We start from the raw sequence: 57254 nt of genomic DNA, 5'->3' as shown, positions 1-57254 counted from the left end.
GCTGATTCGGGGGTGTACGAGAGCTCCTGCGCCTTTTCCCATGTGGTTTCTGCAAGATTATTGGTTTTTTCCGCCTGTTCATAACAGGGGGGCGAAATATAAGTCAGGTGTGTATGCTCCAGGATGATCCTGGTGTCCCCGTGGGGACCGAACGGAACCTTGACGAAAGAGAATATCACGACGATGGCCGCCACTGCGACAACCCCGCCTGTAATAAGACGGGGCGTTTGCTTTTTAGGATGGTTCATCTTTACTCTCACGCTTTCTGATGGTGATATTTACGAATGCGGGCGGGCGATTCTCACTTTCAACTGTGCAGGTAACTGAGCCGGGGCTTGCGTCTGAATCTGAGCCTTGGCTTGAAGGAGGAATCTTGCTAAGGCTATCACCTGCATGATCGTCAAACTGCCCTTGCAATTGCTGTGTCACCAGGCTGGAAAAGGCTGCTTGCAGCCCTAACGCTCCGTACTCAGCCCGGTATTCTTCGATCGTTCCCATGCGGGCTATTTTCCCATTCATCAGGAAAATTGCCTGATCCGCTACTGCTTCCGCTACCTGAAGCTGGTGAGTCGAGAAAATAACCGTTTGCCCGGCCTGCTTTACGCTCCTGACCAGATCGACGAAGGCATCCATCCAGTAGGGATCAAGACCATTTGTCGGCTCATCCAGTACGACCAGGGCTGGCTTATCGAGAATCGCCTGGGCAAACAAAAGGCGCTGCTGCATTCCTTTGGAAAAGACTGAGACCCGTTTGTTGCGCGCTTCATGAAGCCCTACCGCAATAAGTGCTTCCTCTGCTTCTGCGGCCGTTCTCCCCCGGAGGGAGGCAAAAAACCGAATCGTTTCGCTCGCCGTCAAACCCGCTCCAAAATGAAAATGATCGGGCATATAGCCAATTTGCCGCAAATAATACTCCTTGTCCAGCTTCCGGTTCAGTCCATTTAGCTCAATCGTCCCGGAGGTAGGCTGCAAGAGTCCGACAATCATCCGCAGAATGGTGCTTTTTCCTGCTCCATTGCCTCCACAGAGAGCTACCACTTGCCCGGGAGCAATCTTCAGATCAAAGGGATGGACGATCGTTTTTCCCTTGATCCGCTTCATCACTTGTACCATTTCCAGTCCGGTATTAGTCACGGTATCTCCCTCTTTCCCAGACCAATGTGGCAATCGCCATCGTACACACAATCCACATCACAGAAAGGGCGATGAACCCGATGATGCCGAACGGAGATTGCATCCAGGTGATCCAGTTGTAATATTCCGGGCCAAAAATGGAACCGCCCCCCATTTTGACGACCGAAAAGATCCTGACAAACTCAGCAGGGTTGAGGCAGGTTGCGATCTGCATAACCGGTTTGATCCATTTGTAGGGCAGAAAGCTCATCGCCGAGATGAGAAGGGTCGGCCAGGCCAAAATGTAGAAAAACCAGATGCTGACGCCAATCGTCAGGGCTTGCCAGCGGTTTCTGCTCAACGTCCCGACGACGATGGCGATCCCCAGAAACAACAGGACGATGCAAATGGAAAAGAACAGGAAAAAGAGAAGCGCTGACAACGTAAACCCCGTCCCCAGGAAAGAACCGATCAGGCCGGAAAAGCCGTATCCAAAGCAGACAATCGAGACGAGCACCACAGCCAGTCCAAAGTACTTTCCCCATAAAAATGCGGTCGTGGTCAAGGCGTAGGTGGACAGCAGCTGCCAGCTCCCTTCCTCCTTCTCTGCCGTTAGAGAAAAGGAAGCCAACAGCATGGTCATCAGGGGCAGCAGATACAAAATCAGGTTGAGCATTGTCCCTGTCGTGTACGTATACCCTTCCATGTAGGTTTGTGATTGGATGAGCAGCAACGCCAGGCTGAACAAAGAAAAAAGGGCCATAAACGAATAAGCCCAAGGATTTCGAAAGCCTATCTTGATCTCTCGTTTGGCGATTTTATCGATATGCACGTTCGCCACTTCCTCTGTTATCGATTAGTTGTGATTTGCAGTGCTTGGCGTGTGTTCTCCGGTTTTTCCGGCATCCCCGTGACCCTCTCCATGGCTTGCTCCATGATTTTCTGCTTGGCCCCCGCCATGTCCTTCGCCGTGGCCAGCTTTATGCTTTTTCATGCTCGACTCCCAGGTGTGGTTTTTCAAATCTTGAGCAACCATCACGGTACCTGCCTGTTGCTCCTTGGTGAAGGCATCCGCTGCTGATTTTTCTTTAAAGGAATAGATGCCATATCCCATCGGGGTTTTGAAGTTTTCATCGTAGACATAAGTCGCTTGCTCACCCTGCACCCACTCCTTGGAGAGGTAATCGCGGACATATTGGACATCGATCTGTTCAGTTCCGTTTTCTGCAATCCACTGGTACATGCAGCCGATGTCGTCAAATTTCAAAGCCTTTCCGTCTGTCATGAGGATTTCCGTGGCATGCTGGTCATTGGCTACGCCCATGTGACAAATTTCACACTTGTCTACACCCTCGGCAATGTCTACCGGCTGCGCTGCCTCTTTTCCGCATCCAATCATCACCGCCGATAAAATCATCATCATCCCTGCTGCAAACGACCATTTTTTCATTTTTGTCTCACTCCCAGATAAATTAATAGTATCGTTAAGGCCAGCAATGCTGCGCTGATGCCCATCACTGTCAAACGCTCTGTTGGCTGTCCGTTGTCAGCAGAGGACATCACCGCATGAACCGGAGCCATCAGCGGACGTTCGTCCCGGATCGAGGTTGCCGCGCTGGCTGTGAACAACCCCTCCAGAAAGACAAATCCCGGTGACTGAAAGAATAGCTGATACGGCGGTACTGCACCTGTCAGCGCCAGAAAAAACGGATTCATCTCATAGGGCAAGTCACTGTGTTGATCCCCGTCCAGATCAATGCCCTGCATCGTGTCCCAATAGTTGCCCTCCAACCGATTGGCTGCGCTGGTCTGCGCCTGTCCCTGAATCACATTGGCGATAAACTGATTGGCTGTAACCTGATTCTGTTCGGCACCTTTCAGTTGCATGCCGATGAAGTTTTTCTCCAGACGATTCCCGGAAACGACATTTTGCGTTGATTTTTCCATAAACAGACCGACCCGGTTTCCTTCGATCAGATTGTTTTGAATCGTCGACGCCGTCACGTCAAACAGCAGAATGCCCTGCGAATTGGGATTTTCCCGCTGCTTGATAAACTGATTCTCCCGCACATCTGCTCTCGTCGTTTCCATCAGCATCGCTCCGGTTACATTGGCACTCCCTGTGTTGCCGAGCAAAGCTGAATCCGATGTCCCCATGAAATGGTACCCGTACCGCGACTTCTCGACGTAGTTCTGTGTCATGTGGTTTGCATTGCTGTTTTCTACGTAGATCCCGTCAAACATATTTTCAATCCGGTTTGCTTCTATCCAGTTGGAATTGGCTCGATCCAGGTGAATGCCGTTTCCCTTTTTGGGTTCCGGGCCCGTGTTGACCGGGGCGAGAAACTTGTGTTTGCTATGGTCAATCTCTGTATCTGTATCGGTCTCAGGTTCGTTTACGCCACCCACGATGACCATCTCCCTGAGCGTATTGTGATGGGCCTGGATCAGCTGTACACCCGTTCCCATTGTCTCAATCGTGATCTTCTCCAGCAGGTTATTACTTCCCCGGACAACCACAGACGCGTCCGGTTCATTGATGCGTTTGTCGATAATACGCAGGTCTCGAACCGTCGCCTGATCGGACTCAATTGTCAGAACCGCCTCCTGGCCTGTGCTATTGATCACTACGTTTCCCTCTCCGCGCAGGATGAGCGGTTTGGCTATCCGAATCGGTCCCTCATAGGCTCCTTGGGGAATCGTGACGGTCTCACCCGGCTTTGCCTGGTCAATCATGCTCTGCAAGCCTTTCTGATCCTGGAGCGGAGCTGCACTGATTGTCACAGGGAAAGGAATCACTGCCAAGACAAAACTGGCGATCAGGCATCGCATGAATAGCCTCTTTATCTGACATTTTTTCGCCGTAAACAGATGTCTCCCCCCTTTGCCCCTTTTCCAACTATGACCAGCATAACAGGCACACCCTGTTTTGAAATGACTCATCCGGGCTAGGAAAAATGGCAAAAAAAGAAACAAATGTCCAATCTTGTTTGTGAAACAAAAAACAAAAACCGGGCGCTACAGGAAACTCCTGTCCGCCCGGCTGATTGCCTGCCCTTTTCTATTTTGCATGGGAAATGTTTCGTTATGAACCCGTTTCTTCCGTACGGCCAAATTGGCTATGATACAGTTCGTGGTAAAAGCCTTTCTGTTCCAGCAGCGTCTCATGTCTTCCCCGCTCAATAATACGCCCCTCATTCATAACCAGAATCTGGTCTGCTTCCCGGATTGTACTGAGCCGATGGGCAATGACGAAGCTGGTTCGTCCCCTCATCAGATTTTTCATCGCGGTCTGTATATGCATCTCTGTGCGCGTATCTACGTTGCTGGTCGCTTCGTCCAAAATCAGAATCGCGGGATCTGCCAGAATCGCCCGAGCAATCGTGAGCAATTGCCGCTGACCGTGAGAGAGGTTGCTTCCTTCGGCGGTCAGCATCGTCTCATACCCCCGGGACAGCTTTTTGATGAAGCTGTCTGCATTGGCCAACCTGGCAGCCGCCTCTACCTCCTCATCGGTTGCATCAAGACGGCCAAAGCGTATGTTTTCCCGAATCGTTCCGGCAAACAGGTAGGCATCCTGCAGCACGATGGCCAGTTGCTTGCGTAGATATCGCTTATCCATCGTCCTGATATCCTGACCATCGATGAGAATCGCTCCCTGGTCAATTTCATAAAAGCGGGTTAACAGATTGACGATCGTTGTTTTTCCCGTGCCCGTCGGTCCGACCAGCGCGATCATTTCACCTGGCTTTGCCGCAAATGTCACATCATGAAGGACAGGTACCTCCGCTTGATAGCCAAACGAGACGCGGTCAAAAGAGACCTCACCTTTGATTGGCTGTCCAGATTGGGGCTTTGTATCATCGCTGAATTCCGAATCCAGATCGAGGATCTCAAATACGCGCTCTGCTCCCGCAATGGTGGATTGAATCAGGTTGTACTGGTTTGCCAGTTCATTGATTGGGCGGCCAAACTGTTTGGAGTAGTGAAGAAAGCTCACGATAATCCCTACAGATGTCCAACCGTTGAAAGCCATCCATCCGCCTACCGCTGCCAGCAAGGCAAAACTGAGGTTATTCACCACGTTCATCACCGGACCGAACAGCCCGGAGAGGATTTGTGCCTGATTCCCGACACGCTTTAGTTTGTTGTTGATCTCTTGAAACTGTTCTGTAGAGATCGACTCGCGGCAAAAAAGCTTCACTACTTTTTGTCCGGAGATTGTCTCTTCGATAAAGCTGTTGAGTTCACCCAGCTGCTGCTGCTGTCCCTTAAAAAAATTCCGTGTATAGCTGGCAATCAGTTTGGTGAACAGTATGACAAGCGGTATGCTGATCAGACTCACCAAGGTGAGCCAGACGTTGAGACTCAGCATGATGATCAGTGATCCTGTAATCGTGATCAGACTCATCGCCAGTTGAATCACATTCTGATTGAGCGTATTGGAAACATTGTCGATATCATTGGTCATCCGGCTCATCAGCTCGCCGTGCTGACGGCTGTCAAAAAAACGGATAGAGAGCTGCTGGTAACGGGAAAAGAGATCCTTCCGCAGTTTCCAGACTGTTTGCTGGGTGACGCCTGACATCACATAGGATTGAAGCCAGGACATCAAGCTGCTGAACAGGTAGATAGCCACAAGCCCCAGGCAAAGCTTCGCAAGTCCGGCATAATCGCCCGGAAGAATGTACGCATCAATCGCCTTTCCGATCAGATAAGGACCAGCGAGGGCAAAACCGGAGCAGAGAATCGACAAGGCAAAAACCAATACCAACTTGCGCCGCTGCTCCGCCAGGTAGCTCCAGATTCTTATTAGCGTTTTATTGGTATTTTTCGCCTTTACCTTTGGGCCCATCCCCGGCATCCGGCCGCGCCCCATCCCTATGGACGCACCTGCCCCTCTCATCGGTGAAGAGCCTCGCGGATGTTGCTGTTGTTCATCCATGCAGCGACTCCTCCCTTCCCCGCTGAGATTGGTAGATCTCCTGATAAATCCTGCTCGTATGAAGCAACTGTTCGTGAGTACCTTGGGCAACCAGTTCCCCATCCTCGAGAACCAGTATATGATCCGCTCCTCGCACCGAAGAAATCCGCTGGGCAATGATAAAGCTGGTGCAGGTACCCATTAATTCTTTCAAAGCCTTCTGAATCCGTGCTTCCGTGCGGAAATCAACAGCACTGGTACTGTCATCCAAAATCAAAATAGCCGGTCTTACGAGCAAAGCCCGGGCTATCGAAAGCCGCTGCTTCTGCCCTCCCGACAACGTGACGCCCCTTTGTCCAATGATGGAATCGTAGCCGTCCGGCAAGCCCATGATAAAGGTGTGGGCATCTGCAGCCTTCGCTGCAGCTACGATTTCTTCCTCGGTAGCATCCGGCTTTCCAAAACAGATATTATCTCGAATGCTCCCGCTGAACAAAGTGGGCTGCTGCAATACCATCCCGATGCGGCTTCTGAGGTCGTGCAGCTGCATATCCCGAACATCGACTCCATCAATGCGGACACTGCCCTGCGTCACGTCATACAGCCGCGGAATGAGGCTCACCAAGGAGGTTTTACCTGAACCCGTAGCTCCCAGGATGGCAACCGTTTGACCAGATTGTGCAGTAAAGGAAATATTTCTGATCACTGAAGATGCGATGTTCCCCTCATAAGAAAAGCTGACATCTTCAAATTCAACCTCACCGGAGTGAAGCACACCCGTTTTGGCTCTTTCGGGATCGACAATCTCCGGTTGGAGCTCCATGACTTCGTTGATCCGTTCCGCAGAGGACTTCGCCCGCGAAACAAAAGGCATCATCATCCCGATCAGCAAAAGGGAGAAGAGCACTTGTGTCACGTAATTGATAAACGCGATCAACTCTCCGATATTCATCGTCTGATTCCCAACGCGTGCCCCTCCGAACCACAACACAGCCACAATGCTCATATTCAAAATGAACATCATGACAGGCATATTCAGAGCGATTGTTCTGGCTGCCTTCAAGGCTGTCTTCCGGTAGGCTTCATTGGCTTTTTCAAAACGATTGATTTCAAATGCAGAACGGACAAAGGCCTTGATGACGCGAATCCCGGTCAGATTCTCCTGAACAACGTTGTTAACATCGTCCAGTTTGGCCTGAACCTTGGAATAAAGGCGAAAAGCCATTCTCATCAGAATGGTCATAAAAACGACCAAGAGGGGCATCATGACCGCTAGGATCAGTGCCAGCAACGGACTGATACGGATCGCCATGACGAGACTGCCCAGTACCATCAACGGAGCTCTCACCAGTATTCGCAACGTCATCTGTACCAGCGTCTGAAGCTGCCCCACATCATTTGTCAGCCGCGTAATCAACGAACCGGTTTGAATGCGATCCAGATTGCCGAAAGAGAAGGTTTGCACTTTTTGAAACAGACTGTATCGCAAATCCGCTCCAAACCCTTGTGCCGCATAGCTTGAAAAGATCGTGCAACCAATCCCCCCGAGCAATCCAATCAGAGCAACCCCAAGCATTATGCCTCCGGTCTTTTGAATCAGCTCAAGATCTCCGGCCATGACTCCTTCGTTGATGATTTGGGCCATGAAGAGCGGCTGAAGCAAATCCATACAGACTTCCAGAAGCATGAAAAGCGGAGCCGCTACTACTGCCCTCCAGTATCTTTTCAGGTAAATCAGTAGCTTCCACAAGCGCAGGCACCTCTCTTGGTGAAACTTATTTCTAACCCTATGAAAAAACTTAGCAGGTTATGGCTAAACGACTGATAATGGAAATCTTTTTCAATGAAATTATAAACCTTTTGAGAAAGAAAGACAAAAAGCCATCCAATCGGATGGCTTTCTTCGCGCCTTGAAAACTGGATATGCATGTTTGCTAAAGGGTTTTGTGGATAAGTCCTCGACCGATTAGTATTCGTCAGCTCCACGCGTTGCCGCGCTTCCACACCGAACCTATCAACCTCATCGTCTATGAGGGGTCTTACCAGCTTGCGCTGTGGGAAGTCTCATCTTGGAGGGGGCTTCACGCTTAGATGCTTTCAGCGCTTATCCCTTCCGCACATAGCTACCCAGCTGTGCCACTGGCGTGACAACTGGTGCACCAGCGGTGCGTCCATCCCGGTCCTCTCGTACTAAGGACAGCTCTCCTCAAACTTCCTGCGCCCGCGACAGATAGGGACCGAACTGTCTCACGACGTTCTGAACCCAGCTCGCGTACCGCTTTAATGGGCGAACAGCCCAACCCTTGGGACCTACTTCAGCCCCAGGATGCGATGAGCCGACATCGAGGTGCCAAACCTCCCCGTCGATGTGGACTCTTGGGGGAGATAAGCCTGTTATCCCCAGGGTAGCTTTTATCCGTTGAGCGATGGCCCTTCCATGCGGAACCACCGGATCACTAAGCCCGACTTTCGTCCCTGCTCGACTTGTAGGTCTCGCAGTCAAGCTCCCTTCTGCCTTTACACTCTACGAATGATTTCCGACCATTCTGAGGGAACCTTTGGGCGCCTCCGTTACCTTTTAGGAGGCGACCGCCCCAGTCAAACTGCCCACCTGGCATGGTCCTCTCACCCGATCAGGGTGACGAGTTAGAAACTCCGTACATCAAGGGTGGTATCCCACCGACAGCTCCACAGAGGCTGGCGCCCCTGCTTCTCAGCTTCCCACCTATCCTGTACATGATGCACAAAGTTCCAATACCAGGCTACAGTAAAGCTCCATGGGGTCTTTCCGTCTTGTCGCGGGTAACCTGCATCTTCACAGGTATTATGATTTCACCGGGTCTCTTGCCGAGACAGCGCCCAAGTCGTTACGCCTTTCGTGCGGGTCGGAACTTACCCGACAAGGAATTTCGCTACCTTAGGACCGTTATAGTTACGGCCGCCGTTTACTGGGGCTTCGGTTCAAAGCTTCGCTTGCGCTAACCCATCCCCTTAACCTTCCAGCACCGGGCAGGCGTCAGCCCCTATACTTCGCCTTGCGGCTTCGCAGAGACCTGTGTTTTTGCTAAACAGTCGCTTGGGCCTTTTCACTGCGGCCCCCTCGGGCTATAAACCCTACCGGGGCGCCCCTTCTCCCGAAGTTACGGGGCCATTTTGCCGAGTTCCTTAGCAAGAGTTATCCCGCGCACCTTAGGATTCTCTCCTCGCCTACCTGTGTCGGTTTGCGGTACGGGCACCTTGTTCCTCGCTAGACGCTTTTCTTGGCAGTGTGAAATCAGGGACTTCGGTACTAAAATTTCCCTCGCCATCACAGCTTGCCCTTGATAGTGTGCGGATTTGCCTACACACCAGGCTTGCTGCTTGGACGGCCATCCAGTAGGCCGCTCACCCTATCCTCCTGCGTCACGCCATTGCTCAAACGGTACAGAGGTGGTACAGGAATATCAACCTGTTGTCCATCGCCTACGCCTTTCGGCCTCAGCTTAGGTCCCGACTAACCCTGGGAGGACGAGCCTTCCCCAGGAAACCTTAGGCTTTCGGTGGACAAGATTCTCACTTGTCTTTTCGCTACTTACACCGGCATTCTCACTTCCAAGCGCTCCACCGCTCCTTCCGGTACGGCTTCACTGCTGCTTGGAACGCTCCCCTACCCAGTCCGTAAGGACTGCCATAGCTTCGGTGGTATGTTTAGCCCCGTTACATTTTCCGCGCAGAGTCACTCGACCAGTGAGCTATTACGCACTCTTTAAATGGTGGCTGCTTCTAAGCCAACATCCTGGTTGTCTGGGCAACTCCACATCGTTTCCCACTTAACATACACTTGGGGACCTTAGCTGATGGTCTGGGCTGTTTCCCTCTTGACGATGGATCTTAGCACTCATCGTCTGACTCCCGGACATAAGTCATTGGCATTCGGAGTTTGACTGAGTTCGGTAACCCGATGAGGGCCCCTAGCCCAATCAGTGCTCTACCTCCAAGACTCTAATTCCGAGGCTAGCCCTAAAGCTATTTCGGGGAGAACCAGCTATCTCCGAGTTCGATTGGAATTTCACCGCTAGCCACACCTCATCCCCGCACTTTTCAACGTGCGTGGGTTCGGGCCTCCAGTAGGTGTTACCCTACCTTCACCCTGGACATGGCTAGATCACACGGTTTCGGGTCTACGGCAACGTACTTGCGCCCTATTCAGACTCGCTTTCGCTGCGGCTCCGTCTCTTCGACTTAACCTCGCACGCTACCGTAACTCGCCGGTTCATTCTACAAAAGGCACGCCGTCACCCATAGATCGGGCTCCGACTATTTGTAAGCACACGGTTTCAGGTACTATTTCACTCCCCTCCCGGGGTGCTTTTCACCTTTCCCTCACGGTACTGGTTCACTATCGGTCGCTAGGTAGTATTTAGCCTTAGCAGATGGTCCTGCCAGATTCACACGGGATTTCACGTGTCCCGCGCTACTCGGGGTGGGTCTCGGAGAGACGCGCGTTTGGGCTACGCGACTGTCACGCTCTATGGTCAGCTTTCCCAAACTGTTCACCTACGCGCGTCTTTTGTAACTCCATGTGAGACGCCCCACAACCCCGCCAGGTAAACCTGACGGTTTAGGCTCTTCCGCGTTCGCTCGCCGCTACTGACGGAATCACTATTGTTTTCTCTTCCTCCGGCTACTTAGATGTTTCAGTTCACCGGGTCTGCCTTCTCGCCACCTATGTATTCAGTGACGGATACCATCCCATTACGAATGGTGGGTTTCCCCATTCGGAGATCCCCGGATCAAAGCGTGCTTACCGCTCCCCGAGGCTTATCGCAGTTCGCTGCGTCCTTCTTCGGCTCCTAGCGCCAAGGCATCCACCGTGTGCCCTTAGTAACTTAACCACATTTGGTTCGTACTAATAGTACTTACACTTTAAATATCCTTAGCAATTACATGCATTATCCAGTTTTCAAAGAACGACGACGCACAGGATGTGCTAGCGTCTGCGTTACCTCAGGACGAGGTGCTTTTAGCAGACGGTCCTTTGCGTCCGCCTGGCAACGTCCTACTCTCCCGGTCCCCTGCGGGACAAGTACCATCGGCGCTGGAGGGCTTAACGGCCGTGTTCGGTATGGGAACGGGTGTGTCCCCTCCGCCATCATCGCCAGACTCGTAGGATGCGGGTCGTTCTGCGTTCCGACAGGACGTCGGTGCTTTTAGCAGAACCTCCTTATAAAAAGGCATCCATGCTTATGAACTTGAAGGAAATGCATCCTTCAAAACTGAACAGCGAACGGGCGTTTTTCCTAGCCGATTTGATACTGCCTCTCTCGAGGGAGAGAACAGATATCTCCATAGAAAGGAGGTGATCCATCCGCACCTTCCGGTACGGATACCTTGTTACGACTTCACCCCAGTCATCTACCCCACCTTCGGCGGCTGGCTCCTTGCGGTTACCTCACCGACTTCGGGTGTTGCAAACTCCCGTGGTGTGACGGGCGGTGTGTACAAGGCCCGGGAACGTATTCACCGCGGCATGCTGATCCGCGATTACTAGCGATTCCGACTTCATGCAGGCGAGTTGCAGCCTGCAATCCGAACTGAGACTGGTTTTAAGAGATTGGCATACTCTCGCGAGCTAGCATCCCGTTGTACCAGCCATTGTAGCACGTGTGTAGCCCAGGTCATAAGGGGCATGATGATTTGACGTCATCCCCGCCTTCCTCCGTCTTGTCGACGGCAGTCTCTCTAGAGTGCCCAACTGAATGCTGGCAACTAAAGATAAGGGTTGCGCTCGTTGCGGGACTTAACCCAACATCTCACGACACGAGCTGACGACAACCATGCACCACCTGTCACCGCTGCCCCGAAGGGAAGCCCTATCTCTAGGACGGTCAGCGGGATGTCAAGACCTGGTAAGGTTCTTCGCGTTGCTTCGAATTAAACCACATGCTCCACCGCTTGTGCGGGCCCCCGTCAATTCCTTTGAGTTTCAGTCTTGCGACCGTACTCCCCAGGCGGAGTGCTTATTGCGTTAGCTGCGGCACTGAGGGTATTGAAACCCCCAACACCTAGCACTCATCGTTTACGGCGTGGACTACCAGGGTATCTAATCCTGTTTGCTCCCCACGCTTTCGCGCCTCAGCGTCAGTTACAGACCAGAAAGCCGCCTTCGCCACTGGTGTTCCTCCACATCTCTACGCATTTCACCGCTACACGTGGAATACCGCTTTCCTCTTCTGCACTCAAGCTACACAGTTTCCGATGCGAACCGGGGTTGAGCCCCGGGCTTTAACACCAGACTTACATAGCCGCCTGCGCGCGCTTTACGCCCAATAATTCCGGACAACGCTTGCCACCTACGTATTACCGCGGCTGCTGGCACGTAGTTAGCCGTGGCTTCCTCGTCAGGTACCGTCAAGGTACCGCCCTGTTCGAACGGTACTTATTCGTCCCTGACAACAGAACTTTACAATCCGAAGACCTTCATCGTTCACGCGGCGTTGCTCCATCAGACTTTCGTCCATTGTGGAAAATTCCCTACTGCTGCCTCCCGTAGGAGTCTGGGCCGTGTCTCAGTCCCAGTGTGGCCGGTCACCCTCTCAGGTCGGCTACGCATCGTCGCCTTGGTAGGCCGTTACCCCACCAACTAGCTAATGCGCCGCAGGCCCATCTGCAAGTGATAGCTTGCGCCATCTTTCCATTCCCTCTCATGCGAGAGAGAATCCTATCCGGTATTAGCATGAGTTTCCCCATGTTATCCCGAGCTTACAGGCAGGTTGCCTACGTGTTACTCACCCGTCCGCCGCTAGCCCCCGAAGGGACTCGCTCGACTTGCATGTATTAGGCACGCCGCCAGCGTTCGTCCTGAGCCAGGATCAAACTCTCCAATAAAGTTGAGTTGATTCATTAGCTTCAAAACATTTTGCTAGGCTTGTGATTTACTCACTATTAAAACGCTTCGCTGTTCAGTTTTCAAAGAGCATTTCTTTTCAACCATTCCGGTATATCATGTTGCGTTTTAAAAGTCAACAGCTTTTTTAGTGCTTGTAAACTTTTTTAATGCAACCTGTCATGGCCTTCAGCCCGACTACTTTGAGTCAGGAATTTCATCGTAACATTTCGCAGCGGACAAGTCAACCTTTTTTTGCTGCCTGTTCACTTGTTACTTTTTGAAGAGTCCCTTATTTGAAAGGGTCCATTAAGGACAGAAATTCATTCTAACAAACTCGTTAACTACAGTCAAATGAATTTGTTGGAAATTTGGTGCGGTCGGCGAGACTCGAACTCGCACGGGTCGCCCCGCCACCCCCTCAAGATGGTGTGTCTGCCAATTCCACCACGACCGCAAATCATAATGGCGAGCCTACCAGGACTCGAACCTGGGCACCTGGTTCCGGAGACCAGTGCTCTATCCTCTGAGCTATAGGCTCAAATTCATGGGGCGATCGATGGGACTTGAACCCACGAGTGCCGGAGCCACAATCCGGTGCGTTAACCCCTTCGCCACGACCGCCATATAAATGAGAGTTATTCAGTTCGTCTGGCAGGGGCAGTAGGAATCGAACCCACACCAAAGGTTTTGGAGACCTTCGTTCTACCTTTAAACTATGCCCCTATGGTAGCGGTGGAGGGGCTCGAACCCCCGACCTTTCGGGTATGAACCGAACGCTCTAGCCAGCTGAGCTACGCCGCCACAAATCAAGCTATAGAAAGTAATGGCGGAGGGAGAGGGATTCGAACCCCCGTGGGCTTGCACCCTAACGGTTTTCAAGACCGCCCCGTTATGACCACTTCGGTATCCCTCCGCAATAGAAAACAGGCTTTTTGTAAGCCCATTAGATATAAATGGAGCGGGTGATGGGAATCGAACCCACGCGACCAGCTTGGAAGGCTGGAGTTCTACCATTGAACTACACCCGCAAATATGGTGCCGGTAGAGGGACTTGAACCCCCACGGTTTCCCTCACGATTTTGAGTCGCGCGCGTCTGCCAATTCCGCCATACCGGCATCTATGAAATTACATGGTCGGGAAGACAGGATTCGAACCTGCGACCCCTTGGTCCCAAGCCAAGTACTCTACCAAGCTGAGCTACTTCCCGATACTATCTTTTTTGTAGTGCGGCCCCGAATACTATTCGGTCTACACTATTACGCTTCACTTTACTTTTGGGGTAAAGTGGCGTGCCCTGAGAGATTCGAACTCCCGACCTTTTGATTCGTAGTCAAACGCTCTATCCAGCTGAGCTAAGGGCACATAATGGATAAGGTGTCTGTCCCCGAGGGTGAACCCGGAACGGGTGAGAGACTGAATAACTTCAATGGAGCGGACGACGGGTCTCGAACCCGCGACCTTCGCCTTGGCAAGGCGACGCTCTACCAATTGAGCTACGTCCGCATGCTGTTTCATATATTTCCCTGAAAAGGTGTGCCTTTATACTGCAAAGCTTTCTCTTTGCCTTTTGAGGTAATATGGTGCGGTCGAGAGGACTTGAACCTCCACGGTGTTGCCACCACTAGAACCTGAATCTAGCGCGTCTGCCAATTCCGCCACGACCGCATATTCCCTTTAAAAAACTGGTGAGCCATGAAGGACTCGAACCTTCGACCCTCTGATTAAAAGTCAGATGCTCTACCAACTGAGCTAATGGCTCATACAACTGGTGGGGAGAGACGGATTCGAACCGCCGAACCCAGAGGGAGCAGATTTACAGTCTGCCGCGTTTAGCCACTTCGCTATCTCCCCAGTCATATGGTGGTGCCGGCGATAGGACTTGAACCCACAACCCCCTGATTACAAGTCAGGTGCTCTACCAATTGAGCTACACCGGCGTATTTTTTTTGAAAAGGTGGCTCGGGACGGAATCGAACCGCCGACACGAGGATTTTCAGTCCTCTGCTCTACCGACTGAGCTACCGAGCCAAGCTATTGGGTGCCATCGACCCCTGCGTCATCAAGGGTGAGAGGCCCATGACTTCTTTAGAAATGGCGGAGCTGACGGGACTCGAACCCGCGACCTCCGGTGTGACAGACCGGCGTGAACTCCAACTTCACCACAGCTCCATGTTTCGATAAAAAAATCGTTTGCACCCGACGGGTACTCTGATTCTACCTGGGCCAAGATATAATATCAAGTAATATCAAGGCTGTTCAGCAGAAAATTTGGTTGCGGGAGCAGGATTTGAACCTGCGACCTTCGGGTTATGAGCCCGACGAGCTGCCAGACTGCTCCATCCCGCGACGATATAATACTCTGCTTCCTGGTCTTTCTTCGAGGGTGAACCGTTACGTGAGATCCCGTATCGAAAGCTGCGAAGAAAGAATGGTGGAGGCTGACGGGATCGAACCGCCGACCCTCTGCTTGTAAGGCAGATGCTCTCCCAGCTGAGCTAAGCCTCCAAATACCCCTCAACAGTTGTTTTGGGGCCCCCGCAAAGTGCCTAATGTTGCTACAAGGCGTTCACTTTGCTTTGCGGGGTAGTATGGTGACCCATAGGGGATTCGAACCCCTGTATGACAGCGTGAAAGGCTGCTGTGTTAAACCGCTTCACCAACGGGCCATATCTATGGCGGATGGAGTGGGATTTGAACCCACGAGACGAGTCATCCCCGTCTACACGATTTCCAATCGTGCTCCTTCGGCCGCTCGGACATCCATCCATCTTGAGAATCCGGAAAAGGCGGGCGAATCATCTAGCCAGCCGTTAACCCCTCACGGAATTCCTATACTAGCATGGTTTCCGTTAAAAATCAATAGTTTTTTTCAATCACTCTTAAAGTTTTTTCAATCGAACTTAAAGAATGTAGTTGGCGTAAACGAATTCGACAAAGTGTAGTATAGCGATTTTAGGCTCCTGAATCAAGAAGGAAAATCAAAAAAATATAAGAAAGATTCATCACCATAACCCGTGCTAGACATTGAAAAAACGCAGATGTTCCTCTATCGTGGGAGTTGTCGAGACAACCACTGAAAAGGAGGAAATCTGCGTTGTGCCTTGATTTTAGCACAGACTTTGTCAGACTTCCATCATTCCATCTCACTCATTGGGAAAAAACAACGGAAACGGATTGGATCGCTGTTCTGGAACCGAATTCTGCTTGTTATCTTTGTCCGATCTGTCTCCGAGCCAGTACCAACCATGCCCGTCCTGGACGGCGTATTCTTCGTCATCGTTTCGTTCCTTCTTGGGGGACCGTCTGGGTATCCGTTCCCGTGTATCGCCAGCGCTGTGCGAGTTGTGGGCTTACATGGACAGTGGAATGGAACGGTATCCCGCCTCGAGGATTGGTCACCTCTGCTTTTCAAGAGATGGCGGTGGATATGTGCCGCGGCCGGGATTTGCTCTCGGTTGCCAAGCAATTGAGTGTGGCCTACTCGACACTCGAACGCTGGTACTACCAACTGGCCCCCCAACGCCTTGCTCAACCAAAAGAACATGAAGCTCCTGAAGTGGTCTGTCTGGATGAGTTTGCGTTGCAAAAAGGACATAAGTACGGCGTGAACCTCATGGATGCTCAAACCGGTCATATCTGGCAAGTCACAGAAGGACGTTCACGTGAACAGGTACGAAACGCCCTGCAGCAATGGCCCTTTCGTAAGGCTCCCCATGTAGTTGTCACGGATTTGGCTCCAGGAATGGCTGAAACAGTACGCCAAGTCTGGAAGCATACCCTTGTGGTAGCAGATAAATTTCACGTGATCCAGCTTTTCTCGAAAGCGTTGGAAGCTACCCGAAAACGCACTCATGCTCGTGGAACACATCGTCGGGGCAGACATGAGCAACGCCTGCTCCATACGATCCCTGACAAGCTGAAGCCCGAAGAGCTTCAGGAACTGAAGAATTGGTTAGCAGAAGATCCACACCTCAAACGACTCTACTTTGCGCTTCAAGACATAAGAACCGTGTATGCCGTTCAAACCCAAGAGGCAGGCGAGGAAGCACTTCAGAAATGGATTGACGACCATCTCTATTCTCCGACTCCTGCGGTTCGTTCCATTGCCAAAACGATTGTCCAGTGGCGAGAGCCCATTCAGAATTATTTCTCCTTTCGGGTAACGAATGCCAAGATTGAAGGGACACACAACAAAGTGAAGGTGATCAAACGAAGAGCCTACGGCTACCGCAATCTAGAGAGATTCAAGATTCGCATTAGACTGGAGTGTAAACCGGCTACATAACTACGAAAAACTGCGATAGAGGGAGATCAAGCACGTTTTACGGTGAAGAGCTATAAGAAATACGGATTGATTCTGCAAACAAGCTTTGTCAAATATTGAGTAGGAGGATCACAAAATGAACGCAACCCATGAAATGAAAGCCTTGCTTTTCGAAGAACTGGACTTGATTGTGCGAACCACTGCCGGATTGGTCCGTCGCATTCCATCCGATCAATGGGAGTACAGGCCCATTGAACAAATGAGAACCTTGAGAGAGCTGGTCGAGCATCTGGTCGCGGTTCCCTCCGTTGATCTTTTGATCCTTCAGGAAAAAACGGAAGCAGACATACGCCAACTGGAGGCAAAAATCGCTGAACTTCCGGATCAGGAAGCCTTGATCGAACAGATGGTGACCGGCACGAACGATCTAAAGGCGTACATGGAAGGATTGTCAGACGAGGATTTTCTGCAAAAGAAAACAAAACCATTTTACCTGGAACACGGAACGGTTCAGGCAAAATGGTTGATCGAGATTGTCACCCACGCGCAGCATCATCGCGCGCAATTGTTTACGTATCTTAAACAGCTCGGTCACGAAGTAAACATGTTTGATCTGTATTAACCTGCGTTTACTTGATATTTTGAAACCACTCGGCAGCTGCCTCAGCCTCGGTCATTGTTAATTGATGTCCGCGCTGTTCCCAGTGCACCTCTACCTGTGCACCTGCAGAAGCCAAAAGTATTTTCAGCTCATCTGTCTCTTGGGGCGAACAAATCGGATCATTCGCTCCGGCTCCGATAAACACGGCCAAACGGGACATGTTCGGAAGCTCCTTGTTTCGGAGAGGCACCATCGGATGATGCAAGATGGCGGCTCGAAATACATTTTCATAATGGAAGAGCAGACTCCCGATGATGTTTGCGCCATTTGAATAGCCGACCGCAACCAGATTGTTTTTGTCCAGCTGGTACTTCTCCACGCAATCATCCAAAAAATCTTTTAACTCCTTCGTCCTTTCCACCAAATCCACTTCATCAAAGACACCTTCCGCAAGCCGGCGGAAGAAACGGGGCATTCCGTTCTCCAGCACATTTCCCCGTACGCTCAAAACAGAGGAGCCAGGGGAAATCAGTTCAGCAAGCGGCAACAAATCCTGCTCCGTTCCTCCCGTGCCATGAAAGAGAACCAAAGTGGGAGCACTGGCATCCTCGCCCTTTTTAAACAAGTGGATCATGGTTTTTTCACCTCGGGTACGCGAACTTGGATAGGAGCCAGGTTGCGCTCGATCTGGCTGCGATACGGCTCATACCATTCGGGCAGCATCAGCTTTTCTCCCAACGCGTTCAGTTCCTCATCGAGTCCAAAGCCCGGCGGATCTGTAGCGATTTCAAACAGGATACCGCCGCTTTCCCGGAAATAAATCGAATTAAAATACTGCCGCGGTTGAACGGGCGTCGGGTGATACCCGCGATTTTGGAGTTGATCTAACCACTCAAGCTGCTCAGCGTCATCTTTTGTTCTCCAGGCGATGTGATGGACTGTCCCCGTTCCCTCGGTTCCAAACGGTACAGGGTCTTTTCGCAAATCTATGATATTCCCCAGATCGGCGGGCGTTTTGAACCGGATAAACCCGTCTTGCTCAGCCACTTTTTCCATACCTAGCGAGCCAGTCAGCAGGTTTTCCGTTTTCACCGGTGCACCGCTGTACAGAACGGCACCTCCAAAGCCTTTAATGGCTTCGTCTCTTGGAATACCTGCGAAGGACCAGGTACTTTTCGCCCCCGCTTCCCGTTCCACGATCTCCAGTTGCAGGCCGTCATGGTCTTCAAAAGACAGATAGGTCTCTGAAAAACGGGTGGTTTGCGTAAAGGGAATTCCATACGATGTCAGACGATCGCTCCAGAACGTCAAAGAACCTGGCGGGACGGCATATGTCGTAATGCCGACCTGTCCGCCTCCGACTTTCCCTTTTTGTCCTTGAGGCCACGGGAAAAAGGTGATGATCGTTCCCGGCTGGCCCAGCTCGTCTCCGAAATACAGGTGATACACATCGGGCTGATCGAAATTAACGGTCTTTTTAACCAATCTCAGCCCGAGAATGCCTGCGTAAAAATCTACGTTCTGCTGCGCATCCCCGACAAAAGCGGTAATGTGATGAATTCCTGCCGTTTGCAGCTTCATGAGCACTCACTCCTTATTATTACGATGTCCTTCGTCTGCGTTCAAAATGTACGTCCCTTTATCTGCTTGGGCGATCTTGTTTCGAAATCAAGTATCTTTAATTTGAGATAATTGTATCGACTGTGATTTCTTTTGTCAACACGAATCCGTTTTTCCACCGTTCTCTTTTCCATAGTCAATCCCGTAGAGGATCATTCTGCTGCCCACATTGGTCAAATTCGTTCTGGTCACAAAATAAAGAAAGGCGAAGCAATAACCAGCCGTTACTGTCGCCTTTTCCTTTCTTCTCTATTATTTCAGACCGTTTTTCACCCATTGGGCTACGGTCGCTGTGCGCTTCGCTTGATGTTTGACCGCGTTTTGGACATCTTCCACCAGGTTTCCGTTTTGGTCAACGGTGACGCTGGTGCCGTACGGGTTGCCGCCAGCTCCGAAGATTGCCGGGTCTGTATAGCCTGGCGCAGCAATGATCGCTCCCCAGTGATACATGGTTGTGTAGAGTTGAAGAATCGTCTGCTCTTGCCCGCCATGCGGGTTTTGTGCGGAAGTCATGGCACTCACCACTTTATTGGCCAGCTTGCCATGGAACCACAAGCCGCCTGTGGTATCCAGAAATTGCTTTACCTGTCCAGGAACATTGCCAAATCGGGTAGGAATGCTGAAAATAATTGCATCTGCCCACTCCAGATCCCCAAGCGTTACTTCGGGAACATCTTTGGTCGCTTCCACGTGAGCCTTCCACGCCGGGTTTGAATCAATGGCAGCCTGCGGCGCAAGCTCAGGAACTTTTACGACTTTTACTTCCGCTCCAGCTTCCCGGGCCCCTTCGGCAGCCCACTGGGCCAGTTGGTAGTTGGTACCGGTGGAGCTGTAATAAATGACGGCAAGATTTACGTTTGACATTTTTCAATCTCCTTTTTTCGTGTAGTACCAAACAAAAAACCAAAAGCGCAATAAGCCAGCAATTCCTGATGGTTTTCCTGTTTTTGTTCGTTCGTTGCCTAGTCGGGAATCATTATTTCCTCATAGAATTTTTTTAAACCCTCGGCTTTGTTTGCCCCTCCTGCAACCCGAGTTCCAAAAAAGGAAAATAACTTACCTTATGTTAGTATATTACATTTATACGATTTCCTTTGTCAAGCCACTAACATTCGTATAGTTAAATAAATAACAAAAAAAGAGATCAGCCTGACTGGCTAATCCCTTGATTTTTATGTATGGCGGAGAGAGTGGGATTCGAACCCACGCACGCCTCACGACGCCTAACGCATTTCGAGTGCGTCCCCTTATGACCACTTGGGTATCTCTCCATATTTTCATTCGAAACAAAAATAAATATAGCAGATGTTTTCTCCTTTCGCAAGAGTAAATCCTTGGCACCCCTTGATTTGCGTTGTTGCTTGGGCCAATATAAGAAAAGCACATCTGAATTATGAAGAGAAACGGGGAATTCGCATGAAGCGAGAACGTTTAGATAAGGTATTGGCCAATATGGGCTTCGGTACCCGCAAGGAAGTAAAGGCACTAGTGAAACAAAAGCAGGTTGTCGTAGACGGTGTCGTCGCTACTGATCCGGGCATGCACGTCATCCCGGAGGAGCAGGAGATCACCGTAGACGGCGAGCCGATCAACTTCAAACGCTGGCTCTATATCATGCTGAACAAGCCGCCTGGCGTCGTCTCCGCTACCGAAGACAATCTGCATGAGACGGTCGTTGATCTCTTGCCGTACGAATGGGCGATTAAGGTTTTCCCCGTCGGCCGCCTGGATATTGATACCGAAGGTCTGCTGCTGTTAACCAACGATGGCCAGCTCTCCCACAACCTGCTCTCTCCTAAAAAGAAAGTGGACAAGGAGTATTTTGCCCGCATCAAGGGACGTGTGACTGAGAGACACGTCGAGGAGTTCGCCTGCGGGGTGGAGCTGGAGGATTTTACGACCCTCCCGGCCAAACTGGAGATTCTCTCCTCCGGTGAAATCTCCGAAATCCGCGTGACGATTATGGAAGGAAAGTTCCATCAGGTAAAACGGATGTTCGCTGCTTTTGACCTGGAAGTGATCTACCTGCAGCGCATTCGGATCGGTCCGATTCATCTGGATGGCTCACTCAACCCAGGTGAATACCGGGAACTGACCGAGGAAGAAATGGAATTCCTGCAAGGCTACACAATCGAGTAGGAGGGGGTGGCTAACCCCCGTCCTCTCACACCACCGTACGTACCGTTCGGTATACGGCGGTTCACCAAGCTTGACGAATGTCAAAATATCGCTGTGTTAAGCTTTTGAGCCCTTGTTGTTGCCAGTAGGCAATGCCGAGGGCTTTGTGTATATGCGGAGTCTTTGTAGTACGCCATGCCCCCTTGCGGGTGTTTGCAATTTCAATTGCTTTTGTGTGAGATATACCAAGAGAACGGAGTTCTCGATATCTGGTTCTCACTCGTTTCCACTGCGTCCACAAGCAAAGACGGAGCCTACGCCTTGTCCATTCCTCAATGGATTGTAAGATTCCCTTTGCGTCTGCAAGGGCAAAATATCCAATCCAACCCATGAGATACTGGTTTAACCTTTCAACCCGTTCCTCAAGCGAGATACTCCACACTGGATTCGTGATCGTGCGGATTTTCTCTTTTAACTTGAGAAGGGATTTTGGGTGGATACGAACCGTTGTCTGTTTAACGAAAGTAAAACTAAAGCCAAGGAATTTACGTTTCCACGGCCGGTCCACCGCACTTTTCTCCTCATTTACTTTTAGCCTAAGCACCTTTTCCAAGTAATCTTTCATGCTCTTCTTAACCCGTTCTCCTGCTCGTCTTGTTTTCACGTAGACGTTGCAATCGTCCGCATAGCGGCAAAAGCGATGTCCCCTCTTTTCTAATTCCTTATCCAGATCATCAAGCAAGATATTTGCTAATAGTGGGCTTAGCGGTCCACCTTGCGGTGTCCCCTCACTTGAGGTAGTACAGATTCCTTTTATCATGACACCTGCGTTTAGATAGGATCGAATCAGCTTTAGAAGGCGCTTGTCTTGGATTTTACGAGCCACGCGGCTCATCAGGATATCATGGTTGACACGATCAAAGAATTTCTCTAGATCGATGTCCACCACGAATCTGTATCCTTCCCTGATATACGCTTGCGCTTTCCTTACTGCCATGTGGGCGCTACGTTTCGGGCGAAATCCGTAACTGGACTCCGAGAAGGTGGGATCGAAGATCGGTGTTAATACTTGGAGGATGGCTTGCTGGATGAAGCGGTCCACCACGGTGGGAATGCCTAATAACCTTACGCCTCCGTCAGGTTTCGGGATTTCGACTCTGCGGACAGGTGAAGGTCGATAGGTTCCTCTTTCCAATTCCTCACGGATAGTTTGCCAGTGTTCGTGTAGATAGTCGCGTAGTTGTTCGGTTGAAACACCATCGACTCCACCAACACCTTTGTTTGCTTCTACTCGTTGAAGTGCCATCCGTAAGTTTTCCCGTGATAAAACTTTCTCCAGCAAGTCCATAACGATATTCCTTCCTTCGCACATGCGGGTTCCGTGTTTGCTGAACGATACTCAGCCCTCTTTTGTACCCTCGGGGCTTCACCCCTGCTCTTCAAAAGTAGTTCCTTTCTGGAATTCTGCTTCGACGTATCGTAACAAAAGACATGGATCGCGTGCTGACTTGATGTTCAGCCCTTCCCCATTCAAGCGTCCTCTACTCGGGTACTATGGCCTCTGCTGACTTCTGCATGTTCAGCGCCTCCTTACGGAGGCGGTTACCAACAGTTGAAGGCGTTCCATGCAGACCTCCCCAGGTAAGAACGATAACTTTCATCCCATGTACCTGCCCAAGTTTACTGCTGTATCCCTTGGCTGTATGGGGCTTTGTCTTGTTTAGCAGACTCGCCCGAATACAACAGCCTCAAATTGGGTTCGTGTACCTCAGGTCGGGATTTTGCCGCTGGCTTCCTTCAGATTCGACCTCACGGTCGACACCCTTGCCTTGAGCTAACGGTTGGGACAGCCACCCCCCGTTCGGGACTTCCACCCTATAGCTATCGCCCATGCTGGGCGCACCAAAAGGAGAGCCCGGCTCAATCTTGAGCGGGCTCTTTCTTCTTGCGCAATCCGCGAAAAAAATCTTTCAGCAGTTGACCGCATTCGTCGGCCAGTACTCCCGGGATCACCGGAACCTGATGGTTGAAGCGTTCCTCATGAAGCAGATTCATCAAGGTGCCGGCACAGCCTGCTTTGGGATCGCTTGCCCCGAAAACGACCTGTTCCACCCGGCTTTGGACGAGCGCCCCAGCACACATGGGGCAAGGCTCCAGCGTAACGTAGAGCGTACACCCGATCAGCCGCCAGCCGCCGAGACGGGCACTTGCCTCGCGGATCGCGATCATCTCTGCATGCAGGGTCGGGTCCTTCTTTGTCTCTCGCAGGTTGTACCCGCGCCCCACGATTTCTCCGTTTCGTACAATCACCGCCCCAATCGGCACTTCACCCAGCGCAGCCGCTTTTTGGGCCTCTTCCATCGCCGCTCTCATGTATCTTTCATGAATGGCTTCCTGATCGGGCAAGTCTTGCGGGACTTGTGGATCTTGTGGGTCTTGCCTGTCTTGCGGGTGCTGCTTCTGCTGATCTTGCTGATTTAACCACTCTTTCTTATTCTCTACGTTCACTTTGCTTCAAAAACTCCCTCAAAGACGGTTTCGGACAACTCCCGGCGGCTGGATGGCTTCTCCCTCTCCTGCAACGCTTCCGGCAGGGCTTCCTTCTCCCCTTGGTAACCAATCGCAATGACGGCATGCAGCTCATAGTCAGCAGGGACACTCAGCACCTCACGCGCTTTTTCCGGGTCAAAGCCGCCCATGGCATGGGTAACCAAGCCTTTTTTCGTGGCTTCCAGCGCCAGATAGCCCCAAGCTGCCCCCGCATCAAATGCATGCGAGCGCAAATGATCGCCCCGGCTATTGATGGTTTTGGACAAAATCAGCGCAAGCACGGGTGCTTTTTCACACCAGATGCGATTTCCCTCCGCAATAAAGGAATAAAAACGCTGCTTGTCCTCCGGCGTACGCGCAATCATAAACCTCCACGGCTGCTCATTGCTTCCGGAGGGTGCCCAGCGTGCCGCTTCAAACAGACTAAACAGCACCTCATCTGCTATTTGATCCTCCTTATAAGAACGAGGAGACCATCTGTTCAGAAAAACAGGATCGATCTCGTATGCGGCTGTACGATGCTCTTCTACCTGAGGCAAATAACTTTTGGTCATGCTTTCAACCTCCCGAATGTAGTGTTGGATTGATCATGGTTTTAGCAGGAACAGTTTTGTCTATCGCCACTCACATACTCTCCGCCTGATTACATACATTAACAGTGTAAGCAGCGTGATTGTCATCTAAGCTCACCCGAGGGGGGATGTGAGTGGGATTAACCGATGAAAGCCCCGATATGTTCGAACGATTTCACAGTCCATCGCGAGGGCTTTTGGACAAGGCCGATGTTTTTTCCAACATTGAGCAAACGGTAGCCACCAGTAACGATAGCTATGAGTTGATTGTGGGAGCAGATTCCCAACTGCGCAGCAGGGGGACGTTTTTTGCAATCGTCATTACACTGATCCGGCAAGGCCGCGGCGGTATGTTTTTTTACCACAAATTTCAGGAGCGACGCTATCCCTCCCTGCAGCAGCGCATCTTCCAAGAGGCGATGTATGCAGTAGGGCTGGCTACTGAGCTGCGGCAATATTTGCATGAACACGAGATCGACATCCCGATACGGCTCCATTTTGACATTGGAAAAAACGGTCCTACTCGCAAGTTTATCCATTCGCTGCTCAGCCTAGCAGAAACCAACCATTTTCGGGCAGAGATCAAGCCGCATTCATTCTGCGCCTCGACCATCGCCGACAAATTCACCAAATAGCCGGTTGGGTCAGCCTTGCGGATCGCGCTCGTGCGTTCCGCATTTTTTGTTCGCGGGAACCCTGCCCGGTGCTTTGGTTTGCTTCCTTTCTTTGTCATATTCGTTTTGATGCCGTTTCATTCCTTCCTCGATATGGGCCAAAAAGCAGTTTCGAAATCCATTGACATCCCCTTTTCCCTGACTTATCATTAGGGTAAATTTAAGCGCTTTCATAATGGCGTGTTACTGGTAAAGCAGGCACGAGCCGAAGAGATCTTTTTTTCTAAAAAAGGTTTTTTCGGCTCTTTTTGTTAGACAAGGCAGGTGGTGGAGGTTGTCTCGCGAACAGGATGTCCCGCACACGATCACACGGGTTTTCAATCACAATGTTCTGATGGCCAAAGATCCGGTCTCTTGCCAAGAGATTGTCCTGTTTGGAAAGGGGATCGGCTTTGGAGCAAAAGCAGGAAACATGATTTTTCCCTATGACGCTCGCGTCGAAAAGCGATTCCGCTTGGAAAATGAGAGTCACCAACAGCAATACCAGACGGTTTTGAATCAGGTGGACCCGGCAATTGTCGGTATCGCGGAAGAGATCATTGCCCTGATTGCGAAGGAAATTACACCCACGTTGAACGAGCACGTCCATGTCGCCCTGCCTGATCACATCCAGTTCGCCATCTATCGCCTGAAAAACGGCATGGAAATCGTCAACCCGTTCCTCTTTGAGATTCAAACGCTGTACAACAAGGAATTTGCGCTAGCCAAACGGGCGGCTGAGATGATCAGAGACTCGTTTTCCCTGGAAATTCCCGAAAGCGAAATCGGATTTTTGGCCCTGCATATTCATTCTGCTGTCAGCTACACGCCGGTGAGCAAAGCGGTCAGATTTACCAATCTGTTAAAGGAGCTTGTCGGGCTGATCGAACAACGGATCGGCAAAGCAGTGGAGCGCAGTACAGTGGACTATGTTCGACTGATCACACATTTGCGATTTGCCTGTGAGCGTATCCGCCAGCAAAAATCGATCCACCATCCGCTGCTGGACCGCGTCAAGGGATCGATCCCCGAGTCCTACCGGCTGGCAGAGGAGCTTGCCGGGCATATCGCAACCAAGCTGGATGTGATCGTACCGGAGGATGAGATCGGCTACATGGCCATGCACGTATTCCGGCTGACCAATCAGCCGCCCGAATAAGGCTTTTTACAACTTCATCATCATTCAGCGTGTTACTAGTTCGACTAGGCATGAGCGGAGAAAACGGTACAGCACACGAAAGGCTGCTGTATCTTGGTCCGTTCATGCTTTTTTCGTACTTCCATCTAGAAAAGGAGGCGCCTATGTTACGCAGTTTCTTTTCCCGGAAAAAACAGCAGCAAGAATTGACGCTCCTCGCCCCGCTGACAGGCCAGGTCATTCCTTTGGAAAAAGTACCTGATCCCGTCTTTGCCCAAAGGGTGGCGGGGGACGGCGTTGCCATTTTGCCCAGCGAAGGTCTGCTGCTGTCTCCCCTGAACGGGACCGTCACTCACCTGTTCCCAACCTATCACGCCATAGCCCTGACGAGCGAAAGCGGCTTGGAAATTTTGCTTCACATCGGAATCGATACAGTCAAATTGAAAGGAAGCGGATTTACCGCCCATGTAGGCAAAGGGGACAAAGTAAACGCCGGCGACAAGCTGATTTCCTTTGACCTGGAGGTTCTGCGAAAAGCCGGTTGCCCGATCGTTACCCCGATTGTCATTACAAACATGGAGCTGGTGATGCAACAAATGATTGTGGCTCCCGCCCATGTACAGGCAGGACAGGAATCACTGTTAAAAGTCGTGGTCAAAGGAGGCTCATCATGATCCAGTTTGAGGTCATCATCAAAGCGGAGGGCGGACTGCATGCACGTCCGGCTGCCCTCCTCGTCAATTGTGTCGCCCAATCACAGTCAAAAGTATTCCTGATTCGCAAGCAGGATCAAAAGCGGGTCGACGCAAGAAGCATCCTGGGCATTATGACGCTGGGTACGGTTCAAGGAGATCAGCTTTTGATTGAAATTGACGGACCCGATGAGGCGCAAGTGTCCGAGGCGATTCGGGAATTGTTTGAAGAGTCGTAGGCGGAACATAGGCAACTCCATAGTCGAAGCATCTCAAATCCCTTCCAATAATCGAAGCATTTCAAATCATTTGCGAACACGTCCTGCACAAACGAAACGGGCTTGTTGTTTTCTATCTTTGGTCAGACATGCTGCTCCCGCTACCGATTGTCTTTTTCCATCCCTCATTCATCCTACCGGCGGGCAGCGATCTGATAGATCAAACAAGATGGAAAAGGAGGTTTTGTTATGCTGGCTTTTTTGCAACGGATCGGGAAAGCGCTCATGCTCCCGGTCGCGACACTTCCGGCTGCCGCCCTGTTGGTTTCCTTCGGTCTTCTGGATTACGAAAAGAACATCCCGCTCGGGGCGGCATTAGGCGGCTTCCTCAATCAGTACGTCGCACCCTTTTTACTGGCAGGCGGCTTGGCGATCCTCGATAACCTCGCGTTGATTTTCGCCGTAGGCGTCGCCATTGGTCTGGCCCGCGATGCGGTTGCCGCTCTGGCAGCTGTTATGGCCTATCACGTACTGTTGGCGATTTTGGCAAGGGTGCCGGCGGCTATGCCATTCATTGATGACAACGTCGTACTGAAGATGGGAGTGTTTGGCGGGATTCTGGCGGGAGGCGTGGCTGCCTACTGCTATAACAAGTATCACGATGTGAAAATGCCTGAATGGCTGGGATTCTTTAGCGGAAAACGGTTTGTTCCGATCGTTACCTCTCTGAGCATGGTCGTCATTGCTTTTGTAATCGGCATGGTCTGGGCTCCCATTCAAGAAGTACTGGATGCTTTCGGAAACTGGGTGGTCAGCCTGGGAGCGATTGGCTCCGGAATCTTTCTGTTCTTTAACCGGCTGCTCATCCCGCTCGGACTTCACCACGTGCTGAACGCCATCGCCTGGTTTCAGATCGGCTCGTATACCGATGCGGCAGGCAACGTCGTTCATGGCGATTTGCACCGATTCTTTGCCGGTGATCCCTCCGCCGGGATGTTTATGGCTGGCTTCTTCCCGATCATGATGTTTGCCTTGCCGGGTGCCGCTCTGGCGATGATTCACACCGCCAAGCCGGGAAAACGGAAATTGATTGCTTCTGTCTTCATGGCCGCTGCTCTTTCCTCTATCCTCACGGGAATTACGGAGCCGCTCGAATTTGCCTTCATGTTTGCCGCACCAATCCTCTATGTGGTTCACGCCCTCTTGACAGGAATCTCCGGCGTGATCGTGACATCCCTCGGTATCAAGCACGGCTTCAGTTTTTCAGCCGGTCTCATCGACTATCTCGTCAATTATCACTTCTCTACCAACGCACTGCTCATCATTCCTGTCGGTCTTTGCTTTGCCATCGTTTACTACGTCCTGTTCCGCATCATCATCGTAAAGTTCAATCTGAAAACGCTGGGTCGGGAGGATGACGACGAAGAGCATGAAACCGCATCGGCCAACACCAGCATTCAGGAGAAGGCGCGGAATGTGCTGGCCTGCATCGGCGGCAAGGAAAACGTGGTCAGCGTAGACGCCTGCATCACCCGTCTCCGTCTGGTTCTGAAGAATGACAAAGGGATCAATGAAAAAGGGCTGCGGGAGCTGGGAGCAGCCGGGGTAATCAAGCTGGGTCAAGGCAGTGTACAGGTGGTGTTTGGGACACAGTCGGAGGCGTTAAAAGACGAGATCAACAAACTGTAGACCAGAAAGGACGGGAATCATGGTCAGCAAGCGATTACTGGATTGCACGGCATCTGACTTTGCGCAGATGACCGGGCAGGATTTGAAACAAGCGATCAAAGCATCCGAGGGACGCAGCCTGATAGCCGAAGTCATCAGCGCCACCCCGCCCCTCTATCCCAGCGTGACCAATGCGGAGCTGGCTGCAGCTTTTGGCGCGGACATGATCCTGCTCAATTTCTTTGACGTACAATCTCCTTGCATAAAAGGGCTGCCGGACTGCCGGCCGAAGGAAGTAGTGCACCTGCTAAAACGGCTGACTGGCAGACCGGTTGGACTCAATCTGGAACCGGTTGATCCGCACGCCAGACAAGCGGAAGAGCTTTCCGTGCTCCCGCCGGGCAGACTGGCTACTGCGGAAACCTTTTCGCTGGCGAAACAGTTGGGCTTTGATTTTGTCTGTCTGACCGGGAATCCCAAAACAGGGGTGACCAACAGCGAAATTGAGGGAGCGATCCGTACCGCCCGTGCAGTGATGGGCGCAGAAATGCTGGTGATCGCGGGGAAAATGCATGGGGCTGGTGTAGAAGGAGAAACGGGTGGTTGTCTGGTGGCAGAGGAGGCGATTCAACGCTTTGCGGAAGCAGGAGCGGATATCATCCTGCTTCCTTCTCCCGGCACCATTCCCGGTATCACACTGGATGTCGCCAAAAAGCTGGTGGATCTGGTCCATGCACAAGGGGCTATGGCTCTGTTGGCGACGGGAACCAGTCAGGAAGGCTCCGATGAAGCGACCATTCGTCAAATCGCCCTTCACAGCAAAATGGCCGGCGCCGATCTGTATCACATCGGAGATGCCGGGTACAGCGGGATTGCGATCCCGGAAAATATCATGCATTACTCCATAACCGTCCGGGGCAAGCGCCACACGTATGTCCGCATGGCCTCGTCGGTTATCCGTTAGAAACAGACAGGTCTTTGTTTCAAATGACTAACAGGATTACAAATTGACATGTGATTGTTTTTTAAAGCGGTTCTTCTGAGAGAACCGCCTTTTTCTATTCGCTCTGTTTCGCTCTGTTTGCTCTGTTCGCGCTATTCAGTTCAAACCAAATTCCAGCGCATCTGCCACAGCTTTTGTTAGCTGGTGATTCTTTCAGTAACTCCTTCTACCTGATCCACGTTTCGGCCATCTGCTCCTTTTCTTCAACCTGCTTTTCAAACCGCTCCAGACGCTGGAGAAATTCGTTGCAGGCCGGCACACTTTTCGGTGCCATCATACCGAGCTCATAGGCAATCGTTCTTTTCCATATTTCTAGCTGTCTTCGATTGGCTTCTTGAACATTCACCTCTTTCCACCCCTCGCGACATCATTGACTACATGATTGATACCATTCCATTTTCTCTTTGTTATAACAGCAAATATAGACAAATGAACAAATCGCGAAGCTGACAATTCAGTTTGCGTGCCAGTATGGGGAGATGATTTGCCTTGAAATCATAATCCCCCTTTTCGTATTTCAGGTACGTCGATGCGTTTTTAAATCCCAGCGATTCCGCCATCTCTTTTAACGTAATGCCGATTTCGATCCTCCTTCGCGCGATGAACTTCAGGTTTATCCTCTCCAACGGAAAACCCCCTCTATTTGCCAATTTAGCAAATTGATCTCATCCATATATTACCTTTTCATATTCAGCAAAGTCAAGTACAACCTTGTCATTTCGACAAAAAACTGTTTTCCATAATGGAAAATTGGTAGAATATAGTTGCATAAATCGAAAGGTTGTGGGTGGTATGTCAATTGTCGGTCAACGGATTAAATACCTGCGGGAAAGATGCAAATGGTCCCAAATCCAATTGGCCGAGAAGCTGGGCATCCATAATACCGTACTGTCCCGGATTGAGTCAGGGGAGAAGAAAAGCGTGGATAACTACCTGATATCCAAAGCGGCAGACGTCTTTGAGGTGACAACCGACTTTTTGCTGGGAAAAACGGACAACCCTGCTCCGTATTGGACAAAGAAAGTGACGATATCAGAAGAACATGCCTCGTACCTGGATGTAGAGGGGCTTACAGACGCAGAAATAGAAGAAGTGAAAAAGCATATTGCCTACCTCAAGTGGAAAGCTCTTCATCCCGAAAAATAAGAGAGCGTACGCTTTTGCCTGGGGATACCGCTTGCGTAATGAAAAAGGAATGAGAAAAGGTGCTGGACGATTCGATCCAGCACCTTATTTATCGTGTAGAAAATTGGCAACGACATCACAGCGATGTATGATCATCCAGCTCCATCCACGTCTGAGACCATTGCTCAATCCCCAGAAGAACCGGTTTAAGGGCTTGCCCCTTTTCCGTAAGCGAATACTCTACCCGGATTGGCGCGGAATCGGTGTACACATGTCGATGTACCATTCCTTCCTTTTCCAAATCCTTCAAACGCTCAGACAATAGTCTTCCGCTGATGGGAAGCGCCTCTTCAATCGCACAAAATCGCTGGGGGCCCAAAAGCAGTTGATGCAGAATCAAACCCGTCCAGCGCTTCCCCAGGAGCTGCATACCTTTTTCAAACTTCGGACAGAGAGAGGACTGCTTCATTGTCATCACCTCGATTCATTTCCAGTATACCGCTCTTTTTCTATTCCTTCAAAGGATTGACGGAATAAGATTATTAATGTAAACTAACTTACTATAAGTAATTAGATTACTAATTGTATATTTCGGGAGGTAGCTTTTATGGAAAGTTCATTCGATCGACGCACGGAGTGGGGACTCTTGCTGGTGCGTGTGGTTGTCGGGATATCATTTGTCTTGCACGGATTGTCCAAATTTCAGATGGGGCTTGATCAAGTAGCTGGTTGGTTTGCAAGCATGGGCATTCCCGGTTTTTTGGCCTACGCAGTTGCGTTTGTGGAGCTGATTGGCGGCATCGGCTTGATTCTCGGGGCAGGGACCCGGGTCTGGGCTGCATTATTGGCCGTCGTCATCGCCGTGGCTACATTCAAGGTAAAGATTGCTAATGGCTTTTTGGGCGGAGAGAGCGGTCCCGGCTATGAACTGGAGCTCCTGCTTCTGGCGATGCTGCTGCTTCTGGTTCTTGCCAAGCGTTCTGCCTTTTCGCTTGATCACGTATTTGCAAGCAAGGCTCGCACCCACAAGTAAATCCTTGTTTTATCAGGTAAAAACCGAATGCTCCCGGGGATTAACGGGGCATTCGTTTTTTTCGTGAGAGTTATTGGACAATCTCTTTCTAATCTGGCATGTTCTTTGGCTTCCCGACACATGCTAGTAACGAGAAGGAGGTGAGTTCTCGATGTCTGATCAACAAAATCGGAGTGAAATCATTTTTCATACGGAAACCAAAGTGCCCGTGGGTTCGACCGACAAGCGAAAAGTGAGAAGATTGCCGTCAGACGAGCTGTATCCTCTCCCCCGTCCTCATCCTGTTCCTTGGCAGGAGGACTAGGTCGTCCCTTTCGTCCTTACATAGAGTTGCTGGAGAAACCGTTTGAGGTTGCTGCAGAAACTGTTTGAGCATAGCGAGATGAACCACACATCCAATCCATCAGGAGGGCTTTACTCTGAAACGCATATCGATACTCACCGTTTTTGTCTTGCTCTTGTCTCTGTTTACCCTGCAAGCGGCTGCCTACCAGGAGGTTCCCCACCATTTCGGGTTTAAAAAGAGCAAAGGCGGGCAGCTTCCCTCGATTGACCAAGAGGGCTTTAAGAACATTATTGATAAACACGGCGCTATTTTTACGGGAGATACCTCCAAAAAAGAGCTGTTTCTTACGTTTGACAATGGCTATGAAAATGGGTACACCGCCCGCATTCTCGATACGTTGAAGGAAAAAAAGGTACCAGCTATTTTTTTTGTGACCGGTCATTATGTGAAGGATCAGCCAGAATTGCTGAAACGGATGCGTGCCGAGGGACATCTGATCGGTAATCATTCCTGGAGCCATCCCGATATGACCAAAGTAGCCAATCCCAAGATTAAAGAAGAGCTGGACAAGGTAAAAGAAGCCGTCACCCAGGTAACCGGGCAAAAGGAGATGCAGTTTTTGCGTCCGCCTCGGGGAATTTTCAGCGAGCGGACACTGGCCGTTAGCAAAGACTTGGGCTATACCAATGTTTTCTGGTCGATTGCCTACAAGGACTGGGATACGAAGACGCAAAGAGGCTGGAAGTACGCTTACGACAACGTGACGGCCCAGCTCCATCCCGGTGCGGTAATCCTGCTTCATTCCGTTTCCAAGGACAATGCCGACGCTTTGGGCAGTATTATTGATGCAGCACGCAAACAAGGCTATGAATTCAAAGCTCTCGATCAGCTCCGGCCTGTTCCCCCGCTCGTGACCCCTTAGCTTAGTGAGGCTGCTGGCCGGCTCCGACAATAGAACCTGAGGAACCTGCCGTCAGATAGGTCGGCAGGTTTTTGCTGTGTAAATGGGAGGGCTTTTCGCAGCTGCCTTTCCGGGGACCCGCTCGGGCTTCGGCGCATAGGATGGTATAGAGAATAACGGTTCCCTACAGACTTCAAGGGAGGTGCTTTTCATACCGTCCTACCAGATACGCATCTCAATCAACGCGCTGCGCCTGGACCTGTATGACGGCAATCGACTGGTCCGCTCTTTCCCGGTCGGCCTGGGGAAGCTGGCCACCTCTACCCCTCACGGCGACTTTACGATCATCAGCAAGGTTCCGTACCCTAATTCCTATCCGGGGGGCCCGCTTTCTGTTTTTGGCACCTATTGGCTGGGGCTTAGCAAACCCCACTATGGCATTCACGGTACGAACAACCCGGCATCGATCGGCCACTATGTGTCACACGGATGCATACGAATGTACAACCAGGACGTAAATACCCTGGCCAGATTAGTGCCCATCGGTACGCCCGTCAAAATCAGGCAGAATTAACCTCGTCAACGCACCGGCCGGGTATCAACCGCTTTTTTTGACGATTCCTGCTGGAGACACAGCCAGGATATTCTCTATATCGAAAACACGTGGCGCCCGTCGTGTCAGGCAATATGCTTTAATCTTCGAGCCGATGATCGCTTGCAGGCGCAGTGTGCGCTTACTGATTTTTCCGGATCGGTCCTGGTAGATGATCTCCACCAACTGACCCGCAGACAGGTATTTCTTCATTTCATTAATCATGTCAGCACCCCTGAACAGGAACGTTTGTTCTTATTATATGCGAACAACATGCGAACATGCAAATAAAATGGTGCTCCTGTCTGGCACACAATACAAACGGGTAATAACAAAAAAGCTCTACTTGCCCAAAACAAAAGGCAGTAGAGCTTTTGACAAATGTCCGATTTTGACGAATCCCTCCGATGCATTGAGCTTGCGAACACCGGAGCAAGTCGTAAAATAAGAAGGAGATATATGTCTTATGAAGAACAAAGATTCTTCTCTATATGCTTATATTTTCGCAACTGTATTTCATACACATGCTGGTCCAGGAGCTGACTTAATTTTACTACTGACTCATTCGTAAAACTCCCTGTTTCTTGGACCAACAGAACAAGTTGTCGTCTCAAGTCCTCCACCGTTTGAAAAAGGGTGTCTCCGGGCTGAACTGCCAGCTCTGTACCGTACTTGGTTTGAGTTGCATGCAGCGCTCCCCCTGGAGACATTCCTTGGACGAGGTAAGAGAGAGGAACCTCTTTATCACTTAAAATTGCTACCATGAGCCCCACCCCCTTTTTCTTACAAAATAGTACAATTATAACTATACCTCGATATCCCAAAACCGCCCGACTGCGAAAAATGGAATAGTCGTATGTACCTAATCATTTTCCTCTAGAATGATTCCACATGAGAGAATACCATGACTTGGGTCACATTGTGATCAAAAGATAGCCAAAGAAACCCTTTTCCTCCCTTCTCTTTTCCAAATTCATGGTATAATATTACAAAAATTGCGAAGGGGATTTGTGACGTGAAAGCTACTGGAGTTGTGCGGAAAGTGGATGAGTTGGGACGTATTGTTCTGCCAAAGGAGCTTCGGGACATCTTTAATATCAACATAAAAGATCCACTCGAAATCTATGTGGACGGAGAGCAAATCATCTTGAAAAAGTACGAGCCTGCTTGTGTGTTTTGCGGCAGCGCCGGTATGACAACCTACTTCAAAGGCAAGCTGGTGTGCTCGAACTGTACGAGCGAAGCGAAAGGAATCGACTGATCCAGGGCTGCCCGGTTCCAAGAGGAAAAACCGCTTAGATAGGCATGCATTGTGTCCGCTTCCAGCGTTCACGGTGCGGCCTTTCTTTGTTTTGGGCCAAAAACAAACCCCCGGAAATTCCGAGGGCTGCTAATCGCAATATCTTTCGTTGTGTATCCCATTCAAAGCCATTCAAACGTTGTCTTACTGAGTAAGCAACTCATGCTTCTTGGTGATCACGTTTTCATCGCTAATGCCGTATATTTTTATTCCGACAAGCTTGAGATTGTTATTGCTGTCTAGATTTAACATTTTCTCGGTGAATTCCCGAGTTTCCTCGTTGAAAGAAAGGCTGCCTGTAACCGGTTCGATCTTGCGGGAAAATAACTTCGATATTTCAATTTTCACCTTGTCAATCTGATACCCGTTAATGAATGTCCCTTGGGAATTGGTTTCTAACATATAAAACATGTCTGCGTGAACCATCCGTGAGATGGGGGTCAAGGTCCCGTCGTTTTCCATTTTCGGAATGACAAGTTCTTTGTTATTTACGATATTCACAACCTTTTCGAACTTGGGACGCAGCGCATATACATAATCCAAAGGATGGGGGTAATTCTGCTGCCCCTGCATTCCAGCATACTGCGGTGCGCTGGCTACCCGGTCAGCACTTTCAAAACGGACCGCAGGCGTACTGTTATCCCATGTTTGAGCAATTCCAAACATATTGGCAATGGTAGCGGCCGGAACATACACGTTGCCATTGTATGTAAATGGCTCTGCCTTGTTCTGAATCTCTTTGCCGTTGGCGATGAGCTTGATATTGGCAAAGTTGACCCGAATCGATTCCGCTGCTTTTTTGGCAACGGCGCTATTGCTTCCAGCCAGCATTCCTCCTGTGAACAATAACGCTCCTGCCAAGCTTCCGATCAACACTCTTTTTGAAATATGCAAGATGGTCTCACTCCTCTACGTAGTTGCTCCTATCCATTTAACGAAGCAATCTCAAAAATTGTTGCTTTTAGTCGTATTATTCTCCCAATCATCCCCAATTGTCATTTTTTTTGCGAATCGCAGACCCCACTCAATTTCCTCGCCATCTTGTTACTCCATTCATTTGAAACAAAAAAAACACCCTCAAATTGAGAGTGTCTTTTGTATGATATCAAAGCCTTTTCCAAAAGGATTCCTGACAAGCGCCCATCAATTGTTACCAGCGGGGGCAGGCGCGGGACCAGCTTTTTCTGTCTGAACCGTGCTGTCCCAGTTTGCTTTCGCTTTGTCGATTTCCTCTTGTGTCAACGGTTCCCCCACCGCAAAGCTGTTGATGATTTTGCCTAGTGTGACAGTGTCAAAATCATCCCGTGCGTACATTTCTACTGTGAATCCTTTCTCCTCCCAGATGACAATACCGTTCGCGAAATAGACCTTAGTTCCATCAATCACCTCTGTTTTGACCGGGCCCGTGGTTCCGATGCCATTTTCACCACCCTGAGAGATCAGGAAATTAACCGTTTTTTCGCCTTGCTTGTATTGTGCTTCCACCATGGTTTTACCGTGAATGACCGTGTTGACGTATTCAAAGTCAGCTACCCAGGAGGGTGCCGGGAAATTCATGCCGATTGCGGAGCGAGCTTCTTGCAGTGTCAGTTTGGGACTTGCCGGCAATTCAACCACACCGGATTCCGCTCCTCTATCCTGTCCAGCGGATGCGTTCGCTCCGGGAACCGGCAGTTCCTTGTCATATTGGACAATTTCCATATTGCCCACCTGAAAACGTGCCAAAATCGATTGAATCATTTCTTGCGCGTATGAGGTCGTCGAAAGCGCACCGCCAATGAGAACTACCGCAGCCACAGCCGCAGCGGCTGTTTTCCATTTTCTTTTCATCATCGTGATCCCATCCTTTTTTGTATGTTGAGGTTGAATGTTTCCCGTCTCGATTTTGTTTACCAGACGCTTGTAAATCCGCTCTTTGGCCAAGGTGTTATCGGTCTCCGTATTTTCAAGGAGATCCACGACGTCTTTATATGCTTTCGGATCATGTTTTTCACTCATCCCTGAACCTACCTGCCTCCAAGATTTTTTGTAACTTTTTTAAACTCCTGTAGACCACAACACCGATGTTGGACTCGCTTACACCCATGAGCACGGCAATCTCAGCGTTTTTCAGACCGGCCGCGTATTTCATTGCGATGATATTGCGTTCTTTATCACGCAGCTTTGCCAATGCTTGAAACAATACCTGATGATCATCCTCCCGAATGGCCAGCTCTTCGGGAGATGGCTTAGGCAGGATCAGCTCGGTAATGGAATCCAGTGAAAAATGGAATCTTTTTTTCCGGGTGCGATAGTAATCTGTGACCGTATTTCTGACAATCGCAAACAGCCATACATCAAATTTGGCTTTTTCCGCTGAGAAGCTGTGGTATTTGGAAATGACCGTTTCAAAAACTTGGCTGCAGATGTCTTCCGCTTCGTACTGATCGTGAATCCGATAGCAGATATACTTGTAAACGCGGTCGAAGTACAGTTCGTATAACTGAGAAAATTGATCTGCGGATAAAATGTCCTCATGGAGCCTGTCTTTTCTATTGTGGTAAATTTCCATAGTTACTCGAGCGCTCTCCAACTCCCCTCCTCCTTTCATTCATCAGTCCTATCAAGGAAATTTACATATGTTAATACGGTGTTTTGCGAAAAGCATTAACAAAACGCTTCGAAATTATTGTTTCCATGCCGAAAAACCCTCCCGGATTTCTCCGCCGGAGGGTATGCCTTTTACCGAAAGGATATCGTTTTAAAGGATATGGCGCCTGGCTGGTTTGTCTGGGAATCCCAAAGGCTTATTACAAACGCTCACTGCTATATGATTTGCTCGTTCTCCGAAATCATCAATTCGATACCGTTCGATCCGAAAATACGGATGACACGAACATACTGGTGAACAGGCAGGTCGGGAAACATAAACGCAATTTCACCGGTAGAAAATGACGACAGCCTGTGCGGAATCTCTTCCGGGATTCTCGCTAATTCACGGCGGATCGACGTTGCCTTTCGCCAGGGTACTTTGAAGTAAAATGTCGGGGATATCACGGACAAACACGCTCCTTCATGGGTTCACCTATTTTATCGGAGTGTGTTCGCATAAGAATGATACGAAAAAAGCCCTGGTTTCGCGGTGGTTTCGTGTATGGCATTGGGGGTAGTTTGTGCTAGGTTGTTCCATTGTTCCTGTTCATTTTGACGAACTCCTGCAACATCACGATACAAAAAAAGAACCGACAGCGCCATACAGCGTCCGGTTCCTTCAAACTTTCTTCTGCTTTTACTTATCTACAGATTTTTCATGCATCCTACTCTGGAATAAAACAATATACTTATCGAGTTGCTGACTTAATTCTACAACTTCATTGCTAGATAGACCCTCCTCTTTTGCTAATAGGACTAATTGTCCTCGTAATTTTTCAATAATCTTGCTCAATTCCGCTTTCTCATATCGTTTTTTTAATCCCTGTTTTATTTCTTGATCCTTGCCTTTATTTTTTGGAACGATGTATTCCGCTCTTGATGTTTCTTTTTTCAGGATACGTTTGGGAGAATCAACCTTTTTTATTTTCTTCTTCACAGCTCAGGTCTCCATATTTCCCTTTTTATGTAATTGATGTACAAATATAACTATACAGCCATCTCCCAAATTTACCCTATTCAAAATAACAGGAAATATCTTTTTTGGTATATTTCCGATAAACAAAGAAAAGGGGCATTTCCTAAGTCTATGTTAGACTTTCGGAATAGCCCCATTGTCCATTCTTTTATAAGGATACTGACTTTTATCAACCACCCATTCCATGAGTATAGATCGTCACCGTTTGTGGGTTAGCAGATGACCCTTCATTGTTTACAATTCCGCTTGATAAACTCAAAAGCAATGCAAATGCTAATAAAATTATTCTCGACTTCATTCTGTGTACCTCCCAATTATTTCATGATATATTCGTTTTTGTTTCTCTGTTGCTTGTTGACGGTATTCCCAGAACAATGCTGTACATCTTTTGAATGCTTGTTGATTCCTCAGCTTATCCGATAGGTCCAGACAGTATAATATTTCTTCTATTGCATTGGAGATAAACCCATTTTTTAACTCATATATCATTTTATGATAACGGAATTGATATTGTCTACTAATATTAACTTGGTCATTGTAGTTATAAAAACGCTCAATTTCTTCGGCATATTGTTCTAAAACAGGATTAATCAATATATCGTACTTACTAGCCGCCTCCATAATCGTTAAAAGTCCGGCTGGTATTTCCTCAGGATGCTTCGCTAGAAACTCTAAGTATTCAGGCAAAACATTGGTTTGCCCCATCAGCAAATCATAGGTGTACGAATTGGCCTTTGCCCAAATTTTAAACTTTTCAACCTCTCTATACCCCGTGCCATCCAATAACTCGAACCATCCTAGATCGGCATAGCCTTTCACATATAGCTTTGCTTCCCTATACAACCCTTGCATTTGTAACGCGACGCCTTTTGCAAGGAATCCTTGTCCATAATACACAACCAGGTGACGTTCCGTTCGAAGAGGCCCACAGATTTTACCGTTTTTTCGCTTACTCAACTCTTCTTGGTAAACCCTCATGGCTAGTGATCTTAACTCATCAGCATACTTCTCAACTTTCTTCCATTCTTGTAACATAAAACATGCATTTGCCAAATGAAGCAGCCCGTCCAATTGATAATTTTCCGGCAATCGATTTCGATAAGGCTCAAAGCGAATAATAGCTCTCCAATTTTCCTCCATGTTTTCCCCTTGCATCGCCCGAAACAATCGGTACTGACTGATTACAAAACGATCAGAATGACTATCTTTTTCACTATCAACTACGAATTGATAGAAAGGGATAGACTCTTTACGCTTTCCGCTCTCAAATAACTTTTCTGCCACTGAAAAGAGAATGTCCACATTTTTTCGATTATCCAGTAATTTTGAGACAACCTGTTCCACACAGCTCTGTTCACCAATCTCGGCGCATCGTATCAGATAACGCATCACGCGGGGACGCGATACTCTTTCGTTTGTAAAACACTCATCTACGTACAACTGATAGAGCCATCCAGGAGACTGCCCAAAAACCACCGCTAAAGCGTCAAGCTGTCCTATAGTCATCGGTCGATTACCACGAAAAATATCACTCAAATGTCCATGATTAATGCCGGACAATTTACTTAGTTTACTTAACGTATAACCGTACTGCCTTTGCTTCCTCTCGATTTCTAACCGCAACGAGCTTTGCAAATTTTCTTGCAGGGCCATAGAAATACACCTCCCAACTACCAAAATAGTGAATATGATTTTATTTCATATACTGAATGTTTTTATAATGTTTAACCAATTTTACAATAAATACCACAAACATACAAGTTTTGCCAATAACCGTAGGAACTACGGGGATAGTCTGGTAAATTTCTCTCGGTTACGAGAGATTACCCAAGATTCCTCCACTTCAAGGCGTTAGCCTAAGTGTGGGAGTGTTCAAAAACGGGTCAATATACAAAAACAACGCAGGAAGCCGTGTGGCTTAACCCTGCGTTGTTCTTGGTTTTTTTATGGCGTCCCCGAGAGGATTCGAACCTCCGACCTACAGTTTAGGAAACTGACGCTCTATCCTGCTGAGCTACGGGGACATCGTTCACTTGTTTATTCTTCATTTATTATAGGGCGATTTTGCTCATTTTGCAAACAAAGAACCAGTGAGCCTGGCCCCTGGTTCCTTGTCGCTTCTGTTTGTATTTCAACAGCTTTGTTCAATTATGTGTAAACTGCTCCTCTTCGGTAGAGCCGGTCAAAGCGGTTGTCGAAGAAGTGCCGCCGGCGATCACCTGCGCGACCTCGTCGAAATACCCGGTGCCCACCTCCCGCTGATGGCGGGTGGCGGTGTAGCCGTATACTTCGCTGGAAAACTCCGCTTGCTGCAGCTCCGAGTAGGCGGCCATCCCCCGGTCGCGGTAGCCCCGTGCCAGCTCGAACATGCTGTAGTTCAGGGCGTGGAAACCAGCCAGGGTGACAAACTGGAATTTGTATCCCATCTCCCCGAGTTCATGCTGGAAGCGAGCGATCTCCTCCTCGCCCAGCTTCTTCTTCCAGTTGAACGAAGGCGAGCAGTTGTACGCCAGCAATTTTCCCGGAAACTGTGCGTGAATCGCCTCGGCAAAACGGCGTGCCTCCTCCAGGTTGGGCTCAGATGTCTCGCACCAGATCAGATCGGCGTAGGGGGCGTAGCTGAGCCCTCGGGAGATGGCTGCATCCAGTCCGCCTTTCATCCGGAAAAAGCCTTCGGTTGTCCGTTCCCCTGTGAGAAATGGCTTATCATGATCGTCGATGTCGCTGGTGATCAAAAAGGCTCCGTTGGCATCGGTACGGGCGACGATTACGGTAGGGACGCCCATCACGTCAGCGGCAAAGCGGGCAGCCGTCAGATTGCGGATGGCCGCCTGAGTCGGGATCAGGACCTTGCCGCCCATGTGACCGCATTTTTTCTCGGAGGCGAGCTGATCCTCAAAATGGACGCCAGATGCCCCCGCTTCGATCATTCCTTTCATCAGTTCAAAGACATTGAGCGGTCCGCCAAAGCCAGCCTCTGCGTCCGCGACGATGGGAGCAAACCAGTAGGTGTCGCCTGTCCCCTCTGATTGCTGGATCTGATCAGCACGCTGCAGCGCCTGGTTGATTCGTTTGACGACCTGCGGGACGCTGTTGGCCGGATAAAGGCTTTGGTCCGGATACATTTGTCCGGAGAGGTTGGCATCGGCCGCAACCTGCCAGCCGCTCAGATAGATCGCCTTTAGCCCCGCTTTCACCTGCTGTATCGCCTGATTGCCCGTCAAAGCCCCCAGTGCCTTGATGTGATGCTCGGTGTGCAGCAAATTCCACAGACGCTCCGCACCAATACGAGCCAGCGTATGGTCAATCTGAACCGAACCGCGCAGACGTACAACATCTTCTGCCGTGTACGGCCGTACGATCCCCTTGAAACGATCTGTCTTCCAGCTTTGCTCTACTTGTGTGATGGCTTCCTGTCTGTTCATCTTCTCCCACTCCTTTTTATCCTTACAAATTTTTTTATCCTTACAAATAGGTATAGCCCGGTATGGTTAAAAACTCGGAAAACTCATCGGCTGTCACCAACTGCTGGAACAGCTCTCCCGCCAGCTTGTATCTGCCGGTCTCGTAGCGCTCCAGACCGATTTCCTGTTTAATGGTCTGCAATTCCTCAGCCAACCATTGATTGACGAGTGCGAGGGTAATCTTCCGTCCATCCGGCAAAACTCCCCGGCGATGTCGGATCCACTGCCAGACCTGTGCGCGGGATATTTCTGCAGTGGCCGCGTCTTCCATCAGGTGGTTGATCGGCACTGCGCCATAGCCCCTGAGCCAAGCTTCGATGTAGAGAATCCCCACTCGGATATTGGTGCGGACACCTTCCTCTGTAATCTGTCCCTCGGGAATGGCCAGCAGATCGGCTGCCGTCACTTGCACATCGTCTCGTTTGTACCAAATCTGATTGGGCTCAGGCATCAGGCGGTCAAAGACTTCCATCGCGACGGGAACCAATCCGGGGTGAGCGACCCAGGTGCCATCGTGGCCGTCGTACGCCTCCCTTTCCTTGTCTGCCCGCACTTTTACCACTGCCTCTTCATTTTTTGCCGGGTCATTTTTCACCGGGATCTGTGCTGCCATACCGCCGATGCATGGTGCCTGCCGCTTGTGGCAGGTCTTCACCGCCAGCGTGGTATAGGCGCGCATGAAAGGCACCGTCATGGTTACCTGCGCTCTGTCTGGAAGAATCACATCCGGATGATTGCGCAGTTTTTTGATGTAGCTGAAAATATAATCCCAGCGGCCGCAGTTGAGCCCTGCGCTGTGCTCCTTTAACTCGTAAAGGATTTCATCCATTTCAAACGCGGCCAGGATGGTTTCAATCAAGACGGTTGCCCTGATCGTCCCCCGCGGGATGCCCAGTTCATCCTGGGCAAAGCAGAAGACGTCGTTCCACAGCCTGGCCTCGAGATGATTCTCCAGCTTCGGCAGATAGAAATAGGGGCCGCTCCCCTGTTCCAGCAGTGTCCGCGCGTTGTGGAAGAAATAAAGGCCAAAATCGAACAGGCTGCCAGACATCGGCTTTCCCTGAATACGCAGATGCTTTTCCTCGAGATGCCAGCCGCGCGGCCTTACGATCAGGACTGCCGTTTTTTCCTGTAGAGCGTATTTCTTTCCTTCCGGGCTGGTATACGAGATGGTCTTGTTGACCGCATCCCGCATATTGATTTGCCCTTCAACCGTATTAGCCCAGGTCGGTGAATTGGCATCTTCAAAATCGGCCATGAACAAACGGGCTCCGGAGTTGCACGCATTGATCACCATTTTGCGGTCGCCGGCAGGTCCGGTGATTTCGACTCTTCGGTCAAGCAAATCAAGCGGCAAAGAGTTGATCTGCCAATCTCCGTTGCGAATATGGGCCGTCTCCGGCAAAAAATCAGGCAATTGCCCAGCATCGATCTTCGCTTGCTTCTCTTTGCGCAGCTCTATCAGTTCACGTCTTCTGCTCCCGAACTGCTGCTCCAGTTTGACGAGAAAGGATATCGCCTGCGGGGTCAAAATATCGGCATAGGATGGCGGCAGTTCTCCTGTTATCAAAATATCCGTTGGGAATTGATCAACGCGCATGGCAGTCAATCTGGCTCCTCCTCCCTGTTTTAGAGAATAGTTATGATACAGATGTTCATTCAAAAATCTATTATAGTACAGCGTGATCAAAAAAAAGGGTCAATCCAATAGCCCGCTTCCACTGCAATGGCTGCAGCTCACACACCCCTCTCCGTGGCATTGGTGACATGCAGTCCCGTGGTCATCATGTCCCGAGCCGCTGCATTGCGGACAATTTTGTTCGCCATTTCCTTCACAACGATTACAATTCATGTGCAATTCCCTCCACTCTCTGTTTTATTACAATGACTTTTGATTTGTGGTTATTATATAACAGAAAAATCTGTTGTGCAACAATTTTTAGAAAAATTCAATTCCTCCCTTTTTCACGCGTTTTCTCCGATTAGAAAAACTTGGCTTATCGCCAAGTCAAATAGCGAAGGCCTTCGTTTTTCTTATACTTTCATCATTTAATGCGTTAGCGAATTTGAACTTTCCGAAAGTAATCGAGTAGGAGGGGGTGGCTAACCCCCGTCCTCTCACACCACCGTACGTACCGTTCGGTATACGGCGGTTCACCAAGCTTGACGAATGTCAAAATATCGCTGTGTTAAGCTTTTGAGCCCTTGTTGTTGCCAGTAGGCAATGCCGAGGGCTTTGTGTATATGCGGAGTCTTTGTAGTACGCCATGCCCCCTTGCGGGTGTTTGCAATTTCAATTGCTTTTGTGTGAGATATACCAAGAGAACGGAGTTCTCGATATCTGGTTCTCACTCGTTTCCACTGCGTCCACAAGCAAAGACGGAGCCTACGCCTTGTCCATTCCTCAATGGATTGTAAGATTCCCTTTGCGTCTGCAAGGGCAAAATATCCAATCCAACCCATGAGATACTGGTTTAACCTTTCAACCCGTTCCTCAAGCGAGATACTCCACACTGGATTCGTGATCGTGCGGATTTTCTCTTTTAACTTGAGAAGGGATTTTGGGTGGATACGAACCGTTGTCTGTTTTACGAAAGTAAAACTAAAGCCAAGGAATTTACGTTTCCACGGCCGGTCCACCGCACTTTTCTCCTCATTTACTTTTAGCCTAAGCACCTTTTCCAAGTAATCTTTCATGCTCTTCTTAACCCGTTCTCCTGCTCGTCTTGTTTTCACGTAGACGTTGCAATCGTCCGCATAGCGGCAAAAGCGATGTCCCCTCTTTTCTAATTCCTTATCCAGATCATCAAGCAAGATATTTGCTAATAGTGGGCTTAGCGGTCCACCTTGCGGTGTCCCCTCACTTGAGGTAGTACAGATTCCTTTTATCATGACACCTGCGTTTAGATAGGATCGAATCAGCTTTAGAAGGCGCTTGTCTTGGATTTTACGAGCCACGCGGCTCATCAGGATATCATGGTTGACACGATCAAAGAATTTCTCTAGATCGATGTCCACCACGAATCTGTATCCTTCCCTGATATACGCTTGCGCTTTCCTTACTGCCATGTGGGCGCTACGTTTCGGGCGAAATCCGTAACTGGACTCCGAGAAGGTGGGATCGAAGATCGGTGTTAATACTTGGAGGATGGCTTGCTGGATGAAGCGGTCCACCACGGTGGGAATGCCTAATAACCTTACGCCTCCGTCAGGTTTCGGGATTTCGACTCTGCGGACAGGTGAAGGTCGATAGGTTCCTCTTTCCAATTCCTCACGGATAGTTTGCCAGTGTTCGTGTAGATAGTCGCGTAGTTGTTCGGTTGAAACACCATCGACTCCACCAACACCTTTGTTTGCTTCTACTCGTTGAAGTGCCATCCGTAAGTTTTCCCGTGATAAAACTTTCTCCAGCAAGTCCATAACGATATTCCTTCCTTCGCACATGCGGGTTCCGTGTTTGCTGAACGATACTCAGCCCTCTTTTTTGTACCCTCGGGGCTTCACCCCTGCTCTTCAAAAGTAGTTCCTTTCTGGAATTCTGCTTCGACGTATCGTAACAAAAGACATGGATCGCGTGCTGACTTGATGTTCAGCCCTTCCCCATTCAAGCGTCCTCTACTCGGGTACTATGGCCTCTGCTGACTTCTGCATGTTCAGCGCCTCCTTACGGAGGCGGTTACCAACAGTTGAAGGCGTTCCATGCAGACCTCCCCAGGTAAGAACGATAACTTTCATCCCATGTACCTGCCCAAGTTTACTGCTGTATCCCTTGGCTGTATGGGGCTTTGTCTTGTTTAGCAGACTCGCCCGAATACAACAGCCTCAAATTGGGTTCGTGTACCTCAGGTCGGGATTTTGCCGCTGGCTTCCTTCAGATTCGACCTCACGGTCGACACCCTTGCCTTGAGCTAACGGTTGGGACAGCCACCCCCCGTTCGGGACTTCCACCCTATAGCTATCGCCCATGCTGGGCGCACTAAAAAAACAACTTCCTGTAATCGTACAGAAAGTTGTTTGGCTTGATGCTTTGAAGATGTCGGCTGTATCTGAAGCTGTTTACTTTGGTGCGATTTTCTCCATTCCGCCGAAATACGGACGCAAAACCTCCGGGATCACGACCGATCCATCCTCCTGCTGGTAGTTTTCCATCAGAGCAGCCACTGTGCGGCCGATGGCCAATCCCGATCCGTTCAGTGTATGAACGAACTCCGGCTTCGATTTTGTGTCGCGGCGGAAGCGGATGTTGGCCCGACGTGCCTGGAAATCTTCAAAGTTGGAGCAAGACGAAATCTCCCGGTAGGTGTTGTAGCTTGGAATCCACACTTCCAGGTCGTACTTTTTCGCTGCCGTAAAACCGAGATCACCTGTACACATGCTCATGACACGGTATGGCAAACCGAGAAGCTGCAGGACCTTTTCTGCGTTTTTCACCAGTTTTTCTAGCTCTTCATAGGAGTCCTCCGGCTTGACGAACTTCACCATCTCTACTTTGTTAAACTGATGCTGACGAATCAGTCCGCGGGTATCTCGGCCAGCCGAGCCTGCTTCCGAGCGGAAACATGCGCTGTAAGCAGCATAGTAACGTGGCAGATCAGCCCCATCGAGAATTTCATCACGATGCATGTTGGTCACAGGCACCTCTGCTGTCGGGATCAGGAAATAATCCGGTCCTTCCAGCTTGAACGCATCTTCCTCAAATTTAGGCAGTTGTCCGGTACCTGTCATGCTGGTCCGGTTGACGATATACGGAGGCAACAGCTCTTCATAACCGTGTTCGCTCGTATGCAGATCAAGCATGAAGTTCATCAGCGCACGCTCCAGGCGGGCACCCAATCCTTTGTAAAATACAAAACGGCTACCCGTCACCTTGGCCGCGGTTTCGAAATCAATAATGCCCAGTTCCTGCCCCAGCTCCCAGTGCGGTTTTGGTTCAAAGGAGAAGTTTTTCGGCTCGCCCCACGTCCACGCGACCACATTGTCATCTTCCGAAGTACCGATCGGAGCGCTCTCATGCGGCAGATTGGGTAGGCTCAACAGAATTTGCTCCAATTGATCATCCAACTGGCGCAGTTCTTCGTCCAGCACCTTGATGCGATCATTCACCTCTTTCATCTCGGCAATCAGATGATCAGCATTTTCCTTGTTGCGCTTTAAAACTGCTACCTGCTCCGATACGGTATTCCGTTTATTTTTCAGCCCTTCTGCTTCCTGAATTAATTGACGGCGCTTCTCATCCACATCAGCAAACTGATCCAAAGCAGAAATATCTTCATTGCGATTCGCCAAACGGCGTCTTACTCCTTCTAAATCGTTACGCAACACTTTTACGTCTAACATAAAAACCCCTCCAACTTCGCTGATTCTTGGTTATGAAATGAAAAAACACCCGTCCCCTTGGTAAGGGACGAGTGCTATTATACCCGCGTTGCCACCCTTGTTGATACACGCCCACCATCCACGACCGGACATGTACCCGCTTCGATCCGCCGTAACGGGGCGGGGCCGTGCAAAGTTTATCCTTTGCCACTCGGAGATGGATTCTTTTGCAGACCGGATCGGTTTTCACCTGCCACCGACTCTCTGGACCAGCTCTTGCAAAATACTAGTCTCCTCATCGCGTTTCTGTATTTCTGTGAAAAACGCCTGGACGTTTTTTATTAAACGTAACCTAAGACTGCTTGCGATCAGGAAAAACGGTTTTGCCCGTTTTGTTATCTTCTATTGTTAACTGTACTACAGGTTCTATACCTGTGTAAAGAAGTCGAAAAAAACCGGCACCATTTGGGCACCGGTCTACCAACACTGTATGATTTTTAGCCGCGATATTCCTTTACCATGTCAACAAAGTATTTGTGCATACGCGCATCCTCTGTCAACTCGGGATGGAATGCTGCTGCTAAATAATGTCCTTCCCTAGCTGCCACTATCTTTTCTTCGTACTTGGCAAGAACTTGACCGGTTTCGCCTACTTCCATGATATATGGCGCACGGATGAAAACGGCCGGGTAATCAGCCGCAACACCTGCAATGGGGAGTTCTACTTCAAAGCTGTCTTTCTGACGGCCAAATGCGTTTCGTTCTACTTTGACATTCATTAATCCAAGGTGAACATCATCCTGGCCATGAATGCGCTTGGCAAGCAAGATAGCACCTGCACACGTGCCGAAGATCGGTTTCCCTGCTTGTCCAAACTGACGAAGCGCTTCGGTAAAGCCGTATTTATGCATAAGCTTGCTGATGGTCGTGCTTTCCCCGCCAGGAAGTACGATTCCGTCCAGATCTTCAAGCTCTTCTACTTTCTTAACCGCTACGGCAGTCGCCCCTGCTTCCTCCAGCATGCGAATATGCTCAGCGACAGCTCCCTGCAAGGAAAGAACGCCAATTTTCATCTTTGGTCACCCTACCATCCGCGCTCTTGCATGCGATCTTGTTCACGCAGCTTGGAGATTTCCAGACCTGGCATTGCGGTACCCAGACCTTTGGATACACGGGCAATCAACTCGTAGTCGTTGTAGTGAGTCGTCGCTTCTACGATGGCCCTTGCAAATTTCTCCGGGTTTTCCGATTTGAAGATGCCGGAGCCGACAAATACGCCGTCCGAGCCCAGATGCATCATGAGAGCAGCATCGGATGGAGTAGCCACGCCACCTGCTGCAAAGTTGACGACTGGCAGCTTGCCGTTGTTATGCACATATTCGAGCAGCTCATACGGAGCTCCCAGATTTTTCGCTTCCGCCATCAATTCATCATAGGACATGCTTTGGACTTTGCGGATTTGGGATTGCATGGTACGCATGTGGCGAACGGCCTCCACAATGTTTCCTGTACCTGGTTCTCCTTTGGTCCGAATCATCGATGCGCCTTCACCGATACGCCGCAGGGCTTCACCCAGATCGCGGGCACCGCAGACGAATGGAACGGTGAATTCTTTTTTATTGATATGGAACAGGTCATCAGCAGGCGTAAGCACTTCACTCTCGTCGAGATAGTCTACACCCAAGGATTCCAGAACACGAGCTTCTACAAAATGGCCAATTCGGGCTTTCGCCATAACCGGAATAGAAACAGCCTTCAATACGTCTTCGACGATACTCAGATCCGCCATACGCGCTACGCCGCCGGCTGCACGGATATCTGATGGTACACGCTCCAGTGCCATAACCGCAACGGCACCGGCAGCTTCTGCGATTTTCGCTTGTTCGGCATTGACAACGTCCATAATGACGCCGCCTTTTTGCATTTCCGCCATCCCTCTTTTAACGCGGGAAGTTCCTACTTGCACCATTTTATTTGCCCCCTACCCTATGTTCTAAAGCCCAGTACTTTCACTGGAATGGTTGTCTTTATATTCACCATTGTAATGCATATTTGAATTGGGGTACAACCTCTTTATTTTCCCGTGATGCTGCTGAAAATATTACCAAAGAATTGAATAATGCTGCGGAAAAACAGTCGAATCCAACTGGCTTCTTCTACGTCCTGTCCCGCCACGAGATTCACGCCAGCATTTGTCATATCTTCCGGCTGCAGAAAGTCTCCTTCTTTTAGGCCTTCTTCCTGAAAGACGACCCTTCCGATTACCTGGTCTTTTTTCAGCGGCGCCGTCAGATCCTGAAAAGTTGCAGCCGGCGTATACTTGGTTTCGGTTCCAATTTTGCTGAGTGTCATCACGGTATCTGCTGTCACCGCTGGAACGGTTAATTCCACACCATTTTTCACAGGCGCATTCTCAAAGCCTGCTACCTGGACACCCTTGTCCAGTTGTTTGGTCAGTTTGAAGTTGCTAAAGCCGTAGTCGAACAGCTTTTTGGTCTCATCAAACCTCTTGGTGATATTGCCGTTGGAGCCACCAGCTCCCATCACGACACTGATGAGTCGCATATTGTCTCGTGAGGCCGTTCCCGTGAAGCAATAGCCTGCTCCCATCGTGTATCCGGTTTTTAAACCGTCAACACCTTCGTAGTAGTTATTGAGACCAGGCAGCATCCAGTTATTGTTTGCTTTTTTGATTTCATTGGGTGCACCTGCCCGGAAGGTTAAACGTGGAATTTTGGAGATTTCCAGAGCTTCCGGATAATCACGGATCAACGCTCTCGCCAGAATTGCCGTATCACGAGCAGACATCAAGTTTTCTTTCTGATCGGATTTAATCGAGTAAGGCCCCAGTTCATCAGCAGGTAAACCGGTGGACGTCAAATACTTTGTATTTTTCATTCCCAGTTCCTGTGCCTTCTTATTCATCATAGCCACAAAGTTTGCTTCACTGCCGGCAATTTTTTCTGCGAGCAGAACGGTAGCGTCATTTGCCGACAAGACCGCCATTGCTTTGTAAAGCTCTCTGACCGTATGGGTTTCTCCCATATTCAGATAAACACCGGAAGAGTCCGGCATTTTCGCAATATAAAATGCGTAGTCACTTACCGGAACTTTATCATCCCAGCTAATTTTCTTTTGTTTGACTGCTTCATTGACCAGATACTCGGTCATGATTTTACTCATGCTGGCAGGGGGCAGCGGTTGATCTGGATTTGAGCTGTACAGCACCTTCCCTGTTGATACTTCAACCAGTATGGCCGAGCTGGCAGCAAGCTGCAAATCTGCTTGCGGAGCAGCGCCTGCACTTGCCGACATGGAACCCCAAGCCGTCATAAAAACAGCGACAGAAAGGAATAGACCCGTCAATCGCTTTGTCCATGTTCTTCGTTTCATATGAATCTCTCACCCTCCCACTTCTGTCGGTCTTGGCCATGATTGGCACGGACACACAGTTGTAAGTGTACCATAGATAGGGACCCTACTTGAAGCTTGTTTCCATCAGTTCCCTTATCGAAATGGCTATAATAAAACCTCTTTCTGCTTGAGAAAGAGGTTATTGATTCAATAGTCCTAGGAGATTGTGTAGTTCGGTGCTTCTTTGGTGATTTGTACATCATGCGGATGGCTCTCTCGCAGTCCTGCTCCGGTAATCCGAATGAACTGGGAGTTTTCGATCAGCTCTTTGATCGATTTGGTTCCGCAATAACCCATACCAGCGCGGAGGCCTCCCATGAGCTGATACACAACCTCGGACAGCGATCCTTTGTATGGAACACGTCCCTCAATTCCTTCTGGAACGAGTTTTTGTTCATTTTCTTGGAAATAGCGATCCTTACTGCCGGCTTTCATCGCGCCGATGGAGCCCATCCCACGGTATACCTTGAAGCGACGGCCTTGGAAAATCTCAAATTCACCAGGGCTTTCTTCTGTTCCCGCAAACAAGCTGCCGATCATAATGGCCGAGGCACCTGCACCGATTGCTTTTGGCAAATCGCCGGAGTATTTAATCCCGCCATCGGCAATAATTGGAATATTGTACTCACGAGCAACGCGCGCACAGTCGTTGATCGCTGTAATTTGCGGAACACCGATACCCGCTACGACACGAGTGGTACAGATTGACCCAGGTCCGATACCCACTTTTACAACGGAAGCCCCTGCTTCAATCAGATCCCGTGTGGCCTCTCCCGTCGCTACGTTCCCTGCTACGATGGTGAGATCCGGATATGCTTTGCGAAGTTGTTTCACTGTGTTGCTTACGTTGATGTGATGGCCATGCGCTGTATCCACGACCAATACGTCGATTCCCGCGTTCACCAGTGCTTCTGCACGTTCAAACGTATCATTTGAAACGCCAATCGCCGCACCACAGAGAAGACGTCCTTGCTGGTCTTTGGCTGCATTCGGATATTGGATGGCTTTTTCAATATCCTTGATGGTGATCAAGCCTTTCAATACGTTATGCTCGTCCACCAATGGAAGCTTTTCAATCTTGTATTTCTGCAAAATAGCTTCAGCCTGATGCAAGGTTGTACCCACAGAGGCTGTTACCAGGTTTTCTTTTGTCATCACATCTTTGATCGGAATCGAAAAGTCATGAACAAAACGCAGGTCGCGGTTTGTCAGAATCCCGACCAGGTGATTTTGGCTGTCTACAATCGGAACGCCGGAGATGCGGTATTTTCCCATCAACGCATCGGCGTCTGCGACAGTGTGCTCCGGACTGAGGGAAAACGGGTTGGTGATTACACCACTTTCAGAGCGTTTTACCCGGTCAACTTCACTCGCTTGTTGCTCGACTGTCATGTTCTTGTGAATGATTCCAATTCCACCTTGTCTGGCCATCGCAATCGCAAGTGCAGACTCTGTCACTGTATCCATGCCGGCACTGATCAGCGGAATGTTCAAGGTAACCTTTTCGCTCAGTTTTGTGGTTGTATCGACATCACGAGGTAAAATTTCTGATTTTCCCGGAATGAGGAGAACGTCATCAAACGTTAAGCCCTCTTTCACGAATTTGTCTTCCCGCACAGTAATGAGCTCCTTTCGCCAAAATGTTTTATGCAAGTGTAACAAACGGCTTAATTTACTGTCAAGGCAAGCTTTAAATGTTCGGTTATATAATCAATTATCCAGACAAATCAAAAAAATAAACAAGAAAGCGCTCTCATTCACGAATGTTAGAAAGGTGATTATGATGGAAGCTTGGTCCTATCTGCGATTACTGGAAACAGAACCAGCCGCTCGTTCCTTTTTACAGGAAAGCTATCAAAAGAAAGGCTTGGCTCATGCTGAACGCCTTGCTTTTCAACAAAGCACCCGCTTTTTGTATACCTGGAAACAGGCTCGCTTGTTTTACGAATCGGCAGGAAAGGCGGCACTCTCGATTAGGCCTCTGCTTTTGTTTTACGGCTGCATTCATCTTTTGAAGGGCTGGCTGATTGTCATGGACCCCGATTATCCGCAAAACAGCAAAGTGCTTCAGCATGGCGTAACCACCCGAAAAGTAAAACGAAGCCATTATCAATTTTTGAAAGATGAGGTACGTCCACAAAAAGAAGGTCTCTTTTCGCACCTTGCCGGGCTTCTCACGGTATCTCCGCTGCAAGACCGGTATGGGATGCGAGAATTGTTTTCCTATTTGCCAGCGTTACGCGAACCATTACAAGCAGTCACAGACTTCCCTTCTCCCTGGGTTGCCATTCTCTCAAGCAAGTTGGTGGATCAAGATAAGAAGGAAGAGCTCTATGCTCTTCAATTTCCTTCCGCGTTGGAGGGGGCATTGGCCTTTTCTGAGGAGACCTTTCGTCAATTCTTCAAACGGTTTCTCCAGAGTGACTCGCTCCCCTCCCTGCAATGGCTGCAGGGTCAGAAAACAATGGCAATCTCCTCCTCTCGGCTTTCCGTGCTAGAGGACCATCCGCTTTTGCGCTGCCAGCAGGGAACCTGGTATTTTTGGAACGGTGACAACGGTAGCCTTCCACTGCCTGAATGGGCTACCCACTATTTGCTGTTATACGTGCTGAGCATGCTCTCCCGATACGACACCGAGTGCTGGGGGGAATTAGTGTTGACGCACTCTTATTCAGAGCAGTTTTTGATCGAAACCTTTCTTGATTATCATGAAAAGGTGTTTGCTACGGTTATTATGGGGCAGATGCAAAAAAACAACACCTGACTTATCTGTAAGCTGGCGTTGTTTTGGCGAATATAGAAAAATCTTCCCGGATATTTCCGGGAAGACCATTCTCTTCGCGCCTTGAAAACTGGATATGCATGATTGCTAAAGGTTTGTGGATAAGTCCTCGACCGATTAGTATTCGTCAGCTCCACGCGTTGCCGCGCTTCCACACCGAACCTATCAACCTCATCGTCTATGAGGGGTCTTACCAGCTTGCGCTGTGGGAAGTCTCATCTTGGAGGGGGCTTCACGCTTAGATGCTTTCAGCGCTTATCCCTTCCGCACATAGCTACCCAGCTGTGCCACTGGCGTGACAACTGGTGCACCAGCGGTGCGTCCATCCCGGTCCTCTCGTACTAAGGACAGCTCTCCTCAAACTTCCTGCGCCCGCGACAGATAGGGACCGAACTGTCTCACGACGTTCTGAACCCAGCTCGCGTACCGCTTTAATGGGCGAACAGCCCAACCCTTGGGACCTACTTCAGCCCCAGGATGCGATGAGCCGACATCGAGGTGCCAAACCTCCCCGTCGATGTGGACTCTTGGGGGAGATAAGCCTGTTATCCCCAGGGTAGCTTTTATCCGTTGAGCGATGGCCCTTCCATGCGGAACCACCGGATCACTAAGCCCGACTTTCGTCCCTGCTCGACTTGTAGGTCTCGCAGTCAAGCTCCCTTCTGCCTTTACACTCTACGAATGATTTCCGACCATTCTGAGGGAACCTTTGGGCGCCTCCGTTACCTTTTAGGAGGCGACCGCCCCAGTCAAACTGCCCACCTGGCATGGTCCTCTCACCCGATCAGGGTGACGAGTTAGAAACTCCGTACATCAAGGGTGGTATCCCACCGACAGCTCCACAGAGGCTGGCGCCCCTGCTTCTCAGCTTCCCACCTATCCTGTACATGATGCACAAAGTTCCAATACCAGGCTACAGTAAAGCTCCATGGGGTCTTTCCGTCTTGTCGCGGGTAACCTGCATCTTCACAGGTATTATGATTTCACCGGGTCTCTTGCCGAGACAGCGCCCAAGTCGTTACGCCTTTCGTGCGGGTCGGAACTTACCCGACAAGGAATTTCGCTACCTTAGGACCGTTATAGTTACGGCCGCCGTTTACTGGGGCTTCGGTTCAAAGCTTCGCTTGCGCTAACCCATCCCCTTAACCTTCCAGCACCGGGCAGGCGTCAGCCCCTATACTTCGCCTTGCGGCTTCGCAGAGACCTGTGTTTTTGCTAAACAGTCGCTTGGGCCTTTTCACTGCGGCCCCCTCGGGCTATAAACCCTACCGGGGCGCCCCTTCTCCCGAAGTTACGGGGCCATTTTGCCGAGTTCCTTAGCAAGAGTTATCCCGCGCACCTTAGGATTCTCTCCTCGCCTACCTGTGTCGGTTTGCGGTACGGGCACCTTGTTCCTCGCTAGACGCTTTTCTTGGCAGTGTGAAATCAGGGACTTCGGTACTAAAATTTCCCTCGCCATCACAGCTTGCCCTTGATAGTGTGCGGATTTGCCTACACACCAGGCTTGCTGCTTGGACGGCCATCCAGTAGGCCGCTCACCCTATCCTCCTGCGTCACGCCATTGCTCAAACGGTACAGAGGTGGTACAGGAATATCAACCTGTTGTCCATCGCCTACGCCTTTCGGCCTCAGCTTAGGTCCCGACTAACCCTAGGAGGACGAGCCTTCCCCAGGAAACCTTAGGCTTTCGGTGGACAAGATTCTCACTTGTCTTTTCGCTACTTACACCGGCATTCTCACTTCCAAGCGCTCCACCGCTCCTTCCGGTACGGCTTCACTGCTGCTTGGAACGCTCCCCTACCCAGTCCATAAGGACTGCCATAGCTTCGGTGGTATGTTTAGCCCCGTTACATTTTCCGCGCAGAGTCACTCGACCAGTGAGCTATTACGCACTCTTTAAATGGTGGCTGCTTCTAAGCCAACATCCTGGTTGTCTGGGCAACTCCACATCGTTTCCCACTTAACATACACTTGGGGACCTTAGCTGATGGTCTGGGCTGTTTCCCTCTTGACGATGGATCTTAGCACTCATCGTCTGACTCCCGGACATAAGTCATTGGCATTCGGAGTTTGACTGAGTTCGGTAACCCGATGAGGGCCCCTAGCCCAATCAGTGCTCTACCTCCAAGACTCTAATTCCGAGGCTAGCCCTAAAGCTATTTCGGGGAGAACCAGCTATCTCCGAGTTCGATTGGAATTTCACCGCTAGCCACACCTCATCCCCGCACTTTTCAACGTGCGTGGGTTCGGGCCTCCAGTAGGTGTTACCCTACCTTCACCCTGGACATGGCTAGATCACACGGTTTCGGGTCTACGGCAACGTACTTGCGCCCTATTCAGACTCGCTTTCGCTGCGGCTCCGTCTCTTCGACTTAACCTCGCACGCTACCGTAACTCGCCGGTTCATTCTACAAAAGGCACGCCGTCACCCATAGATCGGGCTCCGACTATTTGTAAGCACACGGTTTCAGGTACTATTTCACTCCCCTCCCGGGGTGCTTTTCACCTTTCCCTCACGGTACTGGTTCACTATCGGTCGCTAGGTAGTATTTAGCCTTAGCAGATGGTCCTGCCAGATTCACACGGGATTTCACGTGTCCCGCGCTACTCGGGGTGGGTCTCGGAGAGACGCGCGTTTGGGCTACGCGACTGTCACGCTCTATGGTCAGCTTTCCCAAACTGTTCACCTACGCGCGTCTTTTGTAACTCCATGTGAGACGCCCCACAACCCCGCCAGGTAAACCTGACGGTTTAGGCTCTTCCGCGTTCGCTCGCCGCTACTGACGGAATCACTATTGTTTTCTCTTCCTCCGGCTACTTAGATGTTTCAGTTCACCGGGTCTGCCTTCTCGTATCCTATGTATTCAGATACGGATACCATCCCATTACGGATGGTGGGTTTCCCCATTCGGAGATCCCCGGATCAAAGCGTGCTTACCGCTCCCCGAGGCTTATCGCAGTTCGCTGCGTCCTTCTTCGGCTCCTAGCGCCAAGGCATCCACCGTGTGCCCTTAGTAACTTAACCACATTTGGTTAGTACTAATAGTACTTACACTTTAAATATCCTTAGCAATTACATGCATTATCCAGTTTTCAAAGAACGACGACGCACAGGATGTGCTAGCGTCTGCGTTACCTCAGGACGAGGTGCTTTTAGCAGACGGTCCTTTGCGTCCGCCTGGCAACGTCCTACTCTCCCGGTCCCCTGCGGGACAAGTACCATCGGCGCTGGAGGGCTTAACGGCCGTGTTCGGTATGGGAACGGGTGTGTCCCCTCCGCCATCATCGCCAGACTCGTAGGATGCGGGTCGTTCTGCGTTCCGACAGGACGTCGGTGCTTTTAGCAGAACCTCCTTATAAAAAGGCATCCATGCTTATGAACTTGAAGGAAATGCATCCTTCAAAACTGAACAGCGAACGGGCGTTTTTCC

Annotated in this window: 47 protein-coding genes, 23 tRNA genes, 5 rRNA genes, 1 pseudogene and 1 other annotated feature (1 of these 77 cut by a window edge); of the genes and pseudogenes, 16 read left to right on the top strand and 60 right to left on the bottom strand. The window is 50.0% G+C overall.

The genetic code is table 11. The annotated features are described in order from the left end of the window. The 31 genes and pseudogenes from NDK47_RS00455 to NDK47_RS00305 all read right to left on the bottom strand — a co-directional run. On the bottom strand, positions 1 to 248 hold the 5' portion of the coding sequence (locus NDK47_RS00455) for a hypothetical protein (RefSeq protein ID WP_251872949.1). The gene continues 94 nt to the left of window position 1, outside the view; 248 of the gene's 342 nt are visible here — the first part of the coding sequence; it begins with the start codon at positions 246 to 248; its stop codon lies beyond the left edge, outside the window. A gap of 172 nt (positions 249 to 420) precedes the next feature. Further along, a pseudogene (locus NDK47_RS00450) lies at positions 421 to 1113 on the bottom strand (ABC transporter ATP-binding protein); the annotation flags it as partial. Positions 1114 to 1126: 13 nt separating this feature from the next. After that, positions 1127 to 1945: an ABC transporter permease gene (locus NDK47_RS00445; protein WP_251872948.1), complete on the bottom strand. Its 819-nt coding sequence runs from the start codon at positions 1943 to 1945 to the stop codon at positions 1127 to 1129. 24 nt (positions 1946 to 1969) lie between these two features. Then, a complete protein-coding gene (locus tag NDK47_RS00440) occupies positions 1970 to 2563 on the bottom strand; it encodes a nitrous oxide reductase accessory protein NosL (protein WP_251872947.1) in 594 nt (197 codons plus the stop codon). Beyond that, on the bottom strand, positions 2560 to 3945 hold the full coding sequence (locus NDK47_RS00435) for a right-handed parallel beta-helix repeat-containing protein (protein ID WP_251872946.1): 1386 nt from the start codon (positions 3943 to 3945) through the stop codon (positions 2560 to 2562). The genes NDK47_RS00440 and NDK47_RS00435 overlap by 4 nt, the downstream gene beginning before the upstream one ends. 253 nt (positions 3946 to 4198) lie before the next feature. Continuing rightward, complete coding sequence (locus NDK47_RS00430) at positions 4199 to 6058, bottom strand: ABC transporter ATP-binding protein (RefSeq protein ID WP_407653373.1); 1860 nt, start codon at positions 6056 to 6058, stop codon at positions 4199 to 4201. Then, the gene (locus NDK47_RS00425; RefSeq protein WP_251872945.1) at positions 6051 to 7787 is read right to left on the bottom strand and encodes an ABC transporter ATP-binding protein; all 1737 of its coding nucleotides are present in this window, start codon (positions 7785 to 7787) and stop codon (positions 6051 to 6053) included. The genes NDK47_RS00430 and NDK47_RS00425 overlap by 8 nt, the downstream gene beginning before the upstream one ends. 196 nt (positions 7788 to 7983) lie before the next feature. Continuing rightward, a 23S ribosomal RNA gene (locus tag NDK47_RS00420) occupies positions 7984 to 10911 on the bottom strand. A 151-nt stretch (positions 10912 to 11062) separates the two neighbouring features. Further along, positions 11063 to 11179 (bottom strand): 5S ribosomal RNA (gene rrf / locus NDK47_RS00415). A 189-nt stretch (positions 11180 to 11368) separates the two neighbouring features. Further along, a 16S ribosomal RNA gene (locus NDK47_RS00410) occupies positions 11369 to 12904 on the bottom strand. The 16S, 23S and 5S rRNA genes sit together here with 21 tRNA genes alongside, the layout of an rRNA operon. Positions 12905 to 13274: 370 nt before the next feature. Further along, positions 13275 to 13359 (bottom strand) — tRNA-Leu (locus NDK47_RS00405). Positions 13360 to 13368: 9 nt separating this feature from the next. Beyond that, positions 13369 to 13443, bottom strand: a tRNA-Arg gene (locus tag NDK47_RS00400). Between the two features lie 7 nt (positions 13444 to 13450). Next, positions 13451 to 13526 (bottom strand) — tRNA-His (locus tag NDK47_RS00395). A gap of 28 nt (positions 13527 to 13554) precedes the next feature. After that, positions 13555 to 13628: transfer RNA gene (locus tag NDK47_RS00390), tRNA-Trp, on the bottom strand. A gap of 1 nt (position 13629) precedes the next feature. Next, positions 13630 to 13706: transfer RNA gene (locus NDK47_RS00385), tRNA-Met, on the bottom strand. Between the two features lie 23 nt (positions 13707 to 13729). Next, positions 13730 to 13818 (bottom strand) — tRNA-Ser (locus NDK47_RS00380). A gap of 41 nt (positions 13819 to 13859) precedes the next feature. Continuing rightward, positions 13860 to 13933 (bottom strand) — tRNA-Gly (locus tag NDK47_RS00375). A gap of 5 nt (positions 13934 to 13938) precedes the next feature. After that, positions 13939 to 14021: transfer RNA gene (locus NDK47_RS00370), tRNA-Leu, on the bottom strand. Positions 14022 to 14036: 15 nt separating this feature from the next. Further along, a tRNA-Pro gene (locus NDK47_RS00365) sits at positions 14037 to 14113 on the bottom strand. A 78-nt stretch (positions 14114 to 14191) separates the two neighbouring features. Further along, positions 14192 to 14268 (bottom strand) — tRNA-Arg (locus tag NDK47_RS00360). Between the two features lie 65 nt (positions 14269 to 14333). After that, positions 14334 to 14409, bottom strand: a tRNA-Gly gene (locus NDK47_RS00355). A 75-nt stretch (positions 14410 to 14484) separates the two neighbouring features. After that, a tRNA-Leu gene (locus NDK47_RS00350) sits at positions 14485 to 14571 on the bottom strand. Positions 14572 to 14589: 18 nt separating this feature from the next. Next, a tRNA-Lys gene (locus NDK47_RS00345) sits at positions 14590 to 14665 on the bottom strand. 7 nt (positions 14666 to 14672) lie between these two features. Next, positions 14673 to 14757, bottom strand: a tRNA-Tyr gene (locus tag NDK47_RS00340). Positions 14758 to 14767: 10 nt separating this feature from the next. Further along, positions 14768 to 14843: transfer RNA gene (locus NDK47_RS00335), tRNA-Thr, on the bottom strand. An 18-nt stretch (positions 14844 to 14861) separates the two neighbouring features. Beyond that, positions 14862 to 14934 (bottom strand) — tRNA-Phe (locus NDK47_RS00330). A gap of 64 nt (positions 14935 to 14998) precedes the next feature. Further along, a tRNA-Asp gene (locus tag NDK47_RS00325) sits at positions 14999 to 15075 on the bottom strand. 100 nt (positions 15076 to 15175) lie between these two features. After that, positions 15176 to 15252, bottom strand: a tRNA-Met gene (locus NDK47_RS00320). A gap of 83 nt (positions 15253 to 15335) precedes the next feature. Next, positions 15336 to 15411 (bottom strand) — tRNA-Val (locus NDK47_RS00315). Positions 15412 to 15495: 84 nt separating this feature from the next. After that, positions 15496 to 15572 (bottom strand) — tRNA-Glu (locus NDK47_RS00310). A 7-nt stretch (positions 15573 to 15579) separates the two neighbouring features. Further along, positions 15580 to 15672 (bottom strand) — tRNA-Ser (locus tag NDK47_RS00305). Between the two features lie 328 nt (positions 15673 to 16000). Between NDK47_RS00305 and NDK47_RS00300 the strand changes: the two genes are divergently transcribed. Both NDK47_RS00300 and NDK47_RS00295 read left to right on the top strand, forming a co-directional pair. After that, on the top strand, positions 16001 to 17191 hold the full coding sequence (locus tag NDK47_RS00300; RefSeq protein ID WP_172920624.1) for an ISL3 family transposase: 1191 nt from the start codon (positions 16001 to 16003) through the stop codon (positions 17189 to 17191). Positions 17192 to 17306: 115 nt separating this feature from the next. Beyond that, positions 17307 to 17792, top strand: a complete 486-nt coding sequence (locus NDK47_RS00295) for a DinB family protein (protein ID WP_251872944.1) — start codon at positions 17307 to 17309, stop codon at positions 17790 to 17792. Between the two features lie 7 nt (positions 17793 to 17799). Here NDK47_RS00295 and NDK47_RS00290 read toward each other — a convergent pair whose 3' ends face one another. The 4 genes from NDK47_RS00290 to NDK47_RS00275 all read right to left on the bottom strand — a co-directional run bounded on the left by NDK47_RS00290 (position 17800) and on the right by NDK47_RS00275 (position 20662). Beyond that, positions 17800 to 18405, bottom strand: a complete 606-nt coding sequence (locus NDK47_RS00290) for an alpha/beta hydrolase (RefSeq protein ID WP_251872943.1) — start codon at positions 18403 to 18405, stop codon at positions 17800 to 17802. Continuing rightward, positions 18402 to 19352: a ring-cleaving dioxygenase gene (locus tag NDK47_RS00285; protein WP_251872942.1), complete on the bottom strand. Its 951-nt coding sequence runs from the start codon at positions 19350 to 19352 to the stop codon at positions 18402 to 18404. The genes NDK47_RS00290 and NDK47_RS00285 overlap by 4 nt, the downstream gene beginning before the upstream one ends. Positions 19353 to 19643: 291 nt before the next feature. Further along, positions 19644 to 20255, bottom strand: coding sequence for an NAD(P)H:quinone oxidoreductase (gene wrbA, locus NDK47_RS00280; protein ID WP_251872941.1), 612 nt, complete (start codon positions 20253 to 20255; stop codon positions 19644 to 19646). A 315-nt stretch (positions 20256 to 20570) separates the two neighbouring features. Then, positions 20571 to 20662: transfer RNA gene (locus NDK47_RS00275), tRNA-Ser, on the bottom strand. Between the two features lie 145 nt (positions 20663 to 20807). On the opposite strand from NDK47_RS00275, the gene NDK47_RS00270 reads away from it, so the two are divergent. Further along, entirely contained in the window at positions 20808 to 21530 is a 723-nt protein-coding gene (locus NDK47_RS00270; protein WP_251872940.1) for a pseudouridine synthase, read from the top strand. Positions 21531 to 21591: 61 nt separating this feature from the next. Here the strand turns inward: NDK47_RS00270 and ltrA (NDK47_RS00265) are convergent, their stop codons facing one another. The 3 genes from ltrA (NDK47_RS00265) to NDK47_RS00255 all read right to left on the bottom strand — a co-directional run bounded on the left by ltrA (NDK47_RS00265) (position 21592) and on the right by NDK47_RS00255 (position 24613). Continuing rightward, positions 21592 to 22857 carry a group II intron reverse transcriptase/maturase gene (ltrA, locus tag NDK47_RS00265; RefSeq protein WP_251871428.1) on the bottom strand — a complete coding sequence of 422 codons (1266 nt, stop codon included), beginning with the start codon at positions 22855 to 22857 and terminating at the stop codon, positions 21592 to 21594. Between the two features lie 572 nt (positions 22858 to 23429). Continuing rightward, complete coding sequence (gene tadA, locus NDK47_RS00260; RefSeq protein ID WP_251875894.1) at positions 23430 to 23882, bottom strand: tRNA adenosine(34) deaminase TadA; 453 nt, start codon at positions 23880 to 23882, stop codon at positions 23430 to 23432. A 131-nt stretch (positions 23883 to 24013) separates the two neighbouring features. Next, positions 24014 to 24613, bottom strand: a complete 600-nt coding sequence (locus tag NDK47_RS00255) for a nitroreductase family protein (protein ID WP_251872939.1) — start codon at positions 24611 to 24613, stop codon at positions 24014 to 24016. A gap of 152 nt (positions 24614 to 24765) precedes the next feature. Here NDK47_RS00255 and NDK47_RS00250 point away from each other — a divergent pair, with 152 nt between their 5' ends. The 6 genes from NDK47_RS00250 (at position 24766) to NDK47_RS00225 (ending at position 29964) form a co-directional block, all read left to right on the top strand. Beyond that, on the top strand, positions 24766 to 25266 hold the full coding sequence (locus NDK47_RS00250) for a ribonuclease H-like YkuK family protein (RefSeq protein ID WP_251872938.1): 501 nt from the start codon (positions 24766 to 24768) through the stop codon (positions 25264 to 25266). Positions 25267 to 25579: 313 nt separating this feature from the next. Then, positions 25580 to 26443, top strand: coding sequence for a glucose PTS transporter transcription antiterminator GlcT (gene glcT / locus NDK47_RS00245; RefSeq protein WP_251872937.1), 864 nt, complete (start codon positions 25580 to 25582; stop codon positions 26441 to 26443). A 143-nt stretch (positions 26444 to 26586) separates the two neighbouring features. Next, complete coding sequence (locus NDK47_RS00240; RefSeq protein ID WP_251872936.1) at positions 26587 to 27096, top strand: PTS sugar transporter subunit IIA; 510 nt, start codon at positions 26587 to 26589, stop codon at positions 27094 to 27096. Further along, positions 27093 to 27353 carry an HPr family phosphocarrier protein gene (locus tag NDK47_RS00235; RefSeq protein ID WP_251872935.1) on the top strand — a complete coding sequence of 87 codons (261 nt, stop codon included), beginning with the start codon at positions 27093 to 27095 and terminating at the stop codon, positions 27351 to 27353. Before NDK47_RS00240 ends, NDK47_RS00235 begins: the two co-directional genes overlap by 4 nt. 228 nt (positions 27354 to 27581) lie before the next feature. Then, complete coding sequence (gene nagE, locus NDK47_RS00230; RefSeq protein ID WP_251872934.1) at positions 27582 to 29021, top strand: N-acetylglucosamine-specific PTS transporter subunit IIBC; 1440 nt, start codon at positions 27582 to 27584, stop codon at positions 29019 to 29021. A 19-nt stretch (positions 29022 to 29040) separates the two neighbouring features. After that, on the top strand, positions 29041 to 29964 hold the full coding sequence (locus NDK47_RS00225; protein ID WP_251872933.1) for a DUF7916 family protein: 924 nt from the start codon (positions 29041 to 29043) through the stop codon (positions 29962 to 29964). A 205-nt stretch (positions 29965 to 30169) separates the two neighbouring features. On the opposite strand, the gene NDK47_RS00220 is transcribed toward NDK47_RS00225, so the two are convergent. Together NDK47_RS00220 and NDK47_RS00215 are read right to left on the bottom strand one after the other, a co-directional pair. Then, positions 30170 to 30349 (bottom strand): hypothetical protein, encoded by a 180-nt coding sequence (locus tag NDK47_RS00220; protein WP_251872932.1) that lies wholly within the window; start codon positions 30347 to 30349, stop codon positions 30170 to 30172. Between the two features lie 61 nt (positions 30350 to 30410). Beyond that, the gene (locus NDK47_RS00215; protein ID WP_251872931.1) at positions 30411 to 30629 is read right to left on the bottom strand and encodes a helix-turn-helix domain-containing protein; all 219 of its coding nucleotides are present in this window, start codon (positions 30627 to 30629) and stop codon (positions 30411 to 30413) included. Between the two features lie 166 nt (positions 30630 to 30795). Here NDK47_RS00215 and NDK47_RS00210 point away from each other — a divergent pair, with 166 nt between their 5' ends. After that, entirely contained in the window at positions 30796 to 31149 is a 354-nt protein-coding gene (locus NDK47_RS00210; protein WP_251872930.1) for a helix-turn-helix domain-containing protein, read from the top strand. Between the two features lie 115 nt (positions 31150 to 31264). On the opposite strand, the gene NDK47_RS00205 is transcribed toward NDK47_RS00210, so the two are convergent. Continuing rightward, positions 31265 to 31597 (bottom strand): winged helix-turn-helix transcriptional regulator, encoded by a 333-nt coding sequence (locus NDK47_RS00205; protein WP_251872929.1) that lies wholly within the window; start codon positions 31595 to 31597, stop codon positions 31265 to 31267. A gap of 138 nt (positions 31598 to 31735) precedes the next feature. Between NDK47_RS00205 and NDK47_RS00200 the strand changes: the two genes are divergently transcribed. The 4 genes from NDK47_RS00200 (at position 31736) to NDK47_RS00185 (ending at position 33922) form a co-directional block, all read left to right on the top strand. Next, entirely contained in the window at positions 31736 to 32161 is a 426-nt protein-coding gene (locus NDK47_RS00200) for a DoxX family protein (protein WP_251872928.1), read from the top strand. A gap of 151 nt (positions 32162 to 32312) precedes the next feature. Next, positions 32313 to 32465 carry a hypothetical protein gene (locus tag NDK47_RS00195; RefSeq protein WP_251872927.1) on the top strand — a complete coding sequence of 51 codons (153 nt, stop codon included), beginning with the start codon at positions 32313 to 32315 and terminating at the stop codon, positions 32463 to 32465. A 148-nt stretch (positions 32466 to 32613) separates the two neighbouring features. After that, positions 32614 to 33369, top strand: coding sequence for a delta-lactam-biosynthetic de-N-acetylase (gene pdaA, locus NDK47_RS00190; protein WP_251872926.1), 756 nt, complete (start codon positions 32614 to 32616; stop codon positions 33367 to 33369). 190 nt (positions 33370 to 33559) lie between these two features. Beyond that, positions 33560 to 33922, top strand: coding sequence for a L,D-transpeptidase (locus NDK47_RS00185; RefSeq protein WP_407653420.1), 363 nt, complete (start codon positions 33560 to 33562; stop codon positions 33920 to 33922). 24 nt (positions 33923 to 33946) lie between these two features. Here NDK47_RS00185 and NDK47_RS00180 read toward each other — a convergent pair whose 3' ends face one another. After that, positions 33947 to 34165 carry a WYL domain-containing protein gene (locus tag NDK47_RS00180; RefSeq protein ID WP_251872924.1) on the bottom strand — a complete coding sequence of 73 codons (219 nt, stop codon included), beginning with the start codon at positions 34163 to 34165 and terminating at the stop codon, positions 33947 to 33949. Positions 34166 to 34404: 239 nt separating this feature from the next. After that, positions 34405 to 34704, bottom strand: a complete 300-nt coding sequence (locus tag NDK47_RS00175) for an aspartyl-phosphate phosphatase Spo0E family protein (protein WP_251872923.1) — start codon at positions 34702 to 34704, stop codon at positions 34405 to 34407. Between the two features lie 251 nt (positions 34705 to 34955). On the opposite strand from NDK47_RS00175, the gene NDK47_RS00170 reads away from it, so the two are divergent. Next, positions 34956 to 35201 (top strand): AbrB/MazE/SpoVT family DNA-binding domain-containing protein, encoded by a 246-nt coding sequence (locus tag NDK47_RS00170; protein WP_251872922.1) that lies wholly within the window; start codon positions 34956 to 34958, stop codon positions 35199 to 35201. Positions 35202 to 35384: 183 nt separating this feature from the next. On the opposite strand, the gene NDK47_RS00165 is transcribed toward NDK47_RS00170, so the two are convergent. The 15 genes from NDK47_RS00165 to guaB all read right to left on the bottom strand — a co-directional run bounded on the left by NDK47_RS00165 (position 35385) and on the right by guaB (position 52658). After that, a complete protein-coding gene (locus NDK47_RS00165; protein ID WP_251872921.1) occupies positions 35385 to 36134 on the bottom strand; it encodes a stalk domain-containing protein in 750 nt (249 codons plus the stop codon). A 249-nt stretch (positions 36135 to 36383) separates the two neighbouring features. Continuing rightward, a complete protein-coding gene (locus NDK47_RS00160; RefSeq protein WP_251872920.1) occupies positions 36384 to 37238 on the bottom strand; it encodes a hypothetical protein in 855 nt (284 codons plus the stop codon). Beyond that, positions 37231 to 37812 (bottom strand): sigma-70 family RNA polymerase sigma factor, encoded by a 582-nt coding sequence (locus tag NDK47_RS00155; RefSeq protein ID WP_251872919.1) that lies wholly within the window; start codon positions 37810 to 37812, stop codon positions 37231 to 37233. Before NDK47_RS00155 ends, NDK47_RS00160 begins: the two co-directional genes overlap by 8 nt. A gap of 233 nt (positions 37813 to 38045) precedes the next feature. Beyond that, positions 38046 to 38276, bottom strand: coding sequence for a hypothetical protein (locus NDK47_RS00150; protein WP_251872918.1), 231 nt, complete (start codon positions 38274 to 38276; stop codon positions 38046 to 38048). 232 nt (positions 38277 to 38508) lie between these two features. Continuing rightward, positions 38509 to 38808: an aspartyl-phosphate phosphatase Spo0E family protein gene (locus NDK47_RS00145; protein ID WP_251872917.1), complete on the bottom strand. Its 300-nt coding sequence runs from the start codon at positions 38806 to 38808 to the stop codon at positions 38509 to 38511. A 333-nt stretch (positions 38809 to 39141) separates the two neighbouring features. Further along, positions 39142 to 40500, bottom strand: coding sequence for a helix-turn-helix domain-containing protein (locus NDK47_RS00140; protein ID WP_251872916.1), 1359 nt, complete (start codon positions 40498 to 40500; stop codon positions 39142 to 39144). 294 nt (positions 40501 to 40794) lie between these two features. Then, a tRNA-Arg gene (locus tag NDK47_RS00135) sits at positions 40795 to 40871 on the bottom strand. A 120-nt stretch (positions 40872 to 40991) separates the two neighbouring features. Beyond that, entirely contained in the window at positions 40992 to 42272 is a 1281-nt protein-coding gene (gene aceA / locus NDK47_RS00130) for an isocitrate lyase (RefSeq protein WP_251872915.1), read from the bottom strand. Positions 42273 to 42312: 40 nt separating this feature from the next. After that, the gene (gene aceB, locus NDK47_RS00125) at positions 42313 to 43911 is read right to left on the bottom strand and encodes a malate synthase A (protein ID WP_407653419.1); all 1599 of its coding nucleotides are present in this window, start codon (positions 43909 to 43911) and stop codon (positions 42313 to 42315) included. A 554-nt stretch (positions 43912 to 44465) separates the two neighbouring features. Further along, the gene (gene ltrA, locus NDK47_RS00120) at positions 44466 to 45731 is read right to left on the bottom strand and encodes a group II intron reverse transcriptase/maturase (RefSeq protein ID WP_251871428.1); all 1266 of its coding nucleotides are present in this window, start codon (positions 45729 to 45731) and stop codon (positions 44466 to 44468) included. Between the two features lie 636 nt (positions 45732 to 46367). Then, positions 46368 to 47648, bottom strand: a complete 1281-nt coding sequence (gene serS, locus NDK47_RS00115) for a serine--tRNA ligase (RefSeq protein ID WP_251872913.1) — start codon at positions 47646 to 47648, stop codon at positions 46368 to 46370. A 60-nt stretch (positions 47649 to 47708) separates the two neighbouring features. Next, positions 47709 to 47935 (bottom strand) — a binding site (T-box leader). A gap of 189 nt (positions 47936 to 48124) precedes the next feature. After that, positions 48125 to 48700 carry a pyridoxal 5'-phosphate synthase glutaminase subunit PdxT gene (pdxT, locus tag NDK47_RS00110; protein WP_251872912.1) on the bottom strand — a complete coding sequence of 192 codons (576 nt, stop codon included), beginning with the start codon at positions 48698 to 48700 and terminating at the stop codon, positions 48125 to 48127. 11 nt (positions 48701 to 48711) lie between these two features. Further along, the gene (gene pdxS / locus NDK47_RS00105; protein WP_251872911.1) at positions 48712 to 49596 is read right to left on the bottom strand and encodes a pyridoxal 5'-phosphate synthase lyase subunit PdxS; all 885 of its coding nucleotides are present in this window, start codon (positions 49594 to 49596) and stop codon (positions 48712 to 48714) included. Between the two features lie 104 nt (positions 49597 to 49700). After that, entirely contained in the window at positions 49701 to 51020 is a 1320-nt protein-coding gene (locus NDK47_RS00100) for a D-alanyl-D-alanine carboxypeptidase family protein (protein ID WP_251872910.1), read from the bottom strand. A gap of 177 nt (positions 51021 to 51197) precedes the next feature. Further along, the gene (guaB, locus tag NDK47_RS00095; RefSeq protein WP_251872909.1) at positions 51198 to 52658 is read right to left on the bottom strand and encodes an IMP dehydrogenase; all 1461 of its coding nucleotides are present in this window, start codon (positions 52656 to 52658) and stop codon (positions 51198 to 51200) included. Positions 52659 to 52824: 166 nt separating this feature from the next. Here guaB and NDK47_RS00090 point away from each other — a divergent pair, with 166 nt between their 5' ends. Continuing rightward, entirely contained in the window at positions 52825 to 53805 is a 981-nt protein-coding gene (locus NDK47_RS00090; RefSeq protein WP_251872908.1) for a YaaC family protein, read from the top strand. 115 nt (positions 53806 to 53920) lie between these two features. Here NDK47_RS00090 and NDK47_RS00085 read toward each other — a convergent pair. Both NDK47_RS00085 and rrf (NDK47_RS00080) read right to left on the bottom strand, forming a co-directional pair. Beyond that, positions 53921 to 56848, bottom strand: a 23S ribosomal RNA gene (locus NDK47_RS00085). A 151-nt stretch (positions 56849 to 56999) separates the two neighbouring features. Then, positions 57000 to 57116, bottom strand: a 5S ribosomal RNA gene (gene rrf, locus NDK47_RS00080). Positions 57117 to 57254: the final 138 nt, after the last annotated feature.

Source organism: Brevibacillus ruminantium (assembly GCF_023746555.1).
Taxonomy (GTDB): Bacteria; Bacillota; Bacilli; order Brevibacillales; family Brevibacillaceae; genus Brevibacillus; species Brevibacillus ruminantium.
Note: the sequence above shows the minus strand (reverse complement) of the source record. Positions and strands in the feature narration are given on the sequence as shown.

Bases quoted from the DNA above. Each gene is read 5' to 3' on its own strand.
- NDK47_RS00140 (WP_251872916.1), bottom strand. From the start codon at position 40,500: ATGGCCCTGCAAGAAAATTTGCAAAGCTCGTTGCGGTTAGAAATCGAG.
- NDK47_RS00175 (WP_251872923.1), bottom strand. From the start codon at position 34,704: ATGGTAGCAATTTTAAGTGATAAAGAGGTTCCTCTCTCTTACCTCGTC.
- ltrA (WP_251871428.1), bottom strand. From the start codon at position 22,857: ATGGACTTGCTGGAGAAAGTTTTATCACGGGAAAACTTACGGATGGCA.
- NDK47_RS00285 (WP_251872942.1), bottom strand. From the start codon at position 19,352: ATGAAGCTGCAAACGGCAGGAATTCATCACATTACCGCTTTTGTCGGG.
- NDK47_RS00195 (WP_251872927.1), top strand. From the start codon at position 32,313: ATGTCTGATCAACAAAATCGGAGTGAAATCATTTTTCATACGGAAACC.
- NDK47_RS00255 (WP_251872939.1), bottom strand. From the start codon at position 24,613: ATGACCAAAAGTTATTTGCCTCAGGTAGAAGAGCATCGTACAGCCGCA.
- NDK47_RS00440 (WP_251872947.1), bottom strand. From the start codon at position 2,563: ATGAAAAAATGGTCGTTTGCAGCAGGGATGATGATGATTTTATCGGCG.
- ltrA (WP_251871428.1), bottom strand. From the start codon at position 45,731: ATGGACTTGCTGGAGAAAGTTTTATCACGGGAAAACTTACGGATGGCA.
- nagE (WP_251872934.1), top strand. From the start codon at position 27,582: ATGCTGGCTTTTTTGCAACGGATCGGGAAAGCGCTCATGCTCCCGGTC.
- pdxS (WP_251872911.1), bottom strand. From the start codon at position 49,596: ATGGTGCAAGTAGGAACTTCCCGCGTTAAAAGAGGGATGGCGGAAATG.
- NDK47_RS00090 (WP_251872908.1), top strand. From the start codon at position 52,825: ATGGAAGCTTGGTCCTATCTGCGATTACTGGAAACAGAACCAGCCGCT.
- tadA (WP_251875894.1), bottom strand. From the start codon at position 23,882: ATGAGAGCGGCGATGGAAGAGGCCCAAAAAGCGGCTGCGCTGGGTGAA.
- NDK47_RS00235 (WP_251872935.1), top strand. From the start codon at position 27,093: ATGATCCAGTTTGAGGTCATCATCAAAGCGGAGGGCGGACTGCATGCA.
- aceA (WP_251872915.1), bottom strand. From the start codon at position 42,272: ATGAACAGACAGGAAGCCATCACACAAGTAGAGCAAAGCTGGAAGACA.
- NDK47_RS00240 (WP_251872936.1), top strand. From the start codon at position 26,587: ATGTTACGCAGTTTCTTTTCCCGGAAAAAACAGCAGCAAGAATTGACG.
- pdxT (WP_251872912.1), bottom strand. From the start codon at position 48,700: ATGAAAATTGGCGTTCTTTCCTTGCAGGGAGCTGTCGCTGAGCATATT.
- NDK47_RS00205 (WP_251872929.1), bottom strand. From the start codon at position 31,597: ATGAAGCAGTCCTCTCTCTGTCCGAAGTTTGAAAAAGGTATGCAGCTC.
- NDK47_RS00180 (WP_251872924.1), bottom strand. From the start codon at position 34,165: ATGATTAATGAAATGAAGAAATACCTGTCTGCGGGTCAGTTGGTGGAG.
- NDK47_RS00100 (WP_251872910.1), bottom strand. From the start codon at position 51,020: ATGAAACGAAGAACATGGACAAAGCGATTGACGGGTCTATTCCTTTCT.
- NDK47_RS00225 (WP_251872933.1), top strand. From the start codon at position 29,041: ATGGTCAGCAAGCGATTACTGGATTGCACGGCATCTGACTTTGCGCAG.
- NDK47_RS00435 (WP_251872946.1), bottom strand. From the start codon at position 3,945: ATGCGATGCCTGATCGCCAGTTTTGTCTTGGCAGTGATTCCTTTCCCT.
- NDK47_RS00200 (WP_251872928.1), top strand. From the start codon at position 31,736: ATGGAAAGTTCATTCGATCGACGCACGGAGTGGGGACTCTTGCTGGTG.
- NDK47_RS00210 (WP_251872930.1), top strand. From the start codon at position 30,796: ATGTCAATTGTCGGTCAACGGATTAAATACCTGCGGGAAAGATGCAAA.
- NDK47_RS00270 (WP_251872940.1), top strand. From the start codon at position 20,808: ATGAAGCGAGAACGTTTAGATAAGGTATTGGCCAATATGGGCTTCGGT.
- serS (WP_251872913.1), bottom strand. From the start codon at position 47,648: ATGTTAGACGTAAAAGTGTTGCGTAACGATTTAGAAGGAGTAAGACGC.
- NDK47_RS00290 (WP_251872943.1), bottom strand. From the start codon at position 18,405: ATGATCCACTTGTTTAAAAAGGGCGAGGATGCCAGTGCTCCCACTTTG.
- NDK47_RS00160 (WP_251872920.1), bottom strand. From the start codon at position 37,238: ATGAGTGAAAAACATGATCCGAAAGCATATAAAGACGTCGTGGATCTC.
- NDK47_RS00295 (WP_251872944.1), top strand. From the start codon at position 17,307: ATGAACGCAACCCATGAAATGAAAGCCTTGCTTTTCGAAGAACTGGAC.
- wrbA (WP_251872941.1), bottom strand. From the start codon at position 20,255: ATGTCAAACGTAAATCTTGCCGTCATTTATTACAGCTCCACCGGTACC.
- NDK47_RS00430 (WP_407653373.1), bottom strand. From the start codon at position 6,058: ATGGATGAACAACAGCAACATCCGCGAGGCTCTTCACCGATGAGAGGG.
- aceB (WP_407653419.1), bottom strand. From the start codon at position 43,911: ATGCGCGTTGATCAATTCCCAACGGATATTTTGATAACAGGAGAACTG.